Source organism: Pseudomonas syringae pv. cilantro, assembly GCF_001293775.1.
GTDB lineage: Bacteria > Pseudomonadota > Gammaproteobacteria > Pseudomonadales > Pseudomonadaceae > Aquipseudomonas > Aquipseudomonas syringae_P.
The window spans coordinates 1-49,108 of sequence record NZ_LGLN01000076.1 but is presented as its reverse complement, the minus strand read 5'-3'; the positions used below and the strand labels follow the sequence as shown (position 1 = coordinate 49,108).

23 protein-coding genes and 4 pseudogenes are annotated in these 49,108 nt (G+C 61.0%); 16 read left to right on the top strand and 11 right to left on the bottom strand.

Going from position 1 to position 49,108, the window contains the following annotated elements:
- The 4 genes and pseudogenes from ABJ99_RS20685 to ABJ99_RS20670 all read right to left on the bottom strand — a co-directional run.
- A partial coding sequence (locus tag ABJ99_RS20685) for a condensation domain-containing protein (RefSeq protein ID WP_154864480.1) occupies positions 1-2,489 on the bottom strand: 2,489 nt, incomplete at its 3' end.
- Positions 2,490-2,503: 14 nt separating this feature from the next.
- Positions 2,504-10,448: pseudogene (locus tag ABJ99_RS20680) on the bottom strand (amino acid adenylation domain-containing protein).
- On the bottom strand, positions 10,445-13,852 hold the full coding sequence (locus ABJ99_RS20675; protein ID WP_054087394.1) for a non-ribosomal peptide synthetase: 3,408 nt from the start codon (positions 13,850-13,852) through the stop codon (positions 10,445-10,447). Before ABJ99_RS20675 ends, ABJ99_RS20680 begins: the two are co-directional and overlap by 4 nt.
- 415 nt (positions 13,853-14,267) lie before the next feature.
- Positions 14,268-15,245 carry a TauD/TfdA family dioxygenase gene (locus ABJ99_RS20670; RefSeq protein WP_054087393.1) on the bottom strand — a complete coding sequence of 326 codons (978 nt, stop codon included), beginning with the start codon at positions 15,243-15,245 and terminating at the stop codon, positions 14,268-14,270.
- Positions 15,246-15,570: 325 nt separating this feature from the next.
- Between ABJ99_RS20670 and ABJ99_RS20665 the strand changes: the two genes are divergently transcribed.
- Genes ABJ99_RS20665 through ABJ99_RS20630 form a run of 8 tightly spaced genes read left to right on the top strand, consistent with a single transcriptional unit; the run spans position 15,571 to position 21,768 of the window.
- Positions 15,571-16,785 (top strand): PepSY-associated TM helix domain-containing protein, encoded by a 1,215-nt coding sequence (locus ABJ99_RS20665; protein WP_054087392.1) that lies wholly within the window; start codon positions 15,571-15,573, stop codon positions 16,783-16,785.
- The gene (locus tag ABJ99_RS20660) at positions 16,782-17,324 is read left to right on the top strand and encodes a hypothetical protein (RefSeq protein WP_054087391.1); all 543 of its coding nucleotides are present in this window, start codon (positions 16,782-16,784) and stop codon (positions 17,322-17,324) included. Before ABJ99_RS20665 ends, ABJ99_RS20660 begins: the two co-directional genes overlap by 4 nt.
- The gene (locus ABJ99_RS20655; protein ID WP_054087390.1) at positions 17,321-17,653 is read left to right on the top strand and encodes a hypothetical protein; all 333 of its coding nucleotides are present in this window, start codon (positions 17,321-17,323) and stop codon (positions 17,651-17,653) included. Before ABJ99_RS20660 ends, ABJ99_RS20655 begins: the two co-directional genes overlap by 4 nt.
- On the top strand, positions 17,650-18,222 hold the full coding sequence (locus ABJ99_RS20650; protein WP_054087389.1) for a DUF6162 family protein: 573 nt from the start codon (positions 17,650-17,652) through the stop codon (positions 18,220-18,222). The genes ABJ99_RS20655 and ABJ99_RS20650 overlap by 4 nt, the downstream gene beginning before the upstream one ends.
- 35 nt (positions 18,223-18,257) lie before the next feature.
- Entirely contained in the window at positions 18,258-19,190 is a 933-nt protein-coding gene (locus ABJ99_RS20645; RefSeq protein ID WP_054087388.1) for a metal ABC transporter substrate-binding protein, read from the top strand.
- Positions 19,187-19,951, top strand: coding sequence for a metal ABC transporter ATP-binding protein (locus ABJ99_RS20640; RefSeq protein ID WP_054087387.1), 765 nt, complete (start codon positions 19,187-19,189; stop codon positions 19,949-19,951). The genes ABJ99_RS20645 and ABJ99_RS20640 overlap by 4 nt, the downstream gene beginning before the upstream one ends.
- On the top strand, positions 19,951-20,850 hold the full coding sequence (locus ABJ99_RS20635; RefSeq protein WP_054087386.1) for a metal ABC transporter permease: 900 nt from the start codon (positions 19,951-19,953) through the stop codon (positions 20,848-20,850). The genes ABJ99_RS20640 and ABJ99_RS20635 overlap by 1 nt, the downstream gene beginning before the upstream one ends.
- Complete coding sequence (locus ABJ99_RS20630) at positions 20,851-21,768, top strand: metal ABC transporter substrate-binding protein (protein WP_054087385.1); 918 nt, start codon at positions 20,851-20,853, stop codon at positions 21,766-21,768.
- A 231-nt stretch (positions 21,769-21,999) separates the two neighbouring features.
- On the opposite strand, the gene ABJ99_RS20625 is transcribed toward ABJ99_RS20630, so the two are convergent.
- The 4 genes and pseudogenes from ABJ99_RS20625 to ABJ99_RS20610 all read right to left on the bottom strand — a co-directional run bounded on the left by ABJ99_RS20625 (position 22,000) and on the right by ABJ99_RS20610 (position 37,749).
- Positions 22,000-22,227: an MbtH family protein gene (locus tag ABJ99_RS20625; RefSeq protein WP_024685504.1), complete on the bottom strand. Its 228-nt coding sequence runs from the start codon at positions 22,225-22,227 to the stop codon at positions 22,000-22,002.
- Positions 22,228-22,308: 81 nt separating this feature from the next.
- The gene (locus tag ABJ99_RS20620) at positions 22,309-23,721 is read right to left on the bottom strand and encodes an aspartate aminotransferase family protein (protein ID WP_054087384.1); all 1,413 of its coding nucleotides are present in this window, start codon (positions 23,719-23,721) and stop codon (positions 22,309-22,311) included.
- A 163-nt stretch (positions 23,722-23,884) separates the two neighbouring features.
- Positions 23,885-36,895 (bottom strand): annotated as a pseudogene (locus ABJ99_RS20615) (non-ribosomal peptide synthetase).
- 95 nt (positions 36,896-36,990) lie between these two features.
- Complete coding sequence (locus tag ABJ99_RS20610) at positions 36,991-37,749, bottom strand: thioesterase II family protein (protein WP_054087383.1); 759 nt, start codon at positions 37,747-37,749, stop codon at positions 36,991-36,993.
- Positions 37,750-38,064: 315 nt separating this feature from the next.
- Here ABJ99_RS20610 and ABJ99_RS20605 point away from each other — a divergent pair, with 315 nt between their 5' ends.
- Positions 38,065-38,601 carry an RNA polymerase factor sigma-70 gene (locus ABJ99_RS20605; RefSeq protein WP_054087382.1) on the top strand — a complete coding sequence of 179 codons (537 nt, stop codon included), beginning with the start codon at positions 38,065-38,067 and terminating at the stop codon, positions 38,599-38,601.
- 76 nt (positions 38,602-38,677) lie between these two features.
- Here the strand turns inward: ABJ99_RS20605 and ABJ99_RS20600 are convergent, their stop codons facing one another.
- Positions 38,678-39,202 (bottom strand): SgcJ/EcaC family oxidoreductase, encoded by a 525-nt coding sequence (locus ABJ99_RS20600; protein ID WP_007253110.1) that lies wholly within the window; start codon positions 39,200-39,202, stop codon positions 38,678-38,680.
- Positions 39,203-39,404: 202 nt separating this feature from the next.
- On the opposite strand from ABJ99_RS20600, the gene ABJ99_RS20595 reads away from it, so the two are divergent.
- From ABJ99_RS20595 to ABJ99_RS20580, 4 genes are read left to right on the top strand one after another with little or no spacing between them, the layout of a single operon-like run.
- The gene (locus ABJ99_RS20595; protein WP_054087381.1) at positions 39,405-40,589 is read left to right on the top strand and encodes a sensor histidine kinase; all 1,185 of its coding nucleotides are present in this window, start codon (positions 39,405-39,407) and stop codon (positions 40,587-40,589) included.
- A complete protein-coding gene (locus tag ABJ99_RS20590; protein ID WP_054087380.1) occupies positions 40,586-41,254 on the top strand; it encodes a response regulator in 669 nt (222 codons plus the stop codon). The genes ABJ99_RS20595 and ABJ99_RS20590 overlap by 4 nt, the downstream gene beginning before the upstream one ends.
- Positions 41,251-43,578 carry an ATP-binding protein gene (locus tag ABJ99_RS20585; RefSeq protein ID WP_054087395.1) on the top strand — a complete coding sequence of 776 codons (2,328 nt, stop codon included), beginning with the start codon at positions 41,251-41,253 and terminating at the stop codon, positions 43,576-43,578. The genes ABJ99_RS20590 and ABJ99_RS20585 overlap by 4 nt, the downstream gene beginning before the upstream one ends.
- Positions 43,575-44,039 carry a response regulator gene (locus ABJ99_RS20580; protein ID WP_007253114.1) on the top strand — a complete coding sequence of 155 codons (465 nt, stop codon included), beginning with the start codon at positions 43,575-43,577 and terminating at the stop codon, positions 44,037-44,039. The genes ABJ99_RS20585 and ABJ99_RS20580 overlap by 4 nt, the downstream gene beginning before the upstream one ends.
- A 9-nt stretch (positions 44,040-44,048) precedes the next feature.
- Here the strand turns inward: ABJ99_RS20580 and ABJ99_RS20575 are convergent, their stop codons facing one another.
- Entirely contained in the window at positions 44,049-44,480 is a 432-nt protein-coding gene (locus ABJ99_RS20575; protein ID WP_054087379.1) for a universal stress protein, read from the bottom strand.
- Between the two features lie 106 nt (positions 44,481-44,586).
- Positions 44,587-45,606 carry a tRNA dihydrouridine(20/20a) synthase DusA gene (gene dusA / locus ABJ99_RS20570; RefSeq protein ID WP_054087378.1) on the bottom strand — a complete coding sequence of 340 codons (1,020 nt, stop codon included), beginning with the start codon at positions 45,604-45,606 and terminating at the stop codon, positions 44,587-44,589.
- Between the two features lie 99 nt (positions 45,607-45,705).
- Between dusA and ABJ99_RS20565 the strand changes: the two are divergent.
- From ABJ99_RS20565 to ABJ99_RS29320, 3 genes and pseudogenes are all read left to right on the top strand, one after another.
- Positions 45,706-46,710 (top strand): annotated as a pseudogene (locus ABJ99_RS20565) (tyrosine-type recombinase/integrase).
- A 724-nt stretch (positions 46,711-47,434) separates the two neighbouring features.
- Entirely contained in the window at positions 47,435-48,688 is a 1,254-nt protein-coding gene (locus tag ABJ99_RS20560) for an MFS transporter (RefSeq protein ID WP_054087377.1), read from the top strand.
- Positions 48,689-48,891: 203 nt separating this feature from the next.
- Positions 48,892-49,108 (top strand): annotated as a pseudogene (locus ABJ99_RS29320) (hypothetical protein); the annotation flags it as partial.

Below are 49,108 nucleotides of genomic sequence, written 5' to 3'. Positions count from 1 at the left end.
GCGTCCAGCACGTACCACGACAGGTCCGCAATCGCCTCGCCAATCGGGCTGGCCGGGTTGTGCGTGTCGGCCAGGGTTATGGGCCTGTAGGTCACATGCACGGTGGTTTCGGTGATGCCGTACATGTTGATCAGTCGTGGCGTCTGATCGCCGAAGCGTGCAAACCAGGGTTTCAGGCTGGCAACGTCCAGCGCTTCGCCGCCAAAGATGACTTTTTGTAACGACGTCGGCACAGGCGAATCACAGGCCACGCGCATCAGTTGCTTGAAGGCGGAAGGCGTCTGGTTGAGCACCGTGACCTGCTGTTCAACCAGCAGCGCATGGAACTCTTCCGGCGCACGGGTTACTTCGCGAGGCACGATTACCAGTCGACCGCCATGCAGCAGCGCGCCAAAAATCTCCCAGACCGAGAAGTCGAAGGCGAACGAATGGAACAGCGTCCAGACGTCTTTTTCGTTGAACTTGAACCCGTTATCCGTGGCAGCAAACAGACGCATCAGGTTGTGATGAGTCAGCAAGGTGCCTTTGGGCCTGCCGGTCGAACCGGAGGTGTAGATCACGTAGGCCAGATTGGCTGGCGTGGTCTGGCTAATCGGGTTTTCGGTGCTGTAATCGTCCAGCGCATCAGCCAGATCCAGGGTCCGAACGTGCGCCGGGATCGGTAACCGACCCAGCAAATGCGCCTGAGTCAGCAACAATTCGATACCGCTGTCGTGCATCAGAAAACTCAGGCGATCCTGCGGGTAATCCGGGTCCAGCGGCACGTACGCGCCACCGACTTTGAGGATGGCCAGCATCCCCACAATCATCTCCAGACTGCGTTCGGCCGCCAGCCCCACGCGAACATCCGGGCCTACGCCCTGCTCGCGCAGTTTGTGCGCAAGTTGGTTAGCGCGGTTGTTAAGTTGCTGGTAGCTCAGCTGCTCAAAACCGAAGGTCAGCGCAATGGCCTGCGGCGTGCGTTCTACCTGGGTTTCGATGCGTTGATGGGCGCACTGCTCAGTCGGGTAAACCGCAAGCTTGTGGTTCCAGTCGCGCAGGGTGCTCTGCCGCTCTTCAGCGCCCAGCAATGGCAGGTCGGCAATGCGCTGAGTGACGTCGCGGCACATGCCGCTCAGCAGGTTACGCCAGTGCCCGGCCATTCGCTCTATGGTTGTGGCGTCGAACAGGTCGGTGGCGTAGGTCAGCGAGGCAACCAGGCCGTTCTGGCGTTCGCAGGTGTCCAGGGTCAGGTCGAACTGTGCGGTGTGCTTGTCGGACACCTGATACTCCAGGCGCAGACCGGCCAGCTCGCGGGCTTCGTTGTAGCCTTCGCTCTGGTGGTTGTAGGCCACTTGAAACAGCGGGCTGCGGCTCAGGTCGCGCTGAGGTTGCAAGGCTTCGACCAGTTGCTCGAACGGCAGGTCCTGATGGGCCTGGGCCTGCACGGCAGTCTGTTTGATCTGTTGCAGCAGGTCGGCCACGGTGGTCTGCGCGCCGAACTCGGCCTTGAGCACCTGGGTATTGACGAAGAAGCCGATCAGCCCTTGGGTTTCACTGCGGGTGCGGTTGGCGACGGGCACGCCAACGCGTATGTCGGCCTGAGCGCTGTAGCGGTGCAGCAAGGTCTGCAACGACGCCAGCAACAGCATGAACAGGGTGATGCCCTGCTGCCGCGCCAGTGCCTTGAGGCTGTTCAGCAGCACGACGTCCAGTTCGACGTTCAGTCGCGCGCCTTCGTAGCTGCGCAGCGCCGGGCGCGGTCGATCGGTGGGTAATTCAAGAATCGGCTGCTGATCGCCCAGTTGCTGCTTCCAGTAAGCCAGCTGGCGTTCCTGCTCGCCCATCTCCAGCCAGTTACGCTGCCAGATCGCGTAGTCGGCGTACTGGATCGGCAGCGGCGCCAGCTCGGCCTCTCGTCCCAGTGTGGCCGCCTGGTAGCACTGCATAAGCTCGTCGACCATGATCGGCATCGACCAGCCGTCGGAGACGATGTGGTGCTGGGTCAGCACCAGTACATGTTCTTGCTCGCTCAGCTTGAGCAGCCTGACCCGCAGCAGCGGCCCGTGGTGCAGATCGAAGGGCCGTTGCACTTCATGATCGACATAGCGTTCGACCGTTTCGCCCAGTGCCAGTTGATCAACATTGAGCGCAAACGGCGACGCCGGATACACCACCTGCAACGCCTCATCACCCTGCTGCTCGAAGGTGGTGCGCAGGGTTTCGTGACGCTCGATCAGGTGTTCGATGCTGCGCCGCAACGCCTCGACATCCAGCGCGCCATGCAGGCGCAACGCCAATGGAATGTTGTAGGCCGCGCTGTGCGGTTCCAGCTGCCAGATGATCCATTGCCGCTGCTGCGCGTACGAGAGCGCCGACGGTGCCGGCGTCTCTCGTCTGGCAATCGGCGTAACCCCGTAGAGATTCACCCCCTGGCGCTTGAGCAGGATCGCCAGCGCCTTGCGTTCACGGGCGGACAGCGATTTAACGGAGTCAAGCAACTGTTGCACTGGGGTCTCTCCTGCTAAGCAATCAAATTATCAATTTCCTCCGCTGATAAACGTTTGAGTGCCTCCAGTGATTTAGTCAATTCGTCCAGTGCATGGTCACTTTCGCCATTTTTTTCTTGCAGCGCGGCGCAGAAGTCAGCCAGCACCGGCTGTTCGAACAGGTCCTTGAGGCCGACCTCGCGCTGTAACTGCTCGCGAACCCGCACCAGCATCTGCACCGCCAGCAACGAATGGCCACCGAGTTCGAAGAAGTTGTCGCTGCGCCCGACTTGCTCAACCTTGAGCACTTCGCTCCAGACCGCTGCCAATTGTTCTTCCAGCTCGCCTTGCGGCGCGACGTAGGCCGCCTGCAACTGACCGGNGCTTGCCGTTGGCGGTCAGCGGCAGCTTGTCGAGAACGATGAAATGCGTGGGCACCATGTAATCCGGCAGGTTCGCACGGAGCTCGGCTTTCAGTGTTTCACGCAGCGCTTGTTGATCCTGATCAGGCCGAGTCGGCAGCAGATACGCCGCCAGTTGACCTTCCAGCGCCAGCACAACCACTTCGCGTACAGCCGGGTGCGCTTGTAGCCGTGCCTCGATTTCGCCCAGTTCGATACGGAAGCCACGGATTTTCACTTGGTGGTCGATACGTCCGGCGTATTCGATGCTTCCTGCGTTTTTATAACGGGCCAAGTCGCCGGTGCGGTACAAACGGCCGCCGTCGTTGGCGAACGGGTCCGGCACAAAGCGCTCAGCGGTCAGTGCCGCGCGGTTGTGATAACCCCGCGCCAGACCGGCATGGCCAATGTGCAGTTCGCCGCTGCAACCCTGGGCGACCGGGTTGAAATCGGCGTCCAGCACGTACCACGACAAGTCCGGGATCGCTTCGCCAATCGGGCTGGCCGGATTGTGCGTATCGGCCTCGGTCAAGGGCCTGTAGGTCACATGCACGGTTGTTTCGGTGATGCCGTACATGTTGATCAGTTGCGGTGTCTGATCGCCGAAACGTGCGAACCAGGGTTTCAGGCTGGCGACGTCCAGCGCTTCGCCGCCGAAGATGACTTTTTCCAGTGACATCGACAAAGGCGACTCACAGGCCACGCGCATCAGTTGCTTGAAGGCGGAAGGCGTCTGGTTGAGCACCGTGACCTGCTGTTCAACCAGCAGCATATGGAACTCTTCCGGCGAACGGGTTACTTCGCGCGGCACTATTACCAGTCGACCGCCATGCAGCAGCGCGCCGAAAATCTCCCAGACCGAGAAGTCGAAGGCAAAGGAGTGGAACAGCGTCCAGACGTCTTTCTCGTCGAACTTGAACCCGTTATCCGTGGCAGCAAACAGGCGCATCAGGTTGTGATGAGTCAGCAAGGTGCCTTTCGGTTTGCCGGTCGAGCCCGAGGTGTAGATCACGTAGGCCAGGTTATCCGGCGTGGTCTGGTTGACCAGATTTTCCGAGCTGTAGCCATCTAGCGCATCCGCCAGATTCAGGATTTGAACGTGTGCAGGAATCGGCAACTGGCCCAGCAAATGCGCCTGAGTCAGCAACAATTCGATACCGCTGTCGTGCATCAGAAAACTCAGTCGATCCTGCGGGTAATCGGGGTCCAGCGGCACGTACGCGCCACCGGCTTTGAGGATGGCCAGCATCCCCACAATCATTTCAAGACTGCGTTCGGCCGCCAGCCCCACGCAAACATCCGGGCCGACGCCCTGCTCGCGCAGTTTATGGGCCAACTGGTTAGCGCGGCTGTTGAGCTGCCGATAGCTCAATTGCTTGGCACCCAAGCTCATGGCGATGGCCTGCGGGGTGCGTTCTGCCTGAGCTTCGATGCGTTGATGGGCGCACTGCTCGCTTGGAAAGCGCTGCACACTTTGCGTCCAGACCGCTGGCAGGGCCAGTTCGCCAAGACGCGCCGTTGCTGATGCACTAAGGCTCTGCAGCAGGTGATCGAAGTGCGCCGCCAGTTGCAGAATGCCTTCGGCACTGAAGTGTTGCCGGTCGTAACTGAAGCGCACCGACAGCACGTCGTTGGCCTCGACCACCAGCGTCAGCGGGTAATGCGCCTGTTCCTGATTGCGCAGGTCGCTGAAAGTCAGGCCCTCCGGCGCACGCTGCAAGGCTTCGGACACCGGGTAGTTTTCGAACACCAGAATGTTGTCGAACAACGCCTCGCCACTGTGTCGTGCCAAACGCTGAATAGTGTAAAGCGGTGTGTGTTCATGTTCGCGCAGGGCAATGTTTTTCGCTTGCACCTGCTGCACCCAGTCGCCGACGGTCTGTTCCGAACGCGGGCTGGCGATCACCGGCAGGGTGTTGATGAACAAGCCCAGTTGCTCCTCGACGCCCGGCAATTCAGCCGGACGCCCGGCCACCGTGGCGCCAAAGGTCACGCTGGACTGGCCGGTGTAGCGTTGCAGCAGCAACAGCCAGGCAGATTGCACCAGCGTATTGAGGGTCACGTGCTGTTCGCGGGCAAACTCGCTCAAGCGCCGGGTGCCGTCGGCGTCGATCAACTGGATGTAATCGCCATAGCCCTGCTGATCGGTTGATGTTTTGAAGGCTTGCAGCAAGCGGGTCGGCTCATCCAGTTCGGCCAGCTCTGCTGTCCAGAAGCGCTCGCTGAGGTCGGCGTCCTGATTCTGCAACCACTGGATGTAATCGCGGTAACGTCCCGCCTGTTTCGGCGGCGTCTGGCCGCTGTAGCGTTGCAGCACTTCGCCCAACAGCCGCGAACTGCTCCAGCCGTCCATCAGAATATGATGACTGGTGTAGATCAATTGCCAGCGCTCATCGGCAATGCGCAGTACCGCGAGGCGCAACAGCGGGTCTTGCGCCAGATCGAAGCCCCGCTGACGGTCGGCCTGCGCCCAGTCGTCGAGCCAGCTTTCTGGCTTGCCCCGCGCATCCAGTTCGATAAACGGCAGCGTCACCTGACGCTGTACCACTTGCAGCGACTGCTCGCTCTGGCTGAAAAAACAGCTGCGCAGCACCTCGTGGTTGTTGACCGCTGATTGCCAGGCGTTGTGGAAACGCGGCACATCCAGCCTGCTGATATCCACCCGCAGCTGGTTGATATAGTTGCCAGCGCCCGCGTCGTACAGCGAGTGAAACAGCATGCCCTGCTGCATCGGCGACAGCGGGTAAATGTCTTCGATTTCGCCCGCTGCAATGGGCAGCGCGTCGAGTTGTGCCTGAGTGAGATGCGCCAGCGGGAAGTCTGACGGCGTGACGCCTTGATGCCCGTCGATGCAGTGGTCGATCAGCGTGGTCAACGCCTGCTCATAACGACGCGCCAAGGTGTCGATGGTCGAGGCCTGATACACCTCGCGACTGAAGGTCCAGTCCAGTTGCAACTGGCCGTCGAACACCTGACCGTTGAGGCTCAGCCAGTTGCCCAGCGCGCCGTCTTCGCACAACGCAACACCAACGCTGTCAGCGCTTGGCACAAACAGCGCGCCTTGCTGTTCATTGAAGCTGCCGTCGAACTGACCCAGATAATTGAACGTGACCCGCGCCTGAGGCAGCGCGGCCAATGGCTGCGCAAACGTCGAGTCAGCCATATGGCGCAACACGCCGTAACCAATGCCTTTGTTCGGCACCGCACGCAATTGTTCCTTGATGCCACACAGACTCGCACCCGGCGCAGTCTGCGGGGTAAGGCGGACCGGGAACAGACTGCTGAACCAGCCCACCGTGCGGCTGAGGTCAGTGTCGTCAAACAGGTCTTCGCGGCCATGCCCTTCCAGCTGCACCAGCACCGACGGCTGCTGGCTCCACTCGCACAGCACTTGCGCCAGCGCGGTCAGCAGCAGGTCGTTGACCTGCGTGCGGTAGGCGGCGGGCGCGACTTTCAGCAGTTTGTGGGTCAGGTCCTTGCTCAGCCATGACGAGGCATGGGCCGCATCGCGATTGCGCATCGTGCCTTCGGGCTTGTCGCGGGGCAGCGGCTGATCGGCGCCCTGTAACGCGTGCAGCCAGTAATCACGCTCGGCCGCCAGCGCTGCGCCGGTCGCATACTGTTGCAATTGCTCGGCCCAGCGCTTGAGCGAAGTGGTTTTCGCCGGCAGCGACAATGGCCGACCTGCTGCGATGGCGAGATAAGCCTGTTGCAAGTCTTCCAGCAGCACCCGCCATGACACACCGTCCACCACCAAATGGTGAATCACCAGCAACAGACGTTGCTCGCCCTGCGGCAGGTTGACCAGCACTGCACGCAACAGCGGACCGTTTTTCAAGTCCAGGCTGCGTTGTGCTTCGTTAGCCAGTTCGGTCAATCGTTCAGGGCTGTCCAGTTCGTGAACCCAGAGCAGCTCGCGAGTGTTCAGCGCGCCGAACGTGGCTTGCCACTGACCGTTCTGTTGCGTGAAACCGAGACGCAGCGCGTCATGCTGTTCGATCAGTGCCGTGAGTGCAGCTTGAAGATAGGCTTCATCCAGCGTTCGCAGGGGCTTGAGCATCAGCGCCTGATTCCAGTGCTGACGCTGGGGGATGTCCAGTTCGAAGAAACGTGCTTGTATCGGCAGCAGCGGCAGCGAACCGCTGACCTGCTCTGCCGCCGCAGCGGGCTTTTTCTCGATCAGTCTGGCCACCGAAGCCAGTTGGCTGATGGTCTGTTTTTCGAATAACTGCTTGGGGCTGAGTTTAATGCCCTGGCGCTTGGCGCGGGCGATGATTTGCAGGCTGAGGATCGAATCGCCGCCCAGTTCGAAGAAGTTGTCGGTGCTGCCGACCTTATCCAGTTTCAACACGTCGGCCCAGACGGCGGCGAGCTTTTCCTCGATCTCGCCGACCGGTGCGGTATAGCGCTGCTTGATCACGCCCGGCTTGGGCAAGGCACGCTTGTCGAGTTTGCCGTTGGCGGTCAGCGGCAGTTGGTCCAGCAGCAGGATCTGCGCGGGCACCATGTAATCGGGCAAGCGCGCGGTCAGTTGCTTGCGCAGGCTGTCGACAGTCAGGCTGGCAGCGGCTGCCGCCACGCAATAGGCCACCAGTTGCAGGCGCGATTCGTCTTCATCGACAGGTAATGACAGCACGCTGACTTGCGCGACGGAAGGCAGCCCCAGCAGCACCCGCGCCACTTCAGCAGGCTCGACACGATAGCCGCGCACTTTGACCTGATCGTCGGCGCGACCGATGAATTCCAGCAGGCCCTGATGATTGCGCCGCATGCGGTCGCCACTGCGGTAAACGCGGGTGCCATCCTGGGCGAATGGGTCCGGCAGGAAGCGCTCGGCAGTCAGCGCAGGCTGGCCGAGATAGCACAGCGCAACGCTGTCGCCGCCAATGTACAGCTCGCCTGCGACCTGAGTGGCGACCGGGTTCAGCACGTCGTCGAGGACGTAAGCGCTGGCCCCCGGCAACGGGGCGCCGACTGGCACCTTAGTGGATAGATATAAACCTTGTGGGAGCGAGCCGGGCGACGCTTCGCTTGCTCGCGAAAGCGTTAGTATAGCCTCAGCCTTTTGCAAGCCTGTGTCGGCCTCTTCGCGAACAAGTTCGCTCCCACAGGGAAGGGTGTTGACGTCCGATCTTCGATCAGAACATAGAGTTAAGCCAGGTACTTCATAAGTCAGTACGCCAACCGTGGTTTCGCTCGGGCCATAGTGGTTAATCACCCGGCAACCCGGCTTGAGCTGATGCACCTGCTCGACCAGCGCAGGTGAACAGGCTTCGCCGCCGACGATCAGCGCATGCTGCGGCAATACATCAGCAGGCCGCGCCGCCTGTAACAGCGCGGCCAGATGACCGGGCACGATTTTCAGCACGCCCACCTGATGCTCGGTCATGTAGGCTGCGAAGGCGTCCGGGTCGAAACCCAGTGCCTCGGTCAGCACGTGCAGGGTGCGTCCCGAACACAGCGCGCCGAACAGCACGGTATGGCCAAGGTCGGCGGCGATGGTCGAAACCAGCGCCATGCTCGCCTCGGGGGCCAGTTGCAACTGCTCAAGCACGCCACGCACGTAACTGGCCAGCGCGCCCTGGCTGACCACTACGCCTTTGGGCTGACCGGTGGAGCCGGAGGTATGAATCACGTAGGCCGCAGAATCGGCTGACAACTGGGTATCAGGACGGCTGATAGGCAAGCCCTGCCACAGCGCAGGCGTCCAGGCCAGGCCCTGACAACCAGCGAGGTTCAGAGAGGTTTGACGTAGATCGCCTGCGGCACACAACAGTACTTTTGCCCGGGCATTGCTCAGCATCTGTTGCAGGCGTGCATCGGGGGCTTTGACGTCCAATGGCATGTACACCCCACCGGCCTTGAAGATCGCCAGCACCGCCGTCAGCCAGTCCAGCGAACGCTCCATCAATACCGCGACCGGCTGGCCTTCGCGGACACCCAGTCCGATCAGGTGATGAGCCAGCTGATTGGCCGCCTGATCCAGCTCGCGTGTGCTCAGGGTACGATCCAGACAGCGGGCGGCCAGCGCATCGGGCTGGCTTTCGACCTGCCGATCCCAAAGTTGCAGCACCTGAGGCGCGGGCTCGCGCGTGTCACGCACAGGCTCGACCGCCAGCGCACCAAGGCTGAACAGCGGCGCATCCGGTGCATCGAGCAGCGTTTTGAACAGCGCCAGCAGCTCAGGAATGAAACCCTCGACGGTCGCACGCCGATACAGGTCGCTGGCGTAGGTCATATCGCCGTGGATCAGCGTGCCGTCGTCGGTAATGTCCAGTGCCAGATCGAAATGCGCGCCCTGCTTTTCAAAAGCGTATTCGCTGACCTCCAGCCCTGCCAGCTTGAGGGCGGTTTTCTGTTTGAGAACCACGTTCTGGTTGAACTTGGCCTGGAACAACGGGTTGTGCCCCAGGTTGCGCTCCGGCGCGAGGTGATCAACCAGTTGCTCGAACGGCACGTCCTGATGCGCCTGCGCGCCGAACGAGGTGTCGCGAATCTGCGCCAGTAAATCGAGGTAGCTCAGGCGCTCGTCTATCTGGCAGCGCAGCACCTGAGTGTTGATGAAGAAGCCGATCAAACCTTCGGTTTCCGCCCGGCCACGGTTGGCATTGGGCACGCCGATGCGGATATCACGCTGCCCGGCCTTGCGCGACAGAAACAGCGAAAACCCCGCCAGCACCAGCATGAATAGACTCATGCCTTGGGTGCGGGCAAAGGCATTGAGTTGCTGCGACAGCTCAGCACCGAAATCAAAGCTCAGGTGCTCGCCCTGAAAGCTTTGTGTCACCGGGCGCGGGAAGTCCTGCGCAGCGTCGAGCAGCGGCTGCTCGTCGCCCAATTGGCCGCGCCAGTAATCCAGTTGCCGCTCGCCCTCGCCCGCTTCCAGCCAGCGGCGCTGCCAGATGGCGTAGTCGGCGTATTGCAGCGGCAACGCCGGCAGACTCGGTTCGCGACCGTCCACATAGGCCTGATAACAGTGGACGAACTCCTGAATCATCACGTCCATCGACCAGCCATCGGAGACGATGTGGTGCATGCTCACCACCAGCACATGCTCGTCGCTGGCGAGGCGGAACAGGTGCGCGCGCAGCAACGGGCCTGTGCGCAGGTCGAACGGCAGGCGGGTGAGCGTGGTCACCTGCAACGCCAGTTCGGCGTCACGCAGTTCACTGTCAGCCAGGCCGGACAGGTCGATGCTGTCCAGCGCGATGCTCTGGTTGTGCAGCAACACTTGCAGCGCCTGATCGCCATCGGTCTGGAACACCGTGCGCAATACTTCGTGGCGTTCGATCAAGTGATCGAACGCACGCCTTAGCGCTGACTCGTTCAGCGGGCCCTGCAGACGCAGGCCGGTGGTCATCTTGTAGGCGTCGCTCAGCGGGTCGAGCTGCCAAAGGAACAGCAGGCGCTGCTGGGCAAATGACAGTGGAATCGCGCTGAAATCATGACGACTGACCGGCACCGGCAACAGGCTGAAATCCTTGCCTTCCTGACGCAGGCGGGCAAGGAACTGTTGGCGTTGTTCCAGCGAAAGGCCAACAAAACGTTTCGCGATACGTGCAGCAGTGGTCCCGGTCATGCGCCAAATTCCTCCAGTGAATCCATGAACTGGTCCATGTCGCTCCAGTCGTTATCCGTTGTGTTGTCGGTCAGCAGCGCCACTTCGGCGGCGAGTTCGCCCAGCAGCGGTTTTTCGAAAAGAACGCGCAGCGGCAGGCTGACGCCCAGTCGGGTCTTGATCCGCGCAATGACTTGCGCGGCGAGCAGCGAATGGCCGCCCAGTTCGAAAAAGTGGTCGTCCATCCCGACCTGCTGCGCGTGCAGGACTTCCTGCCAGATGGCGGCGAGGCAGATTTCCACCTCGCTGTGCGGCGCGCGGTAACGGGCCTGCAACTGGCTTGAATCGGGTGCAGGCAAGGCCTTGCGGTCGAGTTTGCCGCTGGGCGTGAGTGGCAGTTCGGCCAACAGCAACAGATGCGTCGGCACCATGTAATCCGGCAGGCTGGTTTGCAGCTGGCCCTTGATGCGCTGGCGCAGCGCGAGCTGCTCGGCATCGCTGTTCGCTGCGACCTGCGGCACCACGTAGGCGACCAGTTGCATACTGCCTGCCAGCGCAACCGCCAGCACCACCGCTTCGCGCACGCCTGTGCATTGCTGCAGGCGCGATTCGATTTCGCCCAGCTCGATGCGGAAACCGCGAATTTTTACCTGATGATCGACCCGGCCGATGTACTCGACAGCGCCGTCGGTGCGCAGTCGGGCACGGTCGCCAGTGCGGTACAGGCGCTCGCCGGCAACGAACGGATCCGCCACAAAACGCTCGGCGCTCAGGCCCGGCTGGGCGTGATAACCCCGCGCCAACCCCGGCCCGCCGATGTACAGCTCGCCCACCGCGCCTTGCGGCAGCAGGTTCAGTTGGTCGTCGAGCACGTACAACCGACGCCCCGCCAGCCCTTTGCCGATCGGCACGCCGCGCCACGACACCTGTTCCGGGGTCAGCGCGCTGCAATCGTGAATGCTCGACACCACCGTAGCTTCAGTCGGGCCATAGGTGTTAAGCAGGCGCACATGCCCCAGCCCGGCCTTGTGCCACAGCCGCAGGCCTTCGACGGCCATCGCCTCGCCGCCGACGTGAATCTGCCGCAGTGCGCCGTAATGCGCGGGCGGACTGGCGGCGAAATCCTGAACCAGGGTCAGCCAATAAGCTGCGGGCAGGTCTGCCAGGGTCACGCCGTGTTCGACGATGGCGTGATGGAAGGTGGCGCTGTCCCACAAACGCTCGTCACGCAGCACCACGGCCGCGCCGCGACACAGCGGCGGGTAGAACTGCTCGACGAAGCCGTCGAAACTTTGCGTGGCAAATTGCAGAACCCGATCGCCTTCGCGCAGGTCGCTGTAGTCCGCGCCCAAGGTGACGAACTCGGCCAGTGCGCCATGACTGATCGCCACGCCTTTTGGCCGGCCGGTCGAGCCCGAGGTGTAGATCACGTAGGCCAGATGGGCCGGATCAATATCGACAACCGGATTTTCTGCACTGGCTGCTTCGCTGTTCATCTGATCAATGCACAGGCACTGAATGCCCGCCAGTTCAGGCAGCGTCGGCCGCTGTTCGCTGTGGGTCAGCAGCCGTTTCAGGCCGCTGTCTTGCAACACATGACGCAAACGCTCGCTCGGCGCGCTGAGGTCCAGCGGCACGTAGGCACCGCCCGCCTTGAGCACGGCCAGCAACGCGACGGGCATGTCCAGCGAACGGCCCAGCGCCACGCCGACCAGCACGTCCGGGCCAACACCCTGCTCGCGCAGTTGCCAAGCCAGGCGGTTGCTGCGCTGGTTCAGTTCGGCGTAGGTCAGGCTCGGCGGCTGGCCTTCGCCGGCGAGGATCAGCGCCGGGGCGTTGGGTGTGCGTTGTACTTGTGCTTCGAACTGGCGATGCGCAGGGGTTGCGTCGGCTCTGGTTACGCTGCCGACATCCAGCAACTGCGTGCGCTCCTCGTTGGAAATCATCGACAACTCAGCGATGGTCTGCAACGGGTCAGCGCAGACCGACGTCAGCAGGTTGCGCCAATGGGCGGCCAGTCGAGCGATGGTCGGCTGATCGAAAATGTCGGTGGCGTAAGTAAAGGCAGCGTTCAGTTGCTCGCTTTCACCGCTGGTGGCGAGCATCAGGTCACTGGCAGCGGCGTGCGAGCGCTGGGCCAGCGCTTGTTGCTCGGCGGGCAGATTGGCCACGCGCAGGCCACCGCTCAGCTGTTTATCCAGCAGGTCGGCGACCACCGGTTGGTGATTGAACATCACCTGGAATAGCGGGTTGTGACTCTGACTGCGCTCGGGCTGCAAGGCGTCGATGATCGCGTCGAATGGCACTTCCTGATGCGCCTGAGCACCGGTCGAGGCATCGCGCACGGTGTGCAGCAGATCGACAAAGCGCGTCTGCGCCGTGACTTCGCTGCGCAGCACCTGGGTATTGATGAAGCAGCCGATCAGACCTTCGGTTTCACTGCGCGTGCGGTTGGCGATCAGACCGCCGACGCGTATGTCGGTCTGCCCGCTGTAGCGATGCAGCAGGCTTTTGAAGGTCGCCAGCAGCACCACGAACAGGGTAACGCCCTGCCGTTGCGCGAGGGTTTTCAGGTTGCGCAGCAGCTCGGGCTCCAGCGCCAGTTCCAGGCGCGCGCCGTCATGGCTGGGCAGCGCCGGGTAGGGACGGTCGGTAGGCAGTTCGAGTACCGGATGTTCTTCGCCCAAGTGCTTGCGCCAGTAATCCAGCTGACGCTCTTGCTCACCGGCTTCCAGCCAGCTGCGTTGCCAGACAGCGTAGTCGCGATACTGCACAAGCAACGGCTGGAAAGGCAGCGGCTTGCCGGCCAGCAGCGCGTCGTAACCGCGCAGCCATTCGTCGATCAGCACGTTCATCGACCAGCCGTCGGTGATTATGTGGTGCAGGTTGAGCAGCAGCAGGTGTTCCTGCTCGGCGAGGCGCAATACCTGCACGGTGAACAGCGGCCCGCGCTGCAAATCGAAGGTCTGCGCCGCCTGCTCGGCCATCGCCTGCCGCACGTTCGACCAGCGCTGCTCGGGCGGCAGCGGGCTCAGGTCGATCAGGCGGATGTTCACTGACGCTGGCGGCGCAACACGCTGAAACGCACGGTCGCCTTCCTGGCCGAAGATGGTGCGCAGGCTTTCATGACGCTCGACCAGCGCGCTGAACGCCCGCTCCAGCAGCGGCAGTTCCAGCGGGCCATTCAGGCACACCGACATCGGCAGGTTGTAGGCTGCGCTGTGCGGGTCCAGTTGCCAGAGAAACCACATGCGTTGCTGGGCATAAGACAGCCCGTCGCGCTCGGCCAGCCCTTCGCAGGAAGGAATCGGGAACAGCGCGAAATCCATGTTTTCCTTGCGCATGCCTTCGAGAAACAGGCGACGTTTTTCAAGGGGTAACTCGACAAAACGACGAGCGAGTTTCTTGGCGTGTTCGGGGTTCATGGATCGAGTCCTTGCTGAATGGGGCTGACCGTCAGGCGGGGTCGTATCAACAAGAACGAATTGGCGGGGAAATATTTAGAAAGGTTTGTGGTGGCGTGGAGCGGCTGAGTGTCGTGGCAGCGTTCAGGTTAGGCACAAATCCGCGTCTGCTTCTGCCCGTAGGGCGTGGGAGCGAACTTGTTCGCGATCTGCCGGGAACCGGCAGTAAAACCGTTACATATGGTGTATCAGGCACAACCAGGGTGGCCTGCTTTAGGGCCGCTTCGCACCCCATCGCGAACAAGTTCGCTCCCACGCCCTACGGGCAGAAGCCTGAAAGCTTCATTACTTGAGTTCATCAGGACCGGCGTCTACGCGGAGCATCGCACGGTAGTTGAAATCTTGTGGGAGCGTTGGCACGGGAATCATCAAACAACTACTTATCCGAATGCCCCTGCGCCATGGCCACTACGACTTTGCGTTTGCCGGTGAACGGCGCGCGGGAGTGGGCGGTGAGCATGTTGTCGAGCATCAGCACGTCGTTTTCCAGCCACGGGAAGCTGACGGTGCAGGCGTCGAGCACGCCGCGGATTTCGTCCAGCAGGGTTTCTTCAATGGGCGAGCCGTCGCCGTAGTAGACGTTACGCGGCAGGTCTTCCTCATCCACGACATCCAGCAGGGTTTCGCGCACTTCCGGTTGCAGGTTAGAGATGTGAAACAGGTGCGCCTGGTTGAACCAGACCGTGTCCTGGGTCACCGGATGGCGGGACACTGCCTGGCAGATTTGCCGGGTGCGCAGTTCGCCGTCGTCTTTCCATTCGCATTCGATGTTGTGTGCCCGGCAATACGCTTCGACCACACGTTCATCTTCGGTGTTGAACACCTGGCTCCACTCCACATCGAGCCCGTTACCGTAGTTGCGCACGTACATGAGCTTCTTTTCGATGAAGCGATCACGAATGCGCGCCGGAATGCGTCGGTAGATCTCGCGACTGTCGGCAATCGGCGTTTCGCCGCCGGTCTGCGCCGCGATCATGCTGTAGAACCAGATCTTCATCGGCCAATCCAGCGTGTAGGCCTGCTCGTTGTGCAGCGGAATGCTCTGGTGCGCCGGGTATTCGGTGGAGGTATAAACGCCCTTGGTCACGTTGCTGCGTGGCGTGGAGCCGAATTCGTAGTTGAGCAGCGGATCGCCGAAACCCGCAGCGAACTCACGAAACGCTTCCGCACCGCCGACCTCGAAGCCGCGAAACAGAATGCCGCCCGCGCTGTACAGGTGCTCGGACACCAGCGGCTTGAATTCGCCCAACGCTTCCATCAAGTCCAGACCTGGCTCGGGCGCCTGCACCAGCATGGGCAAAGTGCCCGCCCCCTCCAGCAGCGGCCGGATATCCAAACTCAACGCATGACTCATTATGTTTCTCCCTCGATGGCAAAAGCGCCCGAACCCCTGCGGCCTGACGCAACACCCATGTACAGATTGAACGTACTTCGCGGCTGAAAAATTAGCGGCCCAGCGTCATTTCCACCCCGCCTGGCTTCGCCCTCGGCAGCTCTGAAACAATTTTTTTCATTTAAACGCAAAATATTCCTACAGGAATTCCGTTCTCATTCGTCTTTAACTGAATGCGAGGCTTTATACCGCCCGCGCGTGAAGAGCCGCACGTAAAGAACCCGCACGTAAAGAATACAGAGCCCGGCCTTGCCCGCTCTACATCGTGAATCGAGATTGTTTATCCATGTCGAAGAAGTCCCGTTCAAAAATCTGGTTTCTCGTCCACAGCTGGCTGGCCCTGCCCATCTGGTTCTTCGTGCTGATCGTCTGCGTGACCGGCACGCTGGCCGTGGTCAGCAAGGAAATCATGTGGCTGGCCAACCCGGAGATGCGTGACAACCGCCCTTCCGACGATGCTCAACGCATGAACTTCGAGCAGATTCGCGCCACCATCGAGCGCAACGAGCCGGACCTGATCGTCGGCACGATCATGCAGCCCGACGGCGACTATTTCGCCCTCAGCGTGTTCGTGACCTACCCGGACGGCCGCTCGGTGCCGGCCTACGTCAACCCGTACACCGGAGTAATTCAGGGCCTCACGCCGTCGTTCGACTTCCGCCGCTTCACCCGCGCCCTGCACGGCTGGTGGCTGGTGCCATTCACCAATGGCTATTCGTGGGGCTGGTATCTGGTGTCGATTCTCGGCCTGCCGTTGCTGGCGTCGCTGGTGACCGGGCTGGTGGTCTACAAGAAATTCTGGCGCGGCTTTTTCAAACCCGTGCGTTTCAACCAGGGCCCACGGATTCTCTGGGGCGACATTCACAGGCTCAGCGGCGTATGGTCGATCTGGTTCATCGCGGTGATTTCCATCACCGGCACCTGGTTTCTGATTCAGGCGATCCTGGGCGATAACCAGATCAGTATTTCCAGCAAATCCCAGGTTGCCTCGATCATCCCGCACAGCGCCGTGCCGCTGACCGCCGACGGCAGCCCTGCGCCGACCATCAGTCTAGAAAAAGCCGTGGCCATCGCCAAAGAGCGGATTCCAGGCCTGGAGGCGAGCTTCATCACCCCGCCTTTCAATGCCTACAGCAATATGCAAGTGGGCGGACGCAGCTGGTATCCGCTGATGTTCCAGACTGCCGAAATCAACCCGTACAGCGGCGAAATAGCCGCCTCCCACTTGCTGTCGGACCGCAACAAGCTGGAGTTCGTCACCGAATCCATGCGCCCGCTGCACACCGGCGACTTCGGCGGTATCTGGATCAAGCTGATCTGGGCGTTCTTCGGCCTGCTGCTGAGCATGATGGTCCTCAGCGGCCTGTTGATCTGGAGCAAGCGCACCGCACTGGCGACGCTTAACGCCCTCAAACGTGAAGCCAAAACCAGGCCTGCCGCGTACACGCCGGAACCCCACACTTCGCCACTGGCGACCCGCACCCCGGAGAACAGCCTGTGAGCAAGGTCGCTGTCGCACAACCTGCGTCGTCTCTGGGCCGTTTCTGGCACAAGTGGCGCTTTCACATCAACGTGCTGCTGGTGCTGATCCCGTTGGGTTTCATGCCCAAGTATTTCTCCGACGTCTCGCTGGATCGCGGCGATCAGGGCCTTGGCCAGCGCGAGGTCGGCGAGATTCAGGTCGGCCCGTGGAGCCTGCGTCTGGCAGAAGACCGCAACGAAGCCCCGCGCCTGTCCGGCCCGTCTGGTTACATGAAAAGCTTCAACGCCGCGCTGTGCACCGCTTGCATCGACCGGGTCAAGGCCACGTACCTGCGCATCGGCAAACCGCGCAGCCTGCGCACCGCCGGGGTGATTTTCTTCGGCGGTGGCTACCGCATGAGCGCGTTCATGCAGATTCCCGAGACCACCAGCCCCGACTCAGACCTGTGGATCACCATGGAAGGTTGGGACGGCGCGGTGCATCAGACTTCCATCCCTCTGCAACAGGCTTCGCCGACAACGGTGGCGTGGCTGAAAAAACAAGGAGCCAAACCATGAGTGCCCGCCCTTCCCTGCGCTGGCTGACGGCCGGCACCCTGTGCCTGCTTGGCCTGAGCGGCAACGCTCTGGCGCATAACCCGATGTGTGAGTGCAAACAGATCGACAACGAGCAGATTCGCTGCACCGGCGGTTTTTCCGACGGCAGCGGCGCGCCGGGAGTGACCCTGGACGTAATCGGCTACGACGAAACCATTCTGGTGCCCGGCAAGCTGGGTGAGGATTCAACCGTGACCTTCAAACGCCCGGCGTCCGAGTTCTACGTGCTGTTCGATGCAGGCCCCGGTCATGTGGTGGAAATCGATCAGGCGGACATCCCGACCCCATGAGTGCACCCACCCGACAAATCGTCCGTCCGGCAGGTGCCGGGCATGAAACCCTCTATGTGCTGCTGCTGTGCCTGTTGATTCTTGCCGCTGCCGCCAGCGTGGTCAGCCTGCACCGCGAAAAACAGGACGTGCACAGCGTAGCCAGCCATCAACTCGATGCACGACGCGACCTGACCGCTGCCGAACAGGGCATCTACGCCGACCTTCGCGTAACGCTGGATGAGATTCGCTTGCTGACCGAAGAACAGCAAACATCGATTACCCCGCAGCAACTGGGTGAAGAAGGCTTTGCACCGTTCGCCCAGGACGCCAGTTCGGTCAGCCGTGGCGGTCATGCATGGCAGATGGTTGAGCAGTCCTATCTGGGCTTGAGCCAGACGCCGAGCGTGGCCGGGTCGTTTCTGATGCGCGTCGACTCATCCCGCGCCGATCAGCCCGACATCTGGATCAACCGCAGCGCCTCGATACCCTCTGTCAGCGACCTGGGCGAAAAGGCCTTGGTCGACGCGGGCTGGAAACAGGTCGTCGCACAATTCGATGCTGGCGTGACCCGTCAGCACCCGCACTGAAACTCCGCATTCCTTTGAAAGAAGACCGCTTGCCCATGCCCATTTCATTCAAACGCCGCCCTTTTCTTCGCGTTCTGCTGGTGAGCCTGTTTGCCGCCGTGCTGGCGCCCGCAAGCTTCGCCGCCGACCCGGCCAAGCGCCTGCGCATCGGCATCACCCTGCACCCGTATTACAGCTATGTGAGCAACATAGTCGGTGACAAGGCCGAAGTCGTCCCGCTGATCCCGGCCGGTTTCAACCCGCACGCCTACGAACCCCGTGCCGAGGACATCAAGCGCATCGGTTCGCTGGACGTGATCGTGCTTAACGGCGTGGGTCATGACGATTTTGCCGACCGCATGATCGCTGCCAGCGAAACGCCGAACATCAAGACCATCGAAGCCAATGCCGACGTACCGTTGTTGGCCGCGACCGGCGTTGCAGCGCGTGGCGCAGGCAAAGTGGTCAACCCGCATACGTTTCTGTCGATCAGTGCGTCCATTGCCCAGGTCAACAACATTGCCCGCGAGCTGGGCAAACTGGACCCGGACAACGCCAAAACCTACACCACCAATGCCCGCGCGTACGGCAAACGCCTGCGGCAGATGCGCGCCGACGCCCTCGCCAAGCTGACCAAGGCGCCCAACGCCGACCTGCGCGTGGCCACTGTGCACGCGGCCTACGACTACCTGCTGCGCGAATTTGGCCTGGAAGTGACGGCGGTGGTGGAACCGGCGCATGGCATCGAACCCAGCCCGAGCCAGTTGAAAAAGACCATCGACCAGTTGCGAGAGCTGGACGTGAAGGTGATCTTCTCGGAGATGGACTTCCCGTCCACTTACGTCGATACCATTCAGCGTGAATCGGGCGTCAAACTGTACCCGCTGTCGCATATTTCCTATGGCGAATACACCGCCGACAAGTACGAAAAGGAAATGGCCGGCAACCTCGACACCGTCGTGCGGGCGATTCAGGAGTCCGGCGCATGACTGTTGCGCAAAACCTCGACATCGTCAGCAAGGGGCCAGGCATCGAGTTCAATCAGGTGAGCCTCACGTTAGGGCGCACCACGATTCTCGACCGGGTGCATTTCAGCGTGCGCGCCGGCAACGTGCACGCACTGGTCGGGCCGAACGGCGGCGGCAAAAGCTCGCTGATCAAGACCATGCTCGGGCAGACGCCGCATCAGGGCCAATTGAGTTTGCAATGGCCTGCCGCGCCGAGCCTGATTGGCTACGTGCCGCAGGCGCTGGAGTTCGACCGGGGGCTGCCCATGACCGTGGACGATTTCATGGCGGCCATGTGTCAGCGGCGTCCGGCTTTTCTCGGTTTGTCGAAGCACTACGCAGCAGCGATTGGCGAGGCGCTGGAACGGGTCGGCCTGCAGGACAAGCGCAAACGGCGCATGGGCGCGTTGTCTGGTGGCGAACGGCAGCGCGTGCTGCTGGCGCAGGGGCTGATCCCGGCGCCGCAATTGCTGGTGCTGGATGAGCCGATGTCGGCGCTCGATGAAGCAGGCATTCAGGTGTTCGAGCGTTTGTTGGGTGACTGGCGGCGCAGCGGCATCACCGTGCTGTGGATCGAGCATGATCTGGACGCGGTGCGGCGGCTGGCGGATCAGATGACCGGGCTCAATCGCCGCGTGCTGTTCGACGAGCCTGCCGCCACGGCGCTGACGCCGGAGCGCCTGCTGACGTTGTTTTCTGCTCATCCGCGCGCTACGGATGCTGTTAACGGGAGCGCCGCGTGATGGATTACGAAACGTTTCGCCTGTTCATTCAGGGCCTCGCGTCATCCGGTTATCTGCCCGAAGCGCTGGCTTATGGCTTCGTGGTCAACGCCCTGCTCGCCGGGCTGCTGATCGGCCCGGTGCTCGGTGGGCTGGGCACGCTGGTGGTGGTCAAACGCTTTGCGTTCTTCTCTGAAGCCGTAGGCCATGCTGCGCTGACCGGCGTGGCGATCGGCATTCTGCTCGGCGAGCCCTACACCGGCCCGTATGGCGCGCTGTTCGGTTACTGCCTGTTGTTCGGCATCGTCCTCAATTACCTGCGCAACCGCACCGGGCTGGCACCCGACACGCTGATCGGCGTGTTCCTCTCGGTGTCGCTGGCGCTGGGCGCGAGCCTGCTGCTGGTGCTGGCCGGCAAGATCAATGTGCACATTCTGGAAAACGTGCTGTTCGGCTCGGTGCTGACCGTCAACGGCAACGACCTGCTGGTGCTGCTGATCGTCGGTTCGCTGGTCATGGGCCTGAGCCTGCCGCTGTACAACCGCATCATGCTGGCCAGTTTCAATCCGCAACTGGCGGCTGTGCGCGGCGTGGCGGTGAAGACGCTGGATTATTTGTTCGTGATTCTGGTGACGCTGATCACCGTGGCTGCGGTGAAGGTCATCGGCGCGATTCTGGTCGGTGCGCTGCTGGTGATTCCGGCGGCAGCGGCCAGGCTGCTGAGCCAGTCGCTGAAAGGCTTCTTCTGGATCTCGGTGGCCATCGCCACCGTCAGTACCCTGTGCGGCATTTTGCTGCCTATCATCTTCGACCTGCCGGTGCCGTCCGGCGCGGCGATCATTCTGGTGGCCGGCGTTGCCTTCGCCCTGGCCGCCATCGCTCGCGGCACACTGCCCGGCCTGAAAGGGAATATTGGATAAATGGCTACTTTACGCACCTTGACCCTGGCGCTGGCCATGACCGGCCTGTTCAGCAACAGCCTGTATGCGGCCGACGCCAAAACCGACAGCGCTCAACCGGTACGGGTGCTGGCCAGCCTGCCGATCACCTATGGGCTGGGCGAGATGTTGCTCAAGGACAGCGGCGTGGTGCTGGAGCGCGCCGCCGCTGCCAACCTGCCGGGTTCACGTCAGACGGCATACTTCACAGGGCGTGGCGCTGATGCTTTGCGCGGGCTGGCGAACAACGCCGACGCGGTGATCGGCTTGCGTTCGATCTGGGCCGATGACCCGCTCTACCCTAATGCACGCCGCAGCAACATTCGTATCGTCGAGATTGATGCGGCGCGGCCGGTGGACGGTGGTTTGCCGGGGATTGCCGTGCAGACCGGGCTGGGCACTGACGGGCTGAACAGTCAGCCGTGGCTGGCGAGCAACAACATGGGGCGCATGGCCGATGTGTTGGCGGCGGACCTGGTGCGTCTGGCACCGGCAGCCAAGCCGAAGATCGAAGCCAATCTGGCAGTTTTCAAGCAACAACTGCTCAAGCTCAGCGCCAGCAGTGAAGCGGCGCTGGCCGGTGCCGACAATTTGAGCGTGGTGAGTCTGTCAGACCGCTTTGGTTACTTGATCAGCGGGCTGAACCTGGAGCTGATCGACAGCCAGGTGCTGACCGATGAGCAGTGGACGCCCGAGGCGTTGAGCACGCTGAGCGCCACGCTCAAGGACAACGACGTGGCACTGGTGCTGGATCATCGTCAGCCGCCAGAGCCGGTCAAGGCTGCGATTGAAGCGGCAGGTAGCAAGTTGCTGGTGCTGGGGATTGATGGCGCTGATCCACTGGCCGAGTTGCAGCGGGATATTCAGGGGATTGTTGGTGTTTTGGCTGGCAAGGAATAATGCAGCACAGGCGTCAGGCTTCTGCCCGGGGGCGTAGGAGTGGACCGGGCGACGCTTCGCTTGTCCGCGATGGGCTGCGAAGCGGCCCTGAAACAGGCCGCCTCGGTTGTGTCTGATACANATACATCGAGGCGGCTGGTTTTACTGCCGGTTCCCGGCAGTTCGCGGGCAAGCGAAGCGTCGCCCGGTCCGCTCCACAGAAGCACCAGCTAGCACGATAGTTCTGCTGAGTCAGTGACTTAACGCCGTCTGGGCTTCCATCTTCTGGCGCAGGCTCAGGGGGCGCATATCGGTCCAGACTTCTTCGATGTAGGCCAGGCATTCTTTCTTGAAGCCGCTTTTGCCGACCGTGCGCCAGCCGTTGGGGATGGCTTTGTAGTCGGGCCAGATCGAGTACTGTTCTTCGTGGTTGACCACAACTTGAAAGACGATGTCTTCCCGATCAAATACTGAAGTCATTGCTGCTCTCCGTGGTTGTTCAGTGCTGCCATGCCAATTCATGGCAGCTATAGGGATTGAACGTATCGCTACGTCGAAAAATTAAAGCTGTGCGACGGCGGCGTTAAGTGCGCGACCAAAAATTTCCGCCACTTCGTCGATCTGCTCGGCGGTGATCACCAGCGGTGGCAGAAAACGCACCACGCTGCCATGCCGACCGCCCAGCTCCAGAATCAGCCCGCGCTTGAGGCATTCGCGCTGGATCAGCGGGGCCAGACGGGCAAACACCGGCGGATGACCTTGCGCATCGCACGCACCCGCCGGGTCGACCAGTTCGACACCCAGCATCAGCCCTCGACCACGAATGTCGCCCAGTTGCGGGAAGTCGCGCTGCAACGATTGCAGATGACCGACCAGACGAGCGCCCATCGCCGTCGCGTGCTCACAGACATTGTGTTGCTGGAGATAGCGCATCACCGCCGAACCGGTGGCCATAGCCATCTGGTTGCCGCGGAACGTCCCGGCATGCGCGCCTGGCAGCCAGGTGTCGAGCCAGGAACGGTAAACCACTACAGCCAACGGCAGACTGCCGCCGATGGCTTTGGACAGGACCACCACATCGGGAATGATCCCGGCGTGCTCAAAAGCGAACATTTTGCCGGTGCGCGCAAAGCCGCTCTGGATTTCGTCGACGATCAGCGCCACACCGGCCTTTTCCGTGATCCGTCGCACACCGCGCAGCCAGTCGAGATCAGCCGGGATCACCCCGCCCTCGCCCTGCACCACTTCAAGAATGACCGCTGCCGGCAATTGCACGCCCGCTTCCGGGTCGTTGAGCAGGTTTTCCAGATAGTGCAGGTTGGCGCGCACGCCCTGTTCGCCCCCCAGCCCGAACGGGCAGCGGTAATCGTACGGATACGGCAGAAACTGAACGCCGCTGCTTAGCAAAGCACCCAGCGGCTTTTTCGGCCCCAAGCTGCCCATCAGGCTCAACGCGCCCTGGCTCATGCCGTGATAACCGCCCTGAAACGACAGCACGGTGCTGCGCCCGGTGGCGGTGCGCACCAGTTTCAACGCCGCTTCCACCGCATCGGTGCCGGTCGGGCCGCAGAACTGGATCTTTGCGTCGTTGGCCAGTTCCTGCGGCAGCAGACCGAACAGGTCCTGCACGAACTGGTCTTTGACCGGCGTGGTCAGGTCCAGGGTGTGCAGCGGTAATTCATCGCTGATCACCTGCTGGATCGCTTCGATGATCACCGGATGGTTATGCCCCAGCGCCAGCGTACCCGCGCCGGCCAGGCAATCGATGAAGCGCCGTCCTTCGACGTCCTCGACGTGAATCCCCTTGGCGCGCTTGAGCGCCAGCGGGATGCGCCGTGGGTAGCTGCGCGCATTGGACTCCTGGCGACTCTGCCGGGCCAGCAATGGCGACTCGTCGAACTGGTAGAGCGTCTCGGCCGCTGCCGGAGTTATCCGGGTCAACTGATCATCGATAAACCTGGTAGCGACTGACATCTGTGCAACCCTCAATACGCTGGTTGAATGACCTGATGCATGACGGTGGGCCATGCCGGTTCAGGCGTTTATTCCATCCATTGAAAACGCGCCAGCGCGCTGCGGATTTACACCCGGTAACGAGTTTTTTATCCGCAGCGCCAGCGGGCCGACCGAAGGCCGGTCAGAACCCTTCCAGTTCCGCCATCAAGTCCGCCAGGCGGTCGAATTTCTGCTCGTCGACCTGCGCCCCGCCAAGGCTTTCAAGATGCTCGGCCAACGCCTGAACGGTGTTGAATTCGAACATCGCCCGCAATGGCACGTTACGTTGCAGCAGCTTCTGCGCACGGGTGACCACTTGCGTGGCCAACAGTGAATGCCCACCCAGCTCGAAGAAGTTGTCAGTCATGCCCACCCGCTCGACCTTGAGCACATCGGCCCAGATGGTCGCCAGTTGTTGCTCCATTTCAGTCTGCGGCGCCAAGTATTCCTGCTGCGACTGGCTGACGTCCGGCGCAGGCAGGGCCTTGCGGTCGAGCTTGCCGTTCGGCGTCAGTGGCATCGCGTCCAGAATCACCAGATGCGCAGGCACCATGTAATCGGGCAGGCTGGCCTTGAGGTGGCTTTTCAGCGCGTCCCGTAGCGTATCGTGATCCTGCGCGGCAGCGCTTGGCACCAGATAGGCCGCCAACACTTTGCCCAACGGACCATCGATGTCCAGCACCACCGATTCGCGGATCGCCGGATGCTCCAGCAAGCGGGTTTCTATTTCGCCCAGCTCGATGCGATAGCCACGAATTTTCACTTGGTGATCGACCCGGCCGACGTACTCCAGCACGCCATCTTTGCGCCGCCGCGCCAGGTCGCCGGTGCGGTACAGACGCTCGCCCGGCGCACCGAACGGATGCGGCACGAAAACCGGCACCGTACGCGACGGATCCGCGACATAACCGCGACCGACCCCGGCCCCGGCGACGCACAACTCGCCCACTGCGCCCAGCGGCACCAGGTCCAGCGCATCGTCAAGCAGGTACAGGCGATTGTTGTCGGTCGGCGAACCGATCGGCAGGTACGCGCTGCGTGTGGACTCTGCGTCAACGCGGAAGAACGCCACGTCGTCGGAACATTCAGCCGGGCCATAGGCATTCACCAGCCCGATAGCCGGGTAGCGTTGCAGCCATTGGCTGGCCAGTTCCGGCGGCATGGCTTCGCCCGTCGGCAGCAGCCAGCGCAGGCTTTCCAGCGTGGCGTGCTGTTCGGCAAGCAGGCCGGTAACCAGCGACGGCACGCTTTCCAGCACACTGATGCGCTGCGCCTGCACATGCGCCAGCAGCGCCTGCGGATCGCGGGCGATGTCGTTCGGCACGATGTCCACCCGCGCCCCGAACAGCGGCGCGGCAAGGAACTGCCAGACCGAGATGTCGAAACTTTGCGAAGCGGTCTGGGCGATCACATCGCTGTCGCTCAGGCCTAGGTAAGGCGCCTTGCTCAACTGGTTATTGAGCATGCCGCGCTGTTCGACCATCACGCCTTTCGGCAGCCCGGTGGAACCGGAGGTGAAGATCACGTAAGCCAGGTTATCCGCCGCGCTGTAGCGACCCGGATTGTGCTGCGCTGAATCGCTCTGCTGCACGTCTTCCCAGACCCGCAACTGCGGACGATCGGACTCGGGCAGCGCCTCAAGCAGCGTCCTGCCCTGATCCAGACATTGCGCACTGCACACCAGCACCGGCGTGCGGCTCTGGGCGATGATGCCGCTCAGTCGCACATTCGGCAGCGCCGGGTCCAGCGGCAGGTAACCGGCACCGGCCTTGAAGCTGCCGATGATCATGCCGAGCAGTTCAGGCCCGCGCTCGGCCAGCAAGGTCACCGGCTGATCGAAGCCCACCCCGGCCTCGATCAGCGCATGGCCCAGGCGATTGCTGGCGATGTTCAGCTCGGCGTAGCTGACTTCACGATCCAGATAACTGACCGCAATGCGCTCTGGATGAACCGCGACCTGCGCTTCAAACAGTTCGACGTAGCTTTTATCCAGCGGGTAATCGTGATTGCTCTGGTTGCAGCCCTCGATCAGGAACGTGCGCTCCTGCTCGCTGACCAGCGCCAGCTCGGCCATGTCACCATGGAAACCTTCGATCAGCGCCAGCAGCAGGCGCTTGAATTCGCCGAGCATGTTCTGCACGGTGGACTCGTCGAAATAACGCTGATCGTAGGAAAGGTGCAGGCCCAGGTCATCACCCGGATAGCAGACCGCCGTCAGCGGGTAGTTGGTGTGGGTGCGGCCGGAGTCCGAGGTGGCGTTGAGGCTTTGCGCACGGTCGAGCACCGAGACTTCCACCGGCGCGTTTTCAAACACGAACAGGCTGTCGAACAGCGGCTGGCCCTTGGGCAGCTCGCTGTTTTCCTGAATGGTCACCAGCGGCAGGTATTCGTACTCGCGCAGTTGCATGTTGCTGTCCAGCAACTGGCTGAGCCAGTCACGAACCGTGCAGCGCTGTTCGTCGCCCGGCATGCCGACGCGCAGGGCGATGGTGTTGATGAACAGGCCGACGGTGCGCTGCATCTGCGGCAATTCCACCGGCCGCCCGGCCACCGTGACGCCAAACACCACGTCGCGATCACCACTCATGCGCCGCAAGGTCAAGGCCCACGCCGCTTGGGCGAAGGTGTTGACGGTCAGTTGATGCTGTTGTGCCAGCTCGCGCAGCTGTGCGCCGTCGCGTTCATCAAGGCGGGTGTAGCAATCGCCCACCACCATGCCGCCGCTTTCACCGGCATGTTCACGCAGGAACGGACGGTCGCTGGGGATCGGCGTCGGCCGTTCAAAGCCGCGCAGGTTGTGCTGCCACCAGTCGCGCGCCTGCACCAGGCCACGGCGTTGCAGCCAGCCGATGTAATCGCGATAGCGCGGCGCAGGCGTCAGTTGTACTTCACGCCCTTCGCCCAGCGCGGTGTAAATGTCAAAGAAGTCGTTCATCAGCAGCGAACGGCACCAGGCATCGATGAGGATGTGGTGGTTGCTCATCATGAACCAGTAGCGCGCTTCATCGACGCGGATCAGGCGCAGGTGGAACGGCGGCTGATTGAGCAGATCGAAACCGGCCTCGCGCTCGGACTTGAGCAGGGCCTGCAAGCGCGGTTCCTGTTCGTCCGAAGGCACATCACGCCAGTCCAGATAATCAATCGGCGTGCTACCTGGCTTGTGAATGACCTGCAGCATGGTTTCGCCGATGTCCCAGCAAAACGAAGCCCGCAGCGCTTCGTGACGGGCGATCACCGCCTGCCAGGCCTGGGCGAAACGCTGCGGGTCCAGCGCGCTGTTGATGCGGTAGCGGTCCTGCATGTAATACAGGCCGGTGCCGGGTTCCAGCAGGGTGTGCAGCAGCATGCCCTCCTGCATCGGCGTCAGCGGGTAGACGTCCTCAATGTGCGTCGCCGGGACCGGCAGCGCGTCGAGTTGTGTCTGATCCAGATCGGCCAGCGGGAAGTCCGAAGGCGTCAGACCACCGCTGCCATCGCTCAGACAATGGGCAATCAACGCCTGCAATTGCGCCAGGTAAGCCTGCGCCAGCGCTTCGATAGCAGCGGGCTGATAGCGCTCGGCGCTGAAGGTCCAGCGCAGCAGCAGTTCGCCGCCATACACCTGACTGTCGATGCTCAGCTCGTTGGGCAGCGGCGCATGCGGATCGTGTGCCGCGCCTGCCGATTCTTCCAGCGGACGGAACAGCGCGTCGCTGGCGAAGCTCTGGTCGAACTGGCCTAGGTAATTGAAGGTGATCGGCGCCACCGGCAGCGCCTGCATGGCGGCCTTGCCGGCGCTGTCGGCCAGATAGCGCAGCACGCCATAGCCCAGGCCTTTGTGCGGCACCTGGCGCAGTTGCTCCTTGATCGCCTTGATCGAGTCGCCCGGCGCCGCGTCGGCAGCCAGCGCTGGCGTGAGGCGCAACGGATAAGCGCTGGTGAACCAGCCCACGGTGCGGGTCAGGTCGATGTCGTCAAACAGGGTTTCACGGCCGTGACCTTCCAGCTGGATCAGGGCCGATGGCTGCCCGCTCCAGCGGCAGACCACTTGCGCCAGCGCCGTCAGCAACAGGTCGTTGACCTGAGTGCGGTAGGCGCTGGGGGCCTGTTGCAGCAGTTGCCGGGTGCGCTCGGCATCCAGCCGCACGCTGACAGTTTGCGCATGACGATTCTGCTGCCCGCCCTGCGGGTTATGACACGGCAGATTCGTCGCAGAACCGCCCAGTTGGCTCTGCCAGACGTGCAGCTCTTCACGTAGCGACTCGTTGCCCGCATAGGCCTGCAAACGCGCGGCCCAGTCGCGGAACGCACTGGTCTTGGCGGCGAAACGCACTGGCGTGGCGTCGCTCAACTGGCGATAAGCCGTTTGCAGATCATCCAGCAGTACACGCCACGAAACGCCATCGACCACCAAGTGGTGAATGACCATCAGCAGGCGTTGCTGGCCCTGCGGCCCATCGACCAGTAAGGCACGCAGCAGCGGACCGTTGTGCAGATCAAGGCTGCGCTGGGTGTCAGCGTACAGGGCCACACATTCGGCCATGTCGGCGACCCGCGCCTGAATCAGCAGGGTTTCAGCGGTGACGGCGCGGTGCTCGGCCTGCCACTTGCCGTTCTGCTCGGTGAAACTCAGGCGCAGGGCGTCGTGCTGTTCGAGCACTGCACGCAACGCCTGCTCCAGCACACGAGGATCTAGCGCGCTGACCGGTTCCAGCACCAATGACTGGTTCCAGTGCTGACGCTGCGGAATCGGCGTGTCGAAGAACCAGTGCTGAATCGGCGTCAGCGCCGACGCACCTTCCAGCAGGCCCTGCTCGGCCTGAATCAGTTCGCGGGTGGTCGCCACGGCGGCCAGCGTCTGCACGGTCTGGTGCTGAAACAGGTCGCGTGGGCTGAAATGAATACCCGCCTGACGGGCGCGGCTGACCACTTGAATCGACAGGATCGAATCCCCGCCCAGCTCGAAGAAGTTGTCGTTGAGGCCGACTTTCTCGACGTTCAGCACCGCACACCAGATCGCCGCCAGGTGTTGTTCCAGCTCGCGGGCGGGCGCGATGTAATGCTGACGATTGAGCCCCGGGTCCGGCGCAGGCAAGGCGCGGCGGTCCAGCTTGCCGTTAGCGGTCAGCGGCATGCTGTCGAGCAGTATCAGGTGCGTCGGCACCATGTAATCCGGCAGTTGCGCCTTGAGGTGCGACTTCAGCGATTCGCGAAGCTGCGCCTGCTGCTCATCGCCCTGCCCGGCCACCTCACTGACCAGATAAGCGGCCAGTTGCTTGCCCGACGGCGTGTCCAGCGCCAGCACCACGGCTTCGCGAATCGACCCATGCTCAAGCAATCGGGTTTCGATTTCGCCCAGTTCGATGCGGAAACCACGAATCTTCACTTGATGGTCGATACGCCCCAGGTATTCCACCAGCCCGTCAGTGCGCTGGCGCACCAGGTCGCCGGTGCGATACAGACGCCCGCCGTTGCAGGCAAACGGGTCGGCTACGAAACGCTCGGCGGTCATGCCGGGGCGCTGATGATAGCCCTGAGCCAGACCGGCACCGCCGATGTACAGTTCGCCGCTCGCGCCCTGCGGCACCAGCGTCAGATCGGCGTCGAGAATGTAAGCCACCCGCGCGCCGACGATGCGTCCAATCGGCACGCTGACTTCGCCCTCTTCCAGTTGCTGCGGCGCCAGACTGGCCAGCGGCATGACCACGGTTTCGGTCGGCCCATAGGCGTTGAAGAACAGCTCGGGCTGGAACACCGCACGAATACGCTGCAAGTGTTCGCCGGTCAGCGCTTCACCGCCGGTGATGCACATGCGCACCGGCAAGGTCTGGCCCTGAGTCGCCAGCCACTGCGCCAACTGGCTGCCATAGCTGGGGGTGAACCCGAGAATATTGACCTGCTGCTCGCGAATCAGCGTGCAGATTTCTTCGGCGTCCCACTGCCCTTGTGCGCGCAGCACCACGCGTGCGCCGCTGAGCAACGGCACCAACAGACGCTCGGTGGCGGCATCGAAGTTGATCGAATAGAAATGCAGTTCGCAGTCGTCCGGCTGCATGTCGAAGCGACGAATCACCGCCTGACAATGCATGGCGATCTCGCCGTGAGACACCATCACGCCCTTGGGTTTGCCGGTCGAACCGGAGGTGTAAATCAGGTACGCCTGATGCTGTGGCAGGCTGATGAACGGCAGCTCATCGGACGAATAAGACGCCAGCAGCGGCTGATCGTCTTCCAGGCACCAGCGGGCCACTCCAGCCGGCAACTCGCCCAGCGCTGCAAACAGCGCACGGTCACTCAGCAGCAGGCCAACGCCGCTGTCTTCGATCATGTAGTGCAGACGTTCCAGCGGGTATTCCGGGTCCAGCGGCACGTAGGCGCCACCGGCCTTGAGGATCGCCAGCAAGCCGACCACCATGTCCAGCGAGCGCGGCAGCGCCAGGCCGACCCGCACTTGGGGGCCGACACCGCGCTGGCGCAGCATTCCGGCCAGTTGGTTAGCGCGGCCGTTCAGCTCGGCGTAGCTCAGGGTTTCGCCGGCAAAGGTCAGCGCCGCAGCCTGCGGGCGCAATCGGGCCTGCTCGGCGAACAGGCTGTGAACACACTGATCGAGCCGTTGCTCGCCGGCTTCGACGCCAAGACTGTCGAGCAACTGCTGACGCTCGGTGTCCTGCAACAGCGGCAGTTCGCTCAAGCGCTGCTGCGGATCGGTCAGCAACGCTTGCAGCAGGTTCAGCCAATGTTCGGCCATCTGCGCGATGCGTGGCTCGTCGAACAGATCAGTGCTGTAGGTCAGGCAGCAACCCAGGCGGTGATCCAGCTCGGTGACTTCCAGGTTGAGGTCGAATTTGGTGGCCCGCGCGTCGTTGACCAGATAATCGACCGTCATGCCCGCCAGCTCGCGACTTTGCTGGAATTCCCAGCGCTGCACGTTGCACATCACCTGGAACAGCGGGTTGTAGGCCGCGCTGCGCGGCGGTTGCAGGGCTTCGACCAGATGATCGAACGGCAAGTCCTGATGCGACTGACCTTCGATGACCGTGTGGCGCACCTGTTCAAATAACTGCGCGACGCTCATCTGCCCGTCGAGCTGCACGCGCAGCACCTGGGTGTTGAGAAACGCGCCGATCAGCCCTTCGCTTTCCGGACGAATGCGGTTGGCCACCGGCGCGCCGATGCGCAGGTCGTTCTGGCCGCTGTAGCGATAGAGCAACACAGCCAGGGTGGCAGTCATGGTCATGAACAGGGTCAGACCGTTGCGGGCGTTGAAAGCGCGGACTTTGGCGGCCAGTTCGGGATTCAGGTCGAAGCGGTACAGCTCGCCTTGATGGCTTTGCACAGGTGGACGCGGCCGGTCGCTGGGCAGTTCCAGCAACGGGTGATCGTTGCCCAGTTGCGCGGTCTAGTAATCCAGTTGGCGCTGGCGTTCGCCGGCTTCCATCCACTGACGCTGCCAGACGCTGTAATCAAGGTAGTGCACCGCCAGCGGCTCCAGCGGGGACGGCTTGCCGTCAAGAAACGCTTCGTAGAGCAGGCTCAGTTCGCGGGCGAAAATATCCATCGCCCAGCCTTCCGTGACGATGTGGTGCAGGGTCAGGACGAAGTAATGCTCCAGCTCCGCAGCCCTGACCAGACAAGCACGCAGCAACGGCCCGGTTTCCAGATCGAAAGGTTGATGCGCCTCGCTGTCGGCCAGCGCCTGAATGCGCTGCTGACGAGTATCGGCAGGCAGCGCCGAGTAGTCCTGCCACTGCACGCTCAGGCCGGTCTGTTCGGAAACTTTCTGGCAGGCCACGCCGTTGACGCTCGGAAAGGTGGTGCGCAGGGTTTCGTGGCGCAGGATCAAGGCTTGCAGCGCAGCCTCGAAACACTCGATATCGAACACGCCGTTCAAACGCGCCATGCCGCCGACGTTGTAGGCCGGGCTGTCCGGTTCCATCTGCCAGAGGAACCACATGCGCTGTTGCGAGTAGGACAGCGGCACCGGCTGGCTGCGATCGACGCGAGCAATAGGTTGCAGGCTGTTGCGTGCGCCTGACTGCTGAAGGGCTTGAACCTGCTCGGCGAATGCACCCAGCTCGCTGGCTTCAAACAGAGTACGCAACGGCAGGTCGATGTCGCAGCCCTGACGCACACGGGAAATGATCTGCGTGGCCAGCAACGAGTGCCCGCCCAGCTCGAAAAAGTCATCGCGCAGGCCGACACGCGGCACGCCCAGCACCTGCCGCCAGACAGCGGCGATCTGCTTTTGCAGGTCGGTGTGCGGCTCGACGTGCTCGCGGGTCTGCCATTGCGGCTCGGGCAAGGCGCGGCGATCCAGCTTGCCGCTCGGGCTGAGCGGCATGCTGTCGAGACGCACCAGTTGCGCCGGGACCATGTAATCCGGCAGTTCCAGCGCCAAGGCCGATTTGACGCGCTCGGCCTGAACGTCCTGCCCGGCCTCGGCGGTGTAATAACCGATCAGTTGCGGGCCAGCGGCGGTTTCACGCACCAGCACGGCGGCGTGACCGACGCCCGGTTGAGCCAGCAGGCGGGCTTCAATTTCCTGCGGTTCGACGCGGAAACCACGCAGTTTGACCTGCTGATCCAGACGCCCCAGATATTCCAGCGCGCCATCAGCCGCCCAGCGCACAAGGTCACCCGTGCGGTACAGGCGTTCGCCCGGCTGACCCAGCGGATCAGCGATAAAGCGTTCGGCGGTCAGCCCCGGACGATTCAGATAGCCTCGCGCCAGGCCGATGCCACCGATGCACAACTCGCCAGCGACCCCGCGTGGCAGCGGATTCAATTCGCTGTCCAGCACCCGGCACAGTACGTTACCCAGCGGGCGACCGATGGGCGAACGCAGGCCATCGGCACGCTGGCACTGCCAATGGGTGACGTTGATCGCAGTTTCGGTCGGGCCATACCGGTTATGCAGCTGCACATTCGGCAGTTGCTCAAGCACCCGATTGCGCAGTTCACCCGGCAACGCTTCGCCGCCAGAGAACAGGCGACGCAGGCTGCTGCACTGCTGCGTCAGCGGTTCGTCGATGAACAGTTGCAGCAGAGGCGGCACGAAATGCAGTGTGGTCACGGCGTATTCGTTGACCAGTTGCGCAATGCGGTACGGGTCGCGGTGTTCGCCGGGGCCTGCCAGCAGCAGGCGGCTGCCGGTGATCAGCGGCCAGAAACATTCCCACACCGACACGTCGAAGCTGATCGGTGCCTTTTGCATCAGCACGTCGGTTTCGTCCAGCGCATACGTGGCCTGCATCCATTGCAGGCGCTCAGCCAGGGCCGCGTGGGTGTTGCCGACGCCTTTGGGCTGACCGGTGGAACCCGAGGTGTAAATCACGTAGGCCAGATTGTCGCCGTGCAGGTGCAGGCTCGGCGTGCTGGCAGGCCAGTTGTCCAGATGCAGCATGTCCATCGCCAGCGTGCAAACGCCCTCGGCACTCGGCAGGTCGCCGAGCAGATGGCTCTGGGTCAACAGCAATTCGACGCCGCTGTCTTGCAGCATGTAGGCCAGCCGATCCGTCGGGTAATCCGGGTCGAGCGGCACGTAAGCGCCACCGGCCTTGAGGATCGCCAACAGACCGATCAACAGTTGCGGCGAACGCTCGGCGGCAATTGCCACCTTGATGTCCGGGCCGACGCCTTTGTCGCGCAGATAATGCGCCAGACGGTTAGCCTGGGCATGCAGGCTGGCGAAATCGAGGCTGCCGCCCTCCCACACCAGCGCAATGCGTTCCGGGGTGTGCAGCGCCTGACGCTCCAGCAATTCAGGCAACCAGTTTTGCGCCGGCGTGCAGGCGGCGGCGCTCCATTGCGCTTGTTCGGCCAGCTCGTCAGCGTTGAGTAATTGCAGGTCGCCCAGCGCGACCTGTGCCTGCTGGCTGACCTGGGTCAGTAACTGAACATAGTGCCGGGCCAGACGCATGATGGTGTCGCGCTCGAACAGTTCGTTGGCATAGTCAAAGGACAGGTTGAGGCGACCATTACGGTCTTCTTCGCTGTGCAGTTGCAGATCGAATTTGGCCTCGCGGCTGTGCCACGGCAGTTCTTCGGCGAGCAGCCCCGGCAGACGGCGCAAGGCGCTGAGGTCGCGTTGCTGATGGTTGAACATGACTTGAAACAAACCATGCTCACGCGCCTGCGGAAACGCTTCGACCAGTTGCTCGAACGGCACGTCCTGATGCGCCTGAGCATCGAGTGCGGTCTGGCGGGTCTGGCTCAGCAGCGTCGAAAACGGCAGGCGTGGGTCCAGTTGCGCGCGCAGTACCAAGGTGTTAATGAAGAAGCCGATCAGCCCTTGGGTTTCGTGGCGCGGACGATTGGCACCGGGCACGCCGATGCGAATGTCAGTCTGCCCGCTGTAGCGATGCAACAGGGTCTGGAAACCGGCCAGCAACAGCATGAAGGGTGTTGATTGCCAGGCTTGCGCCGTGTTGCGCACTGCAGCGCTCAGTTCGGCGCTCAGGCGCAGGCTGTAACGCGAAGCGCTGTGTTGCTTGCGTGTCGAACGCGGGTGATCGGTGTTCAGCGTCAGGGTCGGCTGCTCATCGCCCAGTTGCTGTTTCCAGTAATCAAGCTGGCGCTCGGCCTCGCCCTGCGCCAGCCATTCACGCTGCCACTGGCCGTAGTCGGCGTAACGCAGTGGCAAGGGCGCCAGTTCCAGGCTCTGGCCTTGAACGGCTGCCGCATAAAGGCGCGAGAACTCGTCGATCAGCACATTCAGCGACCAGCCATCGGCAATGATGTGGTGCAGCGTGACCAGTAACTGATGTTCTTCCTCGTCCAGCTTTAGCAGCGTCACGCGCAGCAAAGGGCCGTTTTGCAGATCGAACGGCAGGCGCGCCTGCTCTTCACGGATTGCCAGCGCACGCGCCTGGCGTTCTTCGCTGGACAGCTCGCTGATATCGATGCTGTGCAGCCGGAATTCGTCCGCTGCGTCGATGCGTTGCAGGGCGGCGCCATCCTGTTCGTAGAACCGCGTGCGCAGCGATTCATGCCGCTCGATCAGGCGCTGGAAGCTGCTGCGTAATGCCTCGATGCTCAGCTCGCCACGCAGGTGCAGCCCGCCAGGAATGTTGTAGGCGCTGCTTTGCGGGTCCAGTTGCCAGAGAAACCATAGACGGTTCTGCGCCAGCGATTGCGGCAGATGTTCGTTACCCGGCAAGCGGACGATTGCGTTCTGCGTGTGAATGCTGCCTTGCAATGCGGCGATCTGCAGCGCTTCGATCTGCGCAGCAAAGGCGGCCAGCGTCGGGGCTTCGAACAGCAGGCGCAGGTTCAGGTCGATGTCCAGCGTCTCGCGCAACGTCGCAACGACCTGAGTCGCGACAATCGAGTTGCCACCAAGCAGGAAAAAATGGTCGTCGGCGCTGACCTGCTCGCACTGCAAATGCTCGCACCAGACACTGGCGATCTGCGCTTGCAGGTCCGAGCCGGTGCTCAGGGCACGAGTGTGACCGGTGGTGTCGGTCGCGGGAAAAACCGCGTAGCTGTCGAGGCTGCCGTCGGCCAGCCGGGTGCGGCAGGCCGAACGCTGCAACTTGCCGCTGGAAGTCTTGGGTAATGCGCCCGGATTGAGCAGCACCACAACGCTCGGCGCTTCCTGAAAGGCTTCGGCCACGGTCTGCCGGATGAGTTTGATCAGCGCTTCGGGCGACAGGATTTTCTGCACGCTGCGGCTGATTTCGGCGGCAATGCCGATGCCTTCGCTGCCGTCCTGATGGACGGCGAACGCCGCGATGCGACCTTTGCGCACCACATCGATTTCGCGCTCAATGACCTTTTCGATGTCTTGCGGGTACAGGTTTTGCCCGCGCACGATCAGCATGTCTTTCAAACGACCGGTGATGTACAGCTCGCCGCGCCGCTGGAAGCCCAGATCGCCGGTGCGCAGCCAGGTCTGGCCGTCATGCTGGACGAAGGTTTTGGCGGTGGCTTCAGGGTTGCGCCAGTAACCGTGGGCGATGCTCGGCCCACTGGCCCAGACTTCGCCAATGTTGTTTTCGTCCAGCACGTGCAGGGTTGCGGGATCGGCAATCAGCACACCATGCCCCGGCTGGCCGGTGCCGCAGCTCATGACCGGTTGACCGTCGCCCGGTTCGGCCACGTTGCGCGCCAGCGCCTGCGCATCCAGACGCAACGAAGGAATGCCCTTTCCGCGCTTGCCGCCAGCCACATACAGCGTGGCTTCGGCCAGCCCGTAAGAGGCCATGAAGCTGTCCGGCGTGAAGCCACAGCTGGCGAATTTCTCGGCGAACGCATTCAGGCTGTCTTCGCGGATCGGCTCGGAGCCGGAATACGCCACGCGCCAGCGACTCAGGTCCAGGCGCTCCAGCGCCGAATCACTGACCCGCGCACTGCACAGCTGGTAGGCAAAATCAGGCCCGCCGCTGATGGTACCGCCGTATTCACTGATCGCTTCCAGCCAGCGCAACGGGCGAGTGAGGAAGTAGGCTGGTGCCATCAGAATGCACGGCACGCCGCTGAAGATCGGCTGTAGCAAGCCGCCGATCAGGCCCATGTCGTGGTACAGCGGCAACCAGCTGACGATCACGTCGTCCGGATTGACGTCGATGCCAAAGCCATGACGAATCAACAGCTCGTTGGCGACCAGATTGCCATGACTGACCTGCACGCCTTTGGGCAAGGCCGTCGAGCCCGAGGTGTATTGCAGAAACGCGATGTCGTCGGCTTGCAGTGGCGGCCCCTGCCAGCCATCGGCCGACGCACTGTCCAGCGTATCGACGTACAGCAACGGCGGCGCAGCGGCGGCGGCCAGTTCGTCCATCTGCAACAAGGCGGGCTGCACGTCGGAAGCGGTCAGGACCAGACGCGGCTCGGCATCGGCGATGATCGACAGCAGTCGCTCCTGATGGTGGCGACGATTGGATTCCGGCGGGTAAGCCGGCACTGCGATCACACCAGCGTACAGGCAGCCGAAAAACGCAGCGACGTAGTCCGGGCCGCTGTGGAACAGCAGAATCGCCCGATCCCCCGGCACGGCATGACCTTGCAGCGCGGCGGCGATAGTGCGTGCGCGCAGGTCCAGATCACGGTAGGTCAACACCAGCCCCTGACTTTTCTCGTCAGTAAGAAAACGCAGGGCCAGCCGATCCGGCGTTTGCGAGGCGCGACGCTGAAGGGCTTGAGCCAGGGTGTCGGGGAGTTCAAACGCATCCATGATGGGGTTCCTGCTAGGTTCGGCGTGCCAGATAAGATCTGAATGTCAAGAAAGACGCGTGCACCGGGGAACGGGCGCGCGTGAGGCCTAAACGGTCAACCGGCGGCCCGGTTTAACTGCCGTGACGCGCTATTGCGCCAGCGGGCCAGGTGCTGTTCGGAGTAGCGCCGCAGGTGGCGGAGCAAGTGCGCCTGCTCGTCGACCAGATAGAAGTGATGCCCCTCGAACATGTCCAGCGAGAAGCCGGTGCAGGTTTCTTCCTGCCAGTCGAGCAGTTCCTCGACGCCGACGCTGTCCTGTTTGCCGCCGAAGACGTGAATCGGCACACTTAGCGGCTCGCGCTGGCCGTACACAAAACTGCCGCAGAGCAGAAAGTCGGCGCGCAGGATCGGTAGCATCAACTGCATCAGCTCTTGATTGGCGATGACGTTTTCGCTGGTGCCCTTGAGCGTGCGCAGTCGGGCGATCAGTTGTTCGTCGGTCTTGGCGACGGCGTATTCGCTGACATCGCGGCGCACCGGGCCCGCAGTGGCCGACGCAAACAGCGCCAGCGGCGCGGGCAGCCCGCGTTCGCGCAAAACATGCGCCAGTTCAAAGGCCAGCAAACCGCCCAGGCTGTGGCCGAACAAGGCGTAAGGTTTGTCCAGCTCGGCGCTGATTTCGTCGGCCAACTGGTTGGCCAGTCGCACGATGTCGGTTTGCAACACTTCGTCCATGCGCATGCCGCGACCGGGAAGTTCCAGCGGGCGCACGTTCAGCCACTCGGGCACTTTGCGCCGCCAAGGGCTGTAGAACATCGCGCTCGCGCCAGAGAAAGGCAGGCAGAACAGCGTCAGACTCACAGACGAACTCATGGCAGAACCGCCCGTCTGGTGGCGCGGATGTAAAAGCGGCGAGGCGCGTGATCGAAACGCATGGGGTTCTCCTGAGGTATTCCCTGGCCACAACCGTGGTCGGGCCTGTCACCAATGAGAACGGATGGCGTCTGCAAATAATTAGTGGGGGGTGCCCGTTACGGGCGCGCGGCAGGCAGACCTGCACTTTTAAAGTGCGCTGATTTGCTTTCGCATTTGACAATAATTATCATTAAGGCTAATTTGTTGCCCCATGTGACGGCGCTGCTCCTCCCGCAGCCCTCCCCCCATAGACTTTGTAGCAAGGTGAATTCCATGACGGAACACGTATTCACAGGCAAGTGCGACTCACCCTTACTCCAGGCATTTGTCGACAACTACTTGCTGCTGGTCAAGATCGCAGCGCGCATTGTTGGCTGTCGATCGCGTGCCGAGGACGTCGTGCAGGATGCGTTCTTCAGATTGCGTTCAGCGCCGCAGGCCACACTGACCTTCAAGGCGCAGCTCAGCTATCTGTTTCAGATCGTGCGCAACCTGGCCATTGATCATTACCGCAAGCAGGCACTGGAACAGAAATACACCGGCCCCGAGGCCGAGGGGCTGAATGTGGTGATTCAAGGTGCATCGCCAGAGATCTCGCACATCAACTTCTCCAGCCTGGAGAAAATTGCCGACGCCCTGAGTGAACTGCCGCCGCGCACCCGTTATGCGTTCGAAATGTATCGCCTGCACGGCGTGCCACAGAAGGACATCGCCAAGGAACTGGGCGTGTCGCCGACGCTGGTCAACTTCATGATCCGCGACGCGCTGATCCATTGCCGCAAGGTCAATGGCACCGGAACTGAAGCCTGAAGGGGCAATCAAGGCAGACGAAAAAATCCGGAGCCATGGCTCCGGATTTTTCGTTTCGGCCTTTACAGGCACTGGATCAGCGGCTGACCTGATACTCGGGCTGCACTTCCGGCATCGCCGAGGAGTGGTGGTTGAGAATCTTCCACTCGTTGCCGATGCGGTGGTAAAGGAACGAATAACGTGCCTGTACCTTGGTTTTCTTGCCATCCGGCGCCGTCAAGGTGAAGGTGTAGACCCCGTTGTCCGCAGCGGCGTCAGGGCCCAGGCGACGAATCTCGCGGTAGTTGATCTCGCCAATCGGCTTGAGGGCCAGGAAGTGATCGAAGTAGTCCTTGATCTCTGCCGGAGTGGCGCGCACCTTGTTGGAAACCGTAGGCTGCAGGACCGCGTCTGGTGTGTACAACGACGCGACGGTCTGCGAGTTGCCGGTCTGCAGGGCCTTGTTCCAGCGATCAAACAGACCGGCGATTTCTTTGTCGTTCACGTTGTTCGGCGTCTCAGCCACCATGCGGTAGGTGTAGCCGGACGGCTCGGCAGCAGCCTGGACCATCGGGGCAGTCACAGCCAGCATCAGGGCCAGGGCGGTCAATTTTGTTTTCATCGCTATTCTCCTACGGGGATCTGTTCAGGGATTCAGTGAGAGCTACTTTGCCCGACCCGCCCCGCCCCGCCATCGGCCAACCGGGGTTATCTGCGTATGCCGATCGGCAGATGGGCTTTAACACCTGATACAGTTCTAATGGCGTCACTTCTGTTGCACCCGTGTTGCGCCCGCGCGGCCATCCACCCTCGCTGGAGTCCTTATGCAAAGCCCACCACACGATCCGGCAAGCGCGCTGGCCATTCGTAATCACTATCGTCAGTCGCAAAGTCGTGCGGCGCGGCTTCGGCTGCTGGTCGATACCGGTCAGGAATTGACCCAGTTACCTCCCGCAGCCATGCGCCAGCGTGTGTTGCAACGCGCTTGCGCGTTCGTGGCCATGGATCACGGTCTGCTGCTCGAATGGGAGGCGGACGGCGGCGTACAGAAAACCGCCAGCCATGGCGGCGAAGAACGGCTAAACACCCTTGAAACGACGGCCGACCCGCTGGCTATCGGCCCGCAATGGCTGGAGCGGCCCGGCACCGACATGCCTTGCGTGCTGCTGCTGCCGTTGCGCGGTGCTGAGGACGGTTCGTTCGGTACGCTGCTGCTGGCCAACAGTGTCGCCATCAGCGCGCCCGACAACGAAGACATCGAGTCGCTGCAACTGCTCGCCACCCTGCTCGCTGCACATCTGGAAAACAATCGCCTGCTCGACGCGCTGGTGGCTCGCGAACGGACCATGTCACAGCTGGTTCGCCAACTGTTCACGGCGCAGGAAGACGAACGCAAACGCGTCGCCTACGACCTGCATGACGGCCTGGCCCAGACCCTTGCCGGTCTACACCAGCGCTTGCAGGGTTTTGCCGGTCGCTGCCCGGAGCTGCCTGAACCGCTGAACGCCGATCTGCAAGCTATCCTCAAACTGGCGCAGCATTGCGTTGGCGAAGGGCGGCAACTGATCAGCGGCCTGCGCCCGGCCGTGCTGGATGACTTCGGGCTGTGGCAGGCGGTCGACAAGGAAGCCGATCGCCTGCGTGAAGCGGGAATCGTCGTGCAATGGACCTCGCGCTCGCTGGTGCGTCTACCCAGTCACCTGGAGATCGCTCTGTTTCGCATCGCTCAGGAAGGCATTAATAATGTGCTCAAACACGCCAACGCCAGTTGCGTAGAGTTGGCGCTGGAACTGAGTGACGGCAACCTTTCACTCAGACTGCAAGATAACGGCCGTGGCTTCATCACCGAGAAACGGCCTGACAGCAGTGGCGTTCAGAAACTGGGCCTGGTTGCCATGCAGGAACGCGCCAGCCTGCTGGGCGGCCGTCTGACCTGCGTCAGCCGCCCCGGCAGTGGCACCCGGCTGCGCGCCATCGTCCCTTTCAATGCAGACAAGGCACTCACATGACTGAAACCGTGCGACTGGTTCTGGCCGACGACCATGAGGTCACCCGCACCGGGTTCGTCTCGCTGCTGGCGGGCCACCCGGAATTCGAAGTAGTCGGCCAGGCCGCCGACGGCCAGCAAGCCATCGACCTGTGCCAGGAACTGCAACCGGATATCGCGATTCTCGATATTCGCATGCCGGTGCTCAACGGCTTGGGCGCTGCGCGCATTCTTCAACAGCGCATGCCCGGTCTGAAAGTGGTGATTTTCACCATGGACGACAGCACGGACCACCTGGAAGCAGCTATCAGTGCAGGCGCAGTCGGTTATCTGCTCAAGGACGCGAGCCGCGATGAAGTGATTGCCGGCCTGCAACGTGTGGCACGTGGCGAAGAAGCCCTTAATAGCGCAGTGAGCGCACGCCTGCTGCGGCGCATGACCGAGCGCAATACCAGCGGTGCGAGCGCCCCGGAAACCTTGACCCCGCGCGAACGCCAGGTACTCGGGCTGGTCGCGGGCGGCTTCAGCAACCGGGAAATCGGCGAGAAACTCGGCATCACCACCGGCACCGCCAAGGCGCACGTGGAAAAGGTCATCGGCAAACTGGGCGCTTCGGACCGCACCCAGGCCGCAGTGCGCGGTGTGGCATTGGGCCTGGTGAGCCAGTCGGCGAGCGAATGGCGATGACCGCTACCGGCAGCAGCCGCTGGGAAGACCTGCCGTTACGCGGCAAGGCGCTGGTGGCGATTTCCCTGCCGCTGGCGATGCTGATGTTTTCGCTGGTGCTCATTTATATCGCTGAACGCCAGACCGCGCAGGCCGAAGAAGACGTGCGCCGCGTGCTGCTCGTTCAAGGCGACATTCAGACGCTTCATACCCAGATCGCCGAAGGTGCGGCCAGCGTGCGCGGTTACCTGCTGACCCACCAGGAAGACTTCCTGCCCGGCTACATCAACGCGCATCCGCTGATCGACGCGGCGCTGGTGCGGCTCGATGCCAACATCCGTGATCAGCAGATGCGCGAGCATCTGAAATCCATCGAACCGCTGATTCGCACCAAGGTTGACGGCCTGGAAAAACTGCGCTTGATGAGCAGGGAAGATCACGAAACCGTTGCCGCCATTCTGGTCGAAAACAAGTACGTTCTCGACCAGTTGCGCGAACGGATCAGCGTCATGCGTGAGCGCGAGGACGCCCTGCTCGCCGAACGTACGGAAGCAGCGGCGGCCACCCGTCAGCGCTTGTTGTGGTCCACCCTGCTGGCAGCCGCCTGCGGCATCATCGGTGCCATTCTTGCTGTGCTCATGCTCTCCAAGGGCATCGTGGCCAGGGTTCATCAGGTGCAACGCAACGCCCAGCGCCTGGCACTCGGCCACCCTTTGTTACCGCAACCACCGGAAAAAGACGAAATCGGTCAGCTCGGCACCCGTCTGGTTGAAGCCGGTCAATTGCTGGCCGAACGCGAGCGCGCGTTGCGCGACAACGAAGAGCGGCTGCGCCTGATCATTGAAGGCGTGAAGGATTACGGCATCTTTGCGCTGGACCGCGACGGTTATGTCATCACCTGGAACGCGGGTGCCGAGCGCATCAAGGGTTACACCGAGCAGGAAATCATCGGCCAGCACTTCTCTGTTTTCTATCTGCCACAGGAATGCCCGCAACACCCTGATATGGCGCTGCACGAAGCCACGGTCAACGGTCGGTATACCGAGGAGAGCTGGCGGCGGCGCAAGGACGGCAGCCGGTTCTGGGCCAGCGTGGTGATCACGGCGCAATACGACAGCAATGACAAGCTGCGCGGCTTTTCCAAGATCACCCGGGACATCAGTGATCGCCGCGTGGCGGAAATCGCTCTGGGCACTGCGCGCGAAGAAGCCGAGCGTGCCAGCCGGGCGAAAAGTGAATTTCTGTCGCGCATGAGCCATGAACTGCGAACCCCGCTGAACTCCATTCTGGGCTTCGCCCAATTGCTGGAAATGGATTCCCCGGCCAGCCAGCGCCCGCAAGTCGGCCATATTCTGCGCGCCGGTCAACACCTGCTGAAACTGATCAACGAAGTGCTCGACATCGCCAGAATCGAGGCCGGACACATTTCCCTCAGCCTGGAACCTGTGCCGCTGTCGAACGTCCTTCAGGAAGCACTGGTGCTGGTTTCACCGATGGCCGCTGATGGCAACATCGAGTTGCGGGCGCTGCCGCAACTGCCGGATGAACTGGGCGTGGTTGCCGACCGCCAGCGTCTGATTCAGGTGTTGTTGAATCTGCTCTCCAACGCGATCAAGTACAACAGGCCCAACGGTCAAGTGCGGATCGAAGTCGAGCAATCGGCAGAACGGGTCGCCGTCAGCGTGGTGGACAGCGGCCACGGAATTGCGCCAGAGCTTATCGATCAGTTGTTCAAACCGTTCGAGCGACTGAACGCCGACCCAAGCGTAGAAGGCACCGGGCTGGGGCTGGCGCTAAGCAAGAGCATGCTGGAAATGATGCACGGCACACTGTCCGTGCACAGCGTTCCAGGCGAAGGCAGCCGATTTACGCTGGAGCTGCCGGTCATGCAGGTGCAGCAAGGCGCCCTGCCGCCGCAACGCCAACCCGACCTGCTGCCTGCGCCCCGCGCGCCTGTACCTCGGGCCTGGCATGGCAAACTGCTCTGCATCGAAGACAACCTGTCGAGCATGGCGCTCTTTGAAACCCTGCTGCAGCGCAGACCGGGCATCCAGTTGCTGTCGAGCATGCAGGGCCAGTTGGGGCTGGATCTGGCCCGCCAGCACGCGCCACAACTGATTCTGCTCGACCTCAACCTGCCGGACCTCCAGGGCCTGGAAGTGTTACAGCGCCTGAGACGCTTGCCAGCGACAGCCAACACACCGGTTCTGATGATCACCGCCGACGCCAGCGACAGCACCCAACGCGAGCTGAAAGCGGCCGGTGCAACGGCCATTCTGACCAAACCCATCCAGGTGCCCGTGTTCCTCGCCCTCCTCGACCAATACTTACCGGAGCCCCTATGACCGGAGACTTCCGCATTCTGATCATTGACGACCAGCGGCCCAATCTTGATCTGATGGAACAGCTACTCGCCCGTGAAGGGCTGACCAATGTGCTGAGCAGCACCGAACCGTTGCGCACGCTGGACCTGTTCAACAGCTTCGAGCCGGATCTGGTGGTGCTGGACCTGCACATGCCCGAGTTCGACGGTTTCGCGGTGCTGGAACAGCTAAACCGCCGCATTCCGGCCAATGACTATCTACCCATCATGGTCCTGACCGCCGACGCAACCCGCGACACACGTCTACGCGCCCTGGCACTGGGCGCACGGGACTTCATCAGCAAACCACTGGATGCGCTGGAAACCATGCTGCGGATCTGGAACCTGCTGGAAACCCGCGCACTGTACAAATCCCTGCGCAAGCTGCTACCACCGGAGAATATCGAGTTGCTGCGCCAGACACGCGTGCCTGCGCAGCAATGAGAACAGACGTTACTTGATGAGCGTGACGGGCACCGACACTTCGTGAATCACTCGCGTGGCCACCGAGCCCAGCAACAGGCCACCGAAGTTGCCCAGCCCGCGAGTGCCCATCACTACAGCGTCGCAGCCGAGCCGCTGAACCTCGGCTTCAACCTGCTCGGCCACGTTGCCCAGATCGACGTGGGCCTGAAACGGCACGCCAGCAGCAGTCAGCAACGCCACCGCGTCATCCAGTACCCGCTTGCCTTCATTGGTCAGACCGGCCTTCACGCCATCGATCATCTCGGGAGCCAGATAAAGGCTGTAATCGATCGGGCTGGCCTGCACGTTCAGCACATGCACTTCAAGCGGCTTGTTGAGGTCGCCAGACAGCTCGATGACATAGCCCAGGGCACGCATGGCGTGCTCGGAGCCGTCGAAAGGAACCAGGACTTTGTGCATGGACGTTTTCCTTGTTGGGTTATGCCCACAACATAGCCCGAGCGCCGCGGCGCGGCTACTGGAAAAAGCGCCTCTTTTGATGCAGAGCAGCCGCCTGCACGCGCGATCAATGCCCTTGCAGAAACGCCGCCGCCTGATCCAGCAACAGCATCGGATTCTCCGCCTTATGAATATCGACCGACAGCAACTGACGGAAGCGGCGCGCGCCGGGGAAACCCAGGCCCAGACCGAGCATATGCCGGGTGACATGGTGCATGTGGCCGCCGCTGGCAATGTGCGCCGCAATGTACGGCCGCATTGACTCCAGTGCATCGTAACGGCTGATGACCGGCGCAGTACTGCCGAACAACTGCTGGTCCACATGGGCCAGCAAATACGGATTGTGATAAGCCTCACGCCCCAGCATCACACCATCAAACGTCCGCAAGTGCTCACTGCACTGCTCCAGCGTCTTGATGCCACCGTTGAGGACGATTTCCAGCTCGGGAAAGTCAGCCTTCAACTGCGCAACCACGTCATAACGCAGCGGCGGAATATCGCGGTTTTCCTTGGGAGACAGCCCTTCGAGAATCGCGATACGCGCGTGAACCGTGAAACTCTGGCAACCCGCCTCCTGAACCTTGCCGACGAAATCACACAACTCGGTATAACTGTCACGGCCATTGATACCAATCCGGTGCTTGACCGTGACCGGAATACCGACCGCGTCGCGCATTGCCTTCACACAATCAGCGACCAACTCCGGATGCGCCATCAGGCACGCGCCGATCATATTGTTCTGCACCCGGTCACTCGGACAACCGACGTTCAGATTGACCTCGTCATAGCCCGCCTTTTCAGCCAGCCGGGCACAGGCCGCCAGATCCGCAGCCGTGCTGCCGCCCAGTTGCAACGCCAATGGGTGCTCGGTTTCGTCATGGCGCAAAAACCGCTCACGGTCGCCATGCAGCAAGGCACCGGTGGTGACCATCTCGGTGTAGAGCAATGCGTGCTTCGAGAGCAGTCGCATGAAATAGCGACAATGGTGATCTGTCCAATCCATCATCGGGGCGACGGAGAAGCGGCGGGACAGCGTAAACGCTGAATTTCCAATGTTTACTGGGATATTTCGTTTATCGCTGATCATAATTACTGGTCTTTTATACAGCTATTTTTACCCGTTTTTGCTTGTTTTTCATGAGCTATTGCTACAGTAGCAAATCGATTCTGAAATGTAGCAAATGAAATGGGCATGATCACAGCACGGAAACGCAAAGCCAAATCACTGGCTTCACGGCTCAGATTCGGATCAATAGGGTCGGTTTGCCAGTTTATCAGGAAACCCAAACCTTCGACCGCAAGCAGGTTGCCCAAGCCTGGATCAAGAAACGTGAAGCAGAGCTAACAGGACCTGGTGCGATCGAGCGCATAAACCGTAGCCGATTCAGCATTGACCAGTCAGAAGCTGGTTGAGTAGGCGCAGTGGAGAATGGTCAAGGAAGGCGGCGGAGTCCAGGCGCAAACCGTAGGCAATGATCTGTCGCATCTGGGAGCGGCGTTGTCCGTAGCAAAGCCTGCATGGGGATACGACGTCGTCCCTCACGCAGTGTCGGATGCGCGGATCGTCCTGCGTAAGTTAGGCATGGTCAGCAAAAGAAAGGAGCGAACTCGGAGACCCACTAAAGACGAGCCCGATGCCCTTTTTGCCCACTTTTTTGAGATGCAGATACGTAAACCGACTTCGATCAATATGCCCAAAGTGCTGGGGTTCGCGATATTTTCCACGCGTCGGCAAGAAGAAATCACCCGCATACGCTGGGGCGATCTGGATGAAAAACACCAAGCAGTCCTGGTGAGAGACATGAAAAATCCTGGACAGAAGATCGGCAACGACGTCTGGTGCCACCTTCCTGACGAAGCATGGGCGATCCTGCAGAGCATGCCTAAAGGGTGCGTAAAGATTTTTCCCTACAACTCAGATTCGATCTCTGCCGCATTTACACGAGTTTGTAGGTATCTAGAGCTGAAAGATCTGCGCTTTCATGACATGCGACATGACGGCATAAGCAGACTTTTCGAGAGGGACTGGGACATCCCCAGGGTATCGAGCGTGTCAGGCCATCGTGACTGGAATTCGCTACGCCGGTATACGCACCTGCGAGGACGTGGTGACCCCTACCAGGGCTGGGAGTGGCTCCAGCAGATTGTGGAAGCGGAGGTTGACCTTGGCGCACGCACTAACAAACGCTAGTGCAGCAATCAGCTTCACTGCGGTGCTCCCTCGGGGCACCACCGAATTGAAAAAAGACCTTGATTTTAACAGACTCGCCTTCTGCCTAGCTTTCGACAGACCGCCTAGCATTATTTTCTGATGAAAAGAATTATTTTAGACGTTGATTGCAGGTTGTGAATTGACAGGGATGATTTTTTTGACTAGTTTTAGGACGTCATTGAAAAGTGATCTGACTAGAGTCACAAAATGGCGGCGTGTTAGTCTTTGCACATCGAGAATACCTTAAACTACTGCCAACTACTTATTTAGAGGCCACCATGGATTCTCAAAAATACGAAGTTGTAATAGGTACCGAACGCGAAATCGAAAAGCCGATCATCACCCTAACTAACTGCACAGTAGTTTTTTCGAGCAAAGACTAACTTGACCGCTGCATTAACGCGGTTAAAGAGTCTGACGAGAGGCTCGCTGAACGCCCATTAGAAGTAGTTTTTTATGACTGGCAGATAGCGACGATTATCAGAGGGCTCACAATGTTCTTCGGCGTGAGATGGTATGATAAAGAGTATTTCGATAAAAACCGTGACATCTATAAAAACAAGATGCATGACCACCTGTTCTCAAAGTTTGGTGTTAGCGCGGAAAGCTTCAAGGTAAGTCACTTTATAGCGAGCTGATACTACCAGAGGCCTGCGGCCAAGGCAGGCCTCACTAGAAGCAAAGACATAGCAGGATCTATCCTATGAATACGTTTCATAAATATCTCTGTGTCGAGATATTAGCATGGATATACCTTGGCTACTGGAATGCCACCATCCCCCTCCTAATTGTGCAAAGAGGCGGCTTACTTGATTTGGCGATCTATGAAACCGCACTCGCACTTTCTGCGGTAATTTCCATACTGTATCTTGCCCCTAGTATCGAGACCATGGGTCGCACATCTACGCTAAAAATAGCCTGTTTCACGATTTTACTATCAGGCGTCCTCCGCTACATTTCTATTTCTTTTTCGTATTCCCTTGGCACTCTCATAATGATTGACATTCTAGCCGTTGCGGCGTTTGGTGTAGCCCAGTCACTATTCGGCGTATACCCCGCCGAAGTGGTTGAAAAAAACCGCGCGGAATATGCATTTCGCATTCGTCGGATTTTAACGACTTCTAGCCGCGTTGTAGGCCCGTTATTGGCAGGCGTTGTCATCGGAATATTCTCGACGCAGGCAGCGCTACTTTTCGCTGCATTTTTTGGAGGGCTAGCTGCAACCTTCGCAATGACAATCCCGAATGAATGCGCTCCCCATAGGGAGCACAGGAAATTATCTGGTGGACGGATCCAAGAGATTTTTTTTGGAATTAAGCTGAAGTTTATTCTTCCACCGGAACGTTTTCTCACTGTATCTGGCTTTTTACTAAGTTTAGTCACCGCCGCGACACTGCCAATGTTGATCCCTACATTAATTCACGGGCAAAATCTTGATGAAAGTAATATGGGGGTACTCAATGCAATATTCGCTGCGGGCTCTGTCATAGGGCTATTCTTCCTGAGTCCGCTTATATCAAAAAAAGAAAACCAACGAACTAAGTACATTTTACTCTGGACCATCCTCACTGTCGCATTAGCAGCTTGCTCCTACGTGACAGGATTTTGGCATATAGCGCCTTGGCTTTTTGTTGTCGGTGCCGCTAGCGGATGCCTGTCTCTTATAGGGATGGACAAAAGAACTCTCACCGTACCTAACGGAGTTCGAATTCGATTGACGGCTGCAACCCTCGTAATCAGCCAACTAGCGAATACCTTATCTTACTTGATTGTGGGAGCCATCATCTCAAATTTTGGAACCCAAGGATTACCATGGCTATATCTAGCAGCGTTTGGCATATTAGTTACTACTGCCGCTCTTTCAAAATTTGTTTGGCACTTCCTGGAGGATACTGGAGATTCTGAGCTTTATTATAAGCGCAAATACCCGGAGCTAGCTGAAGCTATGCAGAACTAAGTATCGATGTAGCTACGCAATTCAACAAGGCGATAAAGCAAACACAAGATTTCCATTACCACAAAAGCCGCAACCCCCCACCCAGACAGCCTTTTCTCCGACTATCTAAACCATCATTTAGATGCCTCCCTGCACGTGAGCAAATATCTGGATCAGAAAATGCGAAAGTCTTCAGGGATGAAATGCGTGCGGCAGGACACAATGTGTCGACAAAGCAAGCCGGCGAACTGCTCAGAGAGTTCCAGTCTGATTCAAAAGATGAAAACTTCCCTGACCCCGATGACTTTATCATGAGCCGTTTTACTGGGTATTCGGGTGGAGATGAGGTCTTCAAGAATTCGTTTGGAAAAAACCGAATTCTTCGGGCCAGCATAATCGAAGTTTCAATCAGCACTGCTGAAAGCTTGAACGTTTTTTCCA

What these genes read in the sequence shown, in the direction of transcription:
- ABJ99_RS20675 (WP_054087394.1), bottom strand. Translation starts at nt 13,852, where the DNA reads ATGAACCCCGAACACGCCAAGAAACTCGCTCGTCGTTTTGTCGAGTTA.
- ABJ99_RS20670 (WP_054087393.1), bottom strand. Translation starts at nt 15,245, where the DNA reads ATGAGTCATGCGTTGAGTTTGGATATCCGGCCGCTGCTGGAGGGGGCG.
- ABJ99_RS20665 (WP_054087392.1), top strand. Translation starts at nt 15,571, where the DNA reads ATGTCGAAGAAGTCCCGTTCAAAAATCTGGTTTCTCGTCCACAGCTGG.
- ABJ99_RS20655 (WP_054087390.1), top strand. Translation starts at nt 17,321, where the DNA reads ATGAGTGCCCGCCCTTCCCTGCGCTGGCTGACGGCCGGCACCCTGTGC.
- ABJ99_RS20650 (WP_054087389.1), top strand. Translation starts at nt 17,650, where the DNA reads ATGAGTGCACCCACCCGACAAATCGTCCGTCCGGCAGGTGCCGGGCAT.
- ABJ99_RS20645 (WP_054087388.1), top strand. Translation starts at nt 18,258, where the DNA reads ATGCCCATTTCATTCAAACGCCGCCCTTTTCTTCGCGTTCTGCTGGTG.
- ABJ99_RS20640 (WP_054087387.1), top strand. Translation starts at nt 19,187, where the DNA reads ATGACTGTTGCGCAAAACCTCGACATCGTCAGCAAGGGGCCAGGCATC.
- ABJ99_RS20635 (WP_054087386.1), top strand. Translation starts at nt 19,951, where the DNA reads ATGGATTACGAAACGTTTCGCCTGTTCATTCAGGGCCTCGCGTCATCC.
- ABJ99_RS20630 (WP_054087385.1), top strand. Translation starts at nt 20,851, where the DNA reads ATGGCTACTTTACGCACCTTGACCCTGGCGCTGGCCATGACCGGCCTG.
- ABJ99_RS20625 (WP_024685504.1), bottom strand. Translation starts at nt 22,227, where the DNA reads ATGACTTCAGTATTTGATCGGGAAGACATCGTCTTTCAAGTTGTGGTC.
- ABJ99_RS20620 (WP_054087384.1), bottom strand. Translation starts at nt 23,721, where the DNA reads ATGTCAGTCGCTACCAGGTTTATCGATGATCAGTTGACCCGGATAACT.
- ABJ99_RS20610 (WP_054087383.1), bottom strand. Translation starts at nt 37,749, where the DNA reads ATGAGTTCGTCTGTGAGTCTGACGCTGTTCTGCCTGCCTTTCTCTGGC.
- ABJ99_RS20605 (WP_054087382.1), top strand. Translation starts at nt 38,065, where the DNA reads ATGACGGAACACGTATTCACAGGCAAGTGCGACTCACCCTTACTCCAG.
- ABJ99_RS20600 (WP_007253110.1), bottom strand. Translation starts at nt 39,202, where the DNA reads ATGAAAACAAAATTGACCGCCCTGGCCCTGATGCTGGCTGTGACTGCC.
- ABJ99_RS20595 (WP_054087381.1), top strand. Translation starts at nt 39,405, where the DNA reads ATGCAAAGCCCACCACACGATCCGGCAAGCGCGCTGGCCATTCGTAAT.
- ABJ99_RS20590 (WP_054087380.1), top strand. Translation starts at nt 40,586, where the DNA reads ATGACTGAAACCGTGCGACTGGTTCTGGCCGACGACCATGAGGTCACC.
- ABJ99_RS20585 (WP_054087395.1), top strand. Translation starts at nt 41,251, where the DNA reads ATGACCGCTACCGGCAGCAGCCGCTGGGAAGACCTGCCGTTACGCGGC.
- ABJ99_RS20580 (WP_007253114.1), top strand. Translation starts at nt 43,575, where the DNA reads ATGACCGGAGACTTCCGCATTCTGATCATTGACGACCAGCGGCCCAAT.
- ABJ99_RS20575 (WP_054087379.1), bottom strand. Translation starts at nt 44,480, where the DNA reads ATGCACAAAGTCCTGGTTCCTTTCGACGGCTCCGAGCACGCCATGCGT.
- dusA (WP_054087378.1), bottom strand. Translation starts at nt 45,606, where the DNA reads ATGATCAGCGATAAACGAAATATCCCAGTAAACATTGGAAATTCAGCG.
- ABJ99_RS20560 (WP_054087377.1), top strand. Translation starts at nt 47,435, where the DNA reads ATGAATACGTTTCATAAATATCTCTGTGTCGAGATATTAGCATGGATA.